The organism is Thermocatellispora tengchongensis (assembly GCF_014202315.1).
GTDB classification, from domain to species: Bacteria; Actinomycetota; Actinomycetes; order Streptosporangiales; family Streptosporangiaceae; genus Thermocatellispora; species Thermocatellispora tengchongensis.
Genome location: NZ_JACHGN010000009.1, coordinates 318,584 through 376,254, shown reverse-complemented (window position 1 = coordinate 376,254; position 57,671 = coordinate 318,584). Strand labels below are relative to the sequence as shown.

The following is a 57,671-nucleotide window of genomic DNA, read 5'->3' as shown; positions in this document are numbered from 1 at the left end:
GCTGCCCGAGGTCGCGGCCTCGATCGAGGGTGTGCCGATCATCGCCAAGTCGGCGTTCCCGCCCCCGTCCAAGGAGACGGTGTTCGCCGCCGACCCCGACTTCGTGGTCAGCGGCTACAACGACGACTACGGCCCCAAGGCGCTCGGCGACCGGGAGCAACTGCGCAAGGAGGGCGTGAACTCCTACCTGCTGTCCGGCAACTGCCCCGGGCGCAAGGCCAAGGTCGAGGACACCTACACCGACATCCGCGAGCTGGGCCGCGTCCTGGGGGCGCAGGCCAAGGCCGAGGAGCTGGTGGCGAAGCTGAAGGCGCAGGTGGAGGCGGTGCGCCCGGTCGCGGGCACGCCCAAGGTGTTCGACTACGCGGGCGGGCTGGAGAAGCCGAGCACGGCCGGGTCCAACGGGCTGATCGACGACCTCATCCGGCGCGCGGGGGGCGAGAACGTCTTCCCCGAGGTGACCTCCTACTCCCAGATCTCCTGGGAGGAGCTGGTCAAGCGCGACCCCGACGCCATCGTCGTCGAGGACCAGGCGTTCGAGCCGGCGGACAAGGCGATCGAGTTCCTGACGTCGTACGAGCCGATCAAGGACGTCACCGCGATCAAGGAGAAGCGGTTCATCGTCATCCCGGTCAACGACACCCAGCCCGGCCTGCGCAGCGGGCGCGCGCTGGAGACCCTAGTCGCCGGATTGGCGCGGTGAGACAGAGCCGCCGGATCGGCGCGGTGAGGCAGGGCCGCCGGATCGGCACGGTGCGGCGCGACGGCCGGAGCGGCGCGGTGGAGCCGGACGCGGGGATCGGCCCGGTGAAGGCGGGCGGCCGGATCGGCGCGGTGAGACGAAGCGGCCGGAGCGGCCGGATCGACCGGAGCGGCCGAATCGGCACAGGGAAGCCGGGCGGGCGGTCCGCCTTCGCCGGGGCGCTGGTCGCGCTGACGGCGTTGCTCGGGGTCTCGCTGATCGCGGCCGTCGGCCTGGGGCCCGTGGCCATCCCGTTCCCGGACGTGGCCCGCATCCTGCTGGAGGCGGGCGCGGGCGCGCCCGCCGGCCCACGGCAGGTGATCGTGCTGGACATCCGGCTGCCCCGGGTGCTGCTCGGCGCGGTGGTGGGGGCCGGGCTGGCGACCGTGGGCGCGATCCTCCAGGCGGTGCTGCGCAACCCGCTGGCCGATCCGTACATCATCGGGGCCAGCTCGGGGGCGTCGCTGGGCGCGGTGCTGGTGATGCTGGCCGGGGTGTACCCGTTCGGCGCGTTGTCGCTGCCGCTGTCGGCGTTCCTCGGCGCGATGGCCGCCTTCGCGCTGGTGCTCGGGCTGTCGCGGAGCGGCGGCCACCTCGCGCCCGGCCGGCTGATCCTGGCCGGCGTGGCGGTGGCCGCGCTCACCGAGGCCGTCACCAGCTACATCGTGCTCACCACCCCGGAGAAGGAGGTGCGCTCGGCGCTGTTCTGGACCCTCGGCGGCCTGTCCGGCACCCAGTGGCGCGACGTCGGCATACCCGCGCTCGTCGTGCTCGCCGCCGCGGCCTGGGCGATCACCCGAGCGAGCCGGCTCAACGCGCTGGTGCTCGGCGACGAGGGCGCGACCAGCCTGGGCGTGGAGGTGAACCGGCTGCGCCTGCGCATGATCGTGGTGTCCGCCCTGGTCATCGGCACGGTGGTCGCGGTGAGCGGCGGGATCGGCTTCGTGGCGCTGATGGTGCCGCACGCCGTACGGCTGGTGGCGGGCGGCGACAACCGGCGGCTGATCCCGCTGAGCGCGCTGACCGGGGCGCTGCTGCTGGTCTGGGTCGATGTGGGGGCCCGGATGCTGAACCGGCCCGACGAGATCCCGATCGGGGTGATCACGGCGGTGCTCGGCTCGCCGTTCTTCCTCATGCTGCTCGTCCGCGACGGCCGGAGGGGGTTGCCGTGAAACTGGAGGTCGAGAACGTTTCCTGGCTGGGCGTGCTGCGCGGGGTGAGCCTCACCGCCCTGCCCGGCGAGGTCGTCGGGCTGATCGGGCCGAACGGCAGCGGCAAGTCCAGCCTGCTGCGCTGCGTCTACCGCCGCATCCGCCCCGACGACGGCCGGGTGCTGCTGGACGGCGCGGACGTCTGGCGGACCCCGGCCCGCGAGGTGGCGCGGCAGGTCGCGGTCGTCGCCCAGGACACGCCCGCCGACCTGGACGAGACGGTCGAGCACGTCGTCGCGCTGGGCCGCATCCCGCACCTCGGCGCGCTGGGCCGGCTGTCGGCCGCCGAGGTCGCCCTGATCGCCGAGACGATGGAGCGGTGCGACGTGGCCGCGCTGGCCCGCCGTCCGGTCGCGACGCTGTCGGGCGGGGAGCGGCAGCGCGTCCAGCTCGCCCGCGCGCTGGTGCAGCGGCCCCGGCTGCTGGTCCTGGACGAGCCGACCAACCATCTCGACCTGCGCCACCAGGTCGAGCTGCTGCGGCTGATCCGCACACTGGGCGTCACCGTGGTGGTGACCCTGCACGACCTCCAGCTCGCCGCGGCGGCCTGCGACCGGCTCGTGGTGCTCGACGCCGGACGCGTGGTCGCCGACGGCTCGGCCGCCGAGGTGGTCACCGAGAAGCTGCTGCGCGAGGTCTACCAGGTGCACGCCGAGGTCGCCCCCGGCGCCGACGGCCTGCCCCGGCTGTTCCTGCCGCTCGGCCGGGCCCCTGCCGCTAGCCCGCCGCTGTGACCGGGCCCTCTGCGTCGAGCCGGCCGGGCGGGTGCCGGACCTGGCCCGGCGGGGCCGGATCGCACGTGTGACGGCCCGCTGGAGTGGTAGGCGGTCAGCGAGAGCCCAGGAGGAATCATGACCGAGCGCCTGACCGACGAGGAGATCGACACCGCCCTGGTGGCCCTGGAGGGCTGGTACCGCGAGGGAGACGCCCTGCTCCGCGACATCCCGATCACCCCCGACAGCTACCGCTGGATGCGCGAGGCGGTGCTGAACGAGGGCGACCTGATCGGGCACCGGCCCGAGGTGGAGCGCACCGACTACGGCATCCGCTTCCGGGTCAGCACCGGCGAGGCGGGCGGGGTGACGCCCAAGGACGTCGAGCTGGCCGCGCACATCGACCAGGTGGTCAGCGGCGGGGCCCGCGACCGGGGCTGACCGTGCGGGCCGGTGCGTGCCGCACCGGCCCGGCGGGGTCAGTCGCCGGCGAAGCGCGAGACGGCGGTGCGGCGGATCTCGATCTCGCCGTCCGGGGTGGCCACGCCCATGGCGTACAGGCCGGGGCGGTCGCCGTTGAACCGGAGCGGGAGCGCGAGGATCTCCTCGCCCAGGTAGTCGCGCAGGTCCCGCTCCGTGCCGCCGACCTCCAGCCAGGTGATCCCCTGCGGGGTCACCGCGCCCGGCGGGTCGCACGGCTGGCGGGCCGCGTGCTCGTCCATGTCCTCGAAGTGGAACACGTTCGGGATGCCCCGCTGCCAGCACCACACGCTCTCCGGCACCCGCGCGGGCGCGGTGATCCTGCCGTCCTTGCGCACCCGCAGCCCGAAGTCGACGATCTCGGTGTCCAGCCGCCGGGAGATCTCCTCCAGCTCCTCCCGGGTGTCCACGCGCAGGCACCAGCCGAGGAACACGTCGCCGGCCGCGCACTCGTCGTAGAACCACTTGGCGATCGGGTTGGAGGCGATGACGTGCGGGTGCACGACCCCCTCCACCTCGATGTACTGGTCCCGGCCGAGCGGGACGATGCGGTTGGCGATCCCGGCGTGCGGGAACCAGCCGCCCTCGTACTGGCCGAAGCCGGTCTCCTGGCACAGCCGGTACGCGCCCTCGTAGACGTTCTGCGCGCCCAGGGAGATGTGGTCGATGTGCAACATGCGATTGACTTCCAGAGTTTCTAGTGGGAGACCCAGAACACGGTCTCTAGTGGGAGACCCAGAACACCGTCTTGCGGCCGATGAACTGGACGAGGGAGCTGAGCAGCCCGGTCAGCAGCGACAGCAGCACGATGGAGGCGAACACCCGCGCGGAGTCCAGCCGGTAGCCGTCCCGCAGGATGGCCGCCCCGAGGCCGTGCTGGGCGCCGACGAACTCCGCGACGACCGCGCCGATCACGCTCAGGGTGACGCCGATGTTCAGCCCGGCGAACACGAACACCAGCGCGTTGCGCGCCTTGACGTGCCGGAACGTCTTCCACCTGCCCGCCCCGTAGACCCGCATCAGCTCAAGCTGGTCCTCCGGCGAGCCCTTCAGCCCGGAGACGGTGTTCACGAACACCGGGAAGAAGGTGATCAGGGCGACGAGCACCAGCTTGGAGGTGAGGCCGTAGCCCAGCACCACGGCGAACAGCGGCGCGACGGCCACCTTGGGCACGGCCTGGAGCGCCACGACGTACGGGGACAGGATGCGGTCCACCACGCGGAACTCGCCCACGACGGCGCCCAGGCCGATCCCGACGACGCCGCCGAGCAGGAAGCCGAGCAGGACCTCCTTCAGCGTCTCCCAGATGTCGGGCAGGTAGTCGCCGGAGGCCAGCCCGGTCCACAGCGCCTCGGCCACGTCGAACGGCAGCGGCACCAGCGCCTCGTTCACGCCCAGCAGCGGGAACAGCAGTTGCCAGGCGGCGATGATCGCGGCGAAGACGGCCACGCCGGCGACGTGCCAGCGATCGGGCCGGAACCGGCGCCGCGATTGCGGGACCGGCGGCACGGCCCGCGTCGCCGCCGGTCCGGGCCTGTCGAGCTGCCTGGTGCTCACGGCGCCTCCTTCGCCGGAACCGGGAGCACGGCGCCGTGGCCGCCGGCCGGCTCGCTCATGGCCTCCTCGTTCTCGAAGTGCCTGCGCAGGGCGGCGACGTGCTCACCGAAGGCGTCGGAGTTGAGCATGCGCAGCGTGCGCGGGCGGGGCAGGTCCACGGCGATCTCCTCCACGATCCGGCCGGGCCTGGCCTGCATGACCAGCACCCGGTCGGCGAGGAAGACCGCCTCCTGGATGCTGTGGGTGATGAACAGCACGGTCTTCTCGTCCTCCATCCAGATGCGCTGCAGCTCCAGGCTCATGTGGTCGCGCGTCAGCGCGTCCAGGGCGCCGAAGGGCTCGTCCATCAGCAGCACCTTCGGGTCGTGCACCAGCGCCCGCGCGATGCCGACGCGCTGCTGCATGCCGCCGGACAGCTCGCCGGGGTAGGCGCCGGCGAACTCGGCGAGCCCGACCAGGTCCAGGAAGCGCTCGGCCCGCCGCCGGGCCTCGGTCCGGCTCATGGGGGTCACGTCCGCGGCGAGCATGGCGTTGCTGAGCACGGTCCTCCAGGGCAGCAGCGCGGGCCGCTGGAACACCATGCCGATGTCGCCGCGCGGGCCGGTGACCGGCGTGCCGTCCACCCGGACCGCGCCGGACGAGGCGGGCAGCACGCCGGAGATCAGCCGCAGCAGGGTGCTCTTGCCGCAGCCGCTGGGCCCGACGATGACGACGAACTCGGAGCGGCCGATGCGCAGGCTGATGTCGTCGAGCGCGGTCACCAGGGCGCCCTGTCTGGTGGTGAAGGTCTTGGAGACCCGCTCGATCTCGATCAGGGGGTGGGTCACGGCGTCCTCCCAGGTCACAGCGTCCTCCCCAGTCACGATGTCCTCCGGAGTCACGGTGTCCTCCCGGTCACGCGGCGCAGGCGCGGGCCTCGGCCCGCAGCGCGTCGCGGTCGAAGTCGTTGGCCTTGGCGGCGAGACCGTCGATCTCGGGCAGCAGCCGGCTCACCGGGGCCGGGGTGTCGAGCTGCCCCTGCGCCTTCAGGAACTCCTGCATCGCGGCCAGGCCGTCGAGGCGTACGGCGCCCCAGTCGTCGCCGCCGGTGGACTTCAGCGTCTGCACCCGGTCCTCCAGCGACAGCTTCATCGCCGTGACCTCCTGCTCGGGGGTGAGGCCGCCGCCGCCCGACCCGGCGTAGCCCGCGCGGAAGACCTTGGCGGCGCACTCGGGTGACGCCTCCAGGAACGCCATCGACTTGGCCACGCCGCGGGCGATGGCCTCGACCATCTCCGGGTACACGTCCACGACCTGCTTGGTAGTCAGCAGCCCGTAGTCGGGGAACCTGCGCCACTGCTCGTCGTACATGAAGGTGTAGCGGGCGCCCTGGGCGATCTGGTTGTCGATGTCGGCGGCGAAGCTGAAGAACGCCTGCACCCTGCCGCTGCTCAGCGCCTCGTACGCCGCCGCGCCGAAGCCCACGACCACCTGCTCGACGTCCTTCTCCGGGTCCAGCCCGGCATCGCGGAGGAGCTGGTCCAGGTAGACCGCGCCGCCGCTGCCGGCGACCGCGACGCCGATCTTCTTGCCCCGTAGCTGCTCGGGCCGGGTGATCCCGCCGCCCTCGGGCGCCACCAGGCTCCACTGGTTGTTGGCGGTGGCCGCGACGAGCTGGATGTCCGCGTCGCCGCGCGCCGCGGCGGCCAGGCCGGGGGCGGTGTTGCCGATCACGAACTGGGCGCGCCCGCCGATGAGCACCTGGGTGGCGGCCTGGGAGCCCTGGTTGGGCACCACCGTGACGTCGTAGCCCTCCTCGCGCCACCACTCCCGGGCGAGCGGCAGGTACGCCTCGACGACGGTGAGGCTGAAGGCGGGGTTGCCGAAGGCGATGGTGACCTGCTTCAGATCCTCCGAGCCCGAGCCCGAGCCGGAGCCGCACCCGGCCAGCGTCGCGCCGGCGAGCATGCCGATGACGGCGGCGAGCGCGCGGAATCGCAGGGATCGTCTGTTCATGGCGGCTGTCCTTCTCGTGGTGCCTGGCTATGGGGCCGATTCTTCGCAGGCAACCGGTGACAAAGGAAGTCAATCCTGCCTATGGTGAACATTGAGGGAATCTATAACCGCGACGTGGCAGGGAGTGGCGATGGACGAGCAGCGGGACCGCGCGGCCGAGCTGCGGCTGTCCGGGCTGGACCTGCCGCAGTTGCACGCCCTGCACGCGCTGCTCACCGAGCGCAGCGTGACCGGGGCGGCGGCGCGGCTGGGCCGCAGCCAGCCCACCCTGTCCAGCTCGCTGGCCCGGCTGCGCCGGCACTTCGGCGACGAACTGCTCACCCGCTCCGGCAACCACTACGCCCTGACGCGCTTCGCCGAGCAGTTGCGCCCGCTGACCACCGTCGCGGTCGCGGCCGTGGAGCGGGTGTTCGGCGCCGAGGCGGAGTTCGACCCGGCCCAGACGCGGCGCGAGTTCACCGTCGTCTCCTCCGACCACGGCATCAGCGTCGTCGGCGGCCCGCTGGTCGCCCGGGTGGCCCGCGAGGCGCCGGGCGCGCGGATCAGGTTCATCCCGGTCACGCCGGAGTCGATCAGCAGGAAGGAGGAGTTCTACCACACCGTGGACGGCGTGTTCATGCCGCACGGCTACCTGGACCTGCCGCGGAACATCGACCTGTACACCGACCGCTGGGTGTGCGTGGTGGCGGCCGGCAACTCCCGGGTCGGCGAGCGGCTGACCATGGCCGACCTGCACGAGCTGCCCTGGGTGGCGACGTTCCACGACCCGCTCGGCCGCGCGCCCGCGTGGCGGCAGATGGAGCTGCTGGGCGTCAGCCCGAGAGTGTGCGCGGTCGCGGAGTCGTTCCTGGCCCTGCCCCAGCTCGTCCGCCACGGCGAGGCCATCGCGCTGTTGCAGGAGCGCGTCGCCGCGCTGGTCGCGAGCGGCCCGGAGTTCCGGATCATGGAGTGCCCGTTCGAGGCGGTGCCGCTCGTCGAGGCGTTCTGGTGGCACCCGCTGCACGACGACGACCCCGGGCACACCTGGCTGCGCCGCTGCATGTCCGAGCTGACCCTCTAGCGCATAGATTCTCTCTATTCGGGCCATCGGAAGGATTGGCTTCCCTTGGGATGGTGGCCGGGCGAAGAATCGATGACATCCCGGTAACGCACCGCTCACACCCCATGGAGGCCGCCCGATGGACCGACCGCCCGCGCTGGATGCGCACGCGCACGTCTGGCTCGACGCGGTCGAGGACCTCGCGGCCCGGCACCCGGGCTACGCGGCCGGCCTGGAACTGGAGGCGCGCCGGGCGGGCGCGGAGTCGGCCGCGGTCAACGCCGAGCAGGCGATCCTGCGGCGGGCGCTGCTCACCGACGTGGACGCCCGCCTGGCCGCCATGGACTCCGCCGGCGTGACCGCCCAGCTCGTGTCGGTCGTGCCGACGCAGTACCACGGCTGGGCCGACCGCGGGCTCGCCGCCGAGATCGCCGCGGCGACCAACGCGGGCGTCGCCGCGCACTGCGCGCTGCGGCCCGACCGGCTGGCCGGGCTCGGCGTGGTCCCGCTGCGCCACCCCGACCTGGCGGTCACCGCCCTGGAGGACGCCGTGCTGCGCCACGGCCTGAAGGGCGTCGAGATCTCCTCGCACGCCGCCGGCCCCGACGGCGTGCCGGTGGAGCTGTCGGACCGGCGGCTCGACCCGCTGTGGCAGCGGGCCGTGGAGCTGGGCGCGGTGCTGCTGCTGCACCCGTGGGGCTGCACCCTGGACGCCCGGCTGGACCGCTGGTACCTGGCCAACACCGTCGGCCAGCCCGTCGAGCACGCCGTGGCGCTCTCGCACCTCATCTTCGGCGGGGTCCTGGACCGGTTCCCGGAGCTGCGACTGATCGCCGCGCACGGCGGCGGCTACCTGCCCGCGTTCCTGGGCCGCGCCGACCACGCCTGGCAGCACCGGCCCGACGCGCGAAGCTGCGCCGAGCCCCCCAGCGCGTACGTGCGCCGCCTCTGGTTCGACTCGCTGGTGCACACGCCGCAGGCGCTGCGCAGGCTGGTCGAGACCGTGGGCGCCGAGCGGGTGGTGCTGGGCAGCGACTACCCGTTCGACATGGGCGTCACCGACCCGGTGGCCCGCGCGCTCGCCGCCCTCGGGCCGGCGGACGCGGCCGCGGTCATCGGGGGCAACGCCGCGCGGCTCGGCCTGTTCCCAGGCGTTCTCGCGCCCCGCACCTGACCATAGAGGGGGACGACATGACCACCGAGACTCAGCTCACCGACGTACGCCACCTGCGCTGGTCCTCTCAGGACGAGGCCGACCGCTTCACCGTGGAGAACCCGGCCACCGGGACCGCGATCGTCACCATCCAGGGCTCCGGGCCCGCGCAGGTGGACTCCGCCGTGCGCGCCGCGTACGCCGCGCACTTCGGCTGGAAGGCGCGCACCCCGCGCGAGCGCGGCCGGTGGCTGCGCGAGATCGCGCGGGCCGTGCGCGAGCACGCCGACGAGATCGCCCGCCTGGAGACCAGCGACAACGGCAAGCCGTTCAGCCAGTCGCGGGAGTTCGACCTGGAGGCGTGCGTCGCCATCTTCGAGCTGTTCGCCGGGCTGTGCGAGGCGCTGCCCGGCGCGGTGCGCGACGCCGGCACGACGCTGGACGTGACCACCCTGGAGCCGTACGGCGTGGTGGCCGCGATCGTGCCGTTCAACTGGCCGCCGCTGCACACCGCGGGCAAGCTCGCGCCCGCGCTGGCCGCGGGCAACGCCGTGGTGATCAAGCCGCCGGAGCAGGCGCCGCTGTCGGTGCTGCGGGTGGTGGAGATCGCGCAGTCGATCCTGCCCGACGACGTGGTGCACGTGGTCACCGGCCGCGGCGCGGTCGGCGCGGCGCTGGCCGGGCACCCGCTCGTCGGCAAGATCTCCTTCACCGGCGCGCCCGCCACGGGCACGGCGGTGCTGAAGACGGCCGCGGACAACCTCACGCCCACGCTGATGGAGCTGGGCGGCAAGAACCCGTTCATCGTCTTCGACGACGCCGACCTCGGCTCGGCGATCCCGTGGGCGATCGAGGGCGGGTTCTTCAACCAGGGCGAGGCGTGCACCGCCGCGTCCCGCGTCCTGGTCCAGGCGAGCCGGTACGACGAGGTGGCCCGGCGGATGTCCGCGGCCGTCGCCCGGCTCAAGGTGGGCGACGGCGCCGACCCCGGCACCCACGTCGGCCCGCTCGTGACCGCCCAGCAGCGCCGCCGGGTCGAGGAGTACCTGGAGATCGGCGTCGCCGAGGGCGCCACGATCGCCGCGCAGGCCGAGCTGCCGGGCGACCCCCGGCTGGCCGGCGGCCACTACGTACGGCCGACCCTGTTCACCGGCGTGACCCCTGACATGCGCATCGCCCGCGAGGAGATCTTCGGGCCGGTGGTGTGCCTGATCCCGTTCCAGGACGAGGCGGAGGCGGTCCGGATCGCCAACGACACCGACTTCGGGCTGGTCGCCGGGGTGTTCACCGCCGACTCCGAGCGCGCGATGCGCGTCAGCCGGGCCATCAGGGCCGGCATGGTCTTCGTCAACCACTACAACCGGGCCTTCACCGGCACTCCCTTCGGCGGAGTCGGGCACAGCGGCTACGGCCGCGAGCACGCTCTGGAGACCCTGCACGAGTTCGGGTACAGCAAGAGCCTGCGCCTGCCCTCCGGCACCGGCCCCATCCCCCGCTGGGCTCCATCGGTCGCGGTCTGCGAGCCGTAGCAGCCCCGTTTCCTCATCAGGAGGGACCGCCCATGACCGCCGTCTCCACCACGGTCGCACGGCCGCTCGCGCTGCGCCGCAGCGCCGTCGCCAGCCTCGTCGGCAGCGCCGTCGAGTTCTACGAGTTCACCATCTACGGCTTCCTGGCCGTGGTGTTCGCACCGCTGTTCTTCCCCGCGGACGATCCGGCCGCCTCCACGCTGTCGGCGCTGGCCGTCTTCGGCGGCGGCTACCTCGCCCGCCCGCTCGGCGGCGTGCTGTTCGGCGCCCTCGGCGACCGGATCGGCCGCCGGCCGGTGCTGATGGCGACGATCTTCCTGATGGGCGGCGCGTCCATGCTGATCGGCGTGCTGCCCACCTACGAGCAGGCGGGCCTGCTCGCGCCCGCGCTGCTGCTGGCCCTGCGGCTGCTCCAGGGCCTGTCGGCGGGTGGGGAGTTCACCGGGGCGCAGACCTACATCGTCGAGATGGCCCCGGCGAACCGGCGCGGCCTGTACGGCTCGCTGCCCGCGCTGGGCATCGGGCTCGGCTTCGCCGTGGCCTCGCTGGTCGTCGCGGGCACCAGCGCGGCCCTGACCGGCGAGCAGATGACCGCCTTCGGCTGGCGGCTGCCGTTCCTGCTGTGCGTGCCGCTGACGATCGCGTGCCTGTTCCTGCGGCTGCGGCTGGAGGACTCGCCGGAGTTCGCCGCCATCGCCGCCCGCGCCGAGCTGACCCGCACCCCGGTGCGCGACGCGGTGCGCGGCCATCTGCCCGACATCCTGCGCGTCGCCGCCCTCACCGTGGCCACGCTCGGCCCCGGCTTCCTGGCCAAGCTCTACCTGGGCATCCACCTGGTGCAGGTGGAGGGCATGGACCCGGTGCACGTGTACGGCCTGCTCGGCGTGCTCCTGCTGATCACCGCCGCGCTGTTCCCGGTGATGGGCCACGTCGGCGACCGCCGCGGCAGGCGGCCGATCATCGCGGCCGGCTTCACCGCGTTCGCGCTGCTGTCGCTGCCGCTGTTCCTGGTCGTGGACGCGACCCGGGAGCTGTGGATCATCGCGCCGGTGCTGCTGGTGTTCGCCGCGGTCGAGCCGTTCGTCTCCGCGGCCGTCTACACCACCTTCGCCGAGCTGTTCCCGGGCCGCATCCGCTACACCGCGACCTCCATCGGGTTCAACCTGGGCACGATCGTGGCGGCCGGCTTCGGGCCGTACATCTGCAGTCGGCTGGTCGCCTGGAGCGGCTGGACGCCGGCGCCGGGCCTGTGGGGCGTGGCGTGCGCCGCGCTCGGCCTGCTCGTGCTGCTCACAACCCGGGAGACCCGCCGCACCGGCCCGGCCCGCTGACCCAGGAGAGGCCCGCTGACCCAGGAGAGGACCTTACATGCCCCGACTCGTGGACATCTCGGTGCCGCTGCGCGCCGGGATCGCCTCCGACCCGCCCGGCTACCGGCCGGAGATCGACTACTACGCCCACGCCGACACCGCCGAGGAGGTGATCGCGTTCTTCCCCGGCGCCACCGTGGACGACCTGCCCGACCGCGAGGGCTGGGCGATCGAGCGGGTGCGGATCAACACCCACAACGGCACCCACCTCGACGCGCCGTACCACTACTCGGCGACGATGGACGGCGGCGCGCGGGCGATCACGATCGACGAGGTGCCGCTGGAGTGGTGCCTGCAGCCGGCGGTGAAGCTGGACTTCCGGCACCTGCCCGACGGGTACGTCGCCACCGCCGCCGACGTCGAGGCCGAGCTGAAGCGGATCGGGCACGAGCTGCGGCCCCTGGAGATCGTGGTGGTCAACACCGCCGCCGGGGCCCGCTACGGCCACGACGACTACGTGACCACCGGCTGCGGGATGGGCCGCGAGGCGACGCTGTACCTGCTGGAGCGCGGCGTACGGCTGACCGGCACCGACGCCTGGAGCTGGGACGCCCCCTTCGCGCACACCGCCCGCCGCTACGCCCGCGACCGCGACCCCTCGGTCATCTGGGAGGGCCACCGCGCCGGGCGCGACATCGGCTACTGCCATCTGGAGAAGCTGCACAACCTGGAGGCGCTGCCCGCCGACGGGTTCCGGATCGCCTGCTTCCCGGTCAAGGTGCACGCCGCGTCGGCGGGCTGGACCCGGGCCGTGGCCATCTTCGAGGACTGACGGAGCGTACGCATGAGCGTGGTCATCACCGTGGCCCCCACCGGGCCGATCGCCACCAAGACCGACAACCCCAGCCTGCCCACCCAGCCGGAGGAGATCGCCGCGGCGGTGGCCGAGGCGTACGCGGCCGGGGCCTCGGTCGCGCACATCCACCTGCGCGACGCCCAGGACCGGCCGACCGCCGACCTCGGCATCGCACGGCGCACGATGGACCTCATCGCCGAGCGGTGCCCGATCCTGATCCAGCTCTCCACCGGGGTCGGGCTGGAGGTGCCGTTCGAGGAGCGCGCGGCGCTGGTCGAGCTGCGGCCCCGGATGGCCACGCTCAACCCGTGCAGCATGAGCTTCGGCGCGGGCGAGTTCCGCAACCCGCCCGCCGAGGTGCGCCGGCTCGCGGCCCGGATGCGCGAGCTGGGCGTCAAACCCGAGCTGGAGATCTACGACACCGGGCACCTCGACGCCTGCCTGCGGCTGCGCGATGAGGGCCTGCTCGGCGACGAGCCGATGCAGTTCTCCATCGTGCTCGGCGTCGCGGGCGGCATGGCGGCCACGCCGGAGAACCTGCTCACCATGGTCGGGCGGCTGCCCGAGGGCGCGGTGTGGCAGGTGATCGCGATCGGGCGGGCCAACCTGCGGCTCACCGCGATGGGCCTGGCCCTGGGCGGCAACGCCCGCGCGGGCCTGGAGGACGCCCTGTACCTGCGCAAGGGCGAGCTGAGCCCGGGGAACCTGCCGCTGGTGGAGCGGGCCGTCCGCCTGGCCCGCGACCTGGACCTGCCGGTGGCCACCGTCGCCGAGACCGAGCGGTTGCTCGGCATCGCGGAGCCGGGCGCCTGACGCGAGCGCGGCGGGCCGGGCCGGTGACGTGAGTACGGCGCGGCGGGCGCGCCTCGCGAGTACGGCGCGGCGGGCGCGCCTCGCGAGTACGGCGCGGCGGGCGCGCCTCGCGAGTACGGCGCGGCGGGCGCGCGCGATGAGTGCGGCGGGGCGGGCGGGTGACGTGAGTGCGGCCCGGCCGGGCGCGTGACGTGAGTGCGGCGGGGCGGGCTATGCTCCGTGATCGTGCGTCTCCTCCCGCTTCCCGCCGCACGCTCCGCGCTGCCGGTGGCGCTGGCCGCGCTCACCCTGGGCGTCACCGCCCTCCCCTCCGGCACCGCTGCCGCCGCCGCGGACCCGTTCCGGGGCACCGGCAGGCTGGCGGTCACGTCGTGCCCGGAGCCGCCGCTGATCGACGGCGGCGTCCCGCGCTCCCGGGAGTACCTGACCGCGGCGGTGGCGTGCCTGAACCGGTCCTGGTCCGCCCATTTCGCCCGTGCCGGGCTGACCTTCCGCAAGCCCGCCGTCCGCTTCTACGAGGAGCCGGAGCGGCGGGTGTGCGGCGTACGGTGGCCGTCCGGCGCGGCGGCCTTCTACTGCACCAACCGGGCCACGCTGGTCTTCCCGCTCACCGGCGCCTGGATCGAGGGCCGCACCGACCTGTACCCGCTCAAGGTGGCCGCGCACGAGTACGGCCACCACCTGCAGAGCCTCACCGGCATCCGCGAGCGCGCCGAGGCGCGCGCCCGAGCCGCCCGCAACGGGCGCGACCCGGCCGAGCCCGGCCGGCGCTACGAGCTCCAGGCCGACTGCCTGGCGGGCGTGTTCCTGGGCAGCGTACGCCGCTCGCTCGCGCGCTCCGCCGCCGACTGGGAGGCGCTGTCGGAGGCGATCCGCGCCAGCGGCGACGACGGCGAGCACCGCACCCACGGCTCGCCCGCCAACCGGGTGCGCTGGTTCGAGCGCGGCTACCGGAGCGTGTCGCCCGCCGCCTGCGACACCTGGCCGGCCCCGCGCGCCGAGGTGTCCTGACCGCCCCCGGGAAGCGGCGCGGTCAGCTCCGCCAGCCACTCCCGGTACAGCAGTGCCGCCTCTTCCGCGGCGGCCCGCAGCGCGGCGGGCTCCGGCTCCCCGTCCGGCTCGAACGCCCGGCGTACCGTGACGGCCAGCGCCTCGGCCTTCTCCTCCAGCGCCAGGCCGTCCACGCGGAAGCCCGGCAGCCCGTCGAGCAGGCAGAACCCGGTCATCACCGCGCTCAGCCGGTACTGCGCCAAGGGGTCGCCGGTCAGCAGGCCGTGCTCGCGCAGCAGGTCCAGGTAGCGCGCGGTGCGATCGGACTTCTCCGCGGCCAGGCGCGGCCCGGTCGTGCCCTCGGCCAGCAGCTCGCCCAGGGCGTCGCGGTCGGCGGTGAGGAAGGCCCGCGACAGGGGGCGGCGCATGCCCTCCAGGTACGTCAGCCGCATCGCCCGGTGCAGCCGCACCTCCCCCGGGTCGGCCAGCAGCGCGGCCAGCCTCGCGGCGAGCTGCCCGGCGGCCTCCCGGGCGAGCACCGCCGCGAACAGCTCCCGCTTGCTGCCCCAGTACAGGTACACCGTGCCCTTGCCGACGCCCGACCGCCGCGCCACGTCGTCCACGGTGACCTTGCGGTACCCGTACGCGATCAGCAGCGCCTCCGCCGCGTCGAGAATCCGCCCCGCCTTGTCCTGCCCCACCACACCACCCGACCGGATGACCCAACGCGCGGCGCGGTCACCCTAGGGGCGCGCCGCCCGGCCCGGCAATAGCGGCGACACCCATACAGATCCGGGCAAGGTCCCTGTTACCGTGATTCGCCATCAGGCGCGGGACATCGGGGGGCGGATCGTGAGGCGGGACAATCTCGCGCGGGCGCTCCTCGACCGTGTCCAGCACCCCACGCAGATGGTCGCGCTCGGCTTCGGCCTGGCGGTCCTGGCCGGGAGCCTGCTGCTCTCGCTCCCCGTCGCCACGACCACCGGCGAGCCGGCCGGCTGGCTGACCGCGCTGTTCACCGCCACGTCCGCCGTGTGCGTGACCGGGCTGATCGTCGTGGACACCCCCGGGCACTGGTCGGCCTTCGGCGAGGTCGTCATCGCCCTGCTCATCCAGATCGGCGGCCTGGGCATCATGACCATGGCCACCCTGCTCACGCTGCTGATCTCCGGCAGGCTCGGGCTGCGCGCGCGGCTGCTCGCCCAGACCGAGACCAAGAGCATGAGCATGCAGGACGTACGCCGGGTGCTGGGCCGGGTGGTGGTGTTCAGCCTGGTCTGCGAGGCTGCCGTGGCCGCGGTGCTCACCGCCCGGTTCCTCACCGGATACGGCGAGCCGCCCGGACGCGCGCTCTACCTCGGCGTCTTCCACGCGATCTCGGCCTTCAACAACGCCGGCTTCGCGCTGTGGCCGGACAACCTCATGGGGTTCGTCACCGACCCGTGGATCTGCCTGCCCATCGCGGTCGCGGTGATCCTGGGCGGGCTCGGCTTCCCGGTGGTGTTCGAGCTGCTGCGCTCCTGGCGGCGTCCGGGCCGGTGGACCATCGTGACCCGGATCACGGTCATGCTCACGGTGGTCCTCCTCCTCGGCGGCACCCTGGTCTTCCTGTTCACCGAGTGGCACAACCCGGGGACCCTGGGGCCGCTGGACGGACGCGGCAAGGCGCTGGCCGCGTTCTTCACCGCGGTCATGCCGCGCACCGCGGGGTTCAACAGCCTCGACCTGGCCCAGCTCCACCCCTCCAGCCTGCTGGCCACCGACGTGCTGATGTTCATCGGCGGCGGCACCGCCGGCACCGCGGGCGGCATCAAGGTGACCACGCTGGGCCTGGTCGGCTACATCGTCTGGGCCGAGCTGCGCGCGGAGAGCCGGGTGAACGTGGGGCACCGCCGCCTGGCCGAGTCGGCGCAGCGCCAGACCATGACCTTGATCACGATCAGCGCGGCGCTGGTCGTCGGCTCCACGTACGTCCTGATGGTGCTCACCCCGCACGAGCTGAACAAGGTGCTGTTCGAGGTGGTCTCGGCCTTCGCCACGGTCGGCCTGTCCACCGGGATCACCGCCGACATCCCGGCCGCCGGGCAGGTCCTGCTGGTCCTGCTGATGTTCGTCGGCCGGATCGGCCCGCTCACCCTGGGCTCGGCGCTGGCGCTGCGGGAGCGTACGCGCCGCTACGAACTCCCCGTCGAGCGCGTGGTCATCGGCTGACCCCTGCTTGTGATCGGCGAGGTTCTTGATACCTTGAGGGCAGGTGAGCCGGGAAGTCTGGTCGGCACGTGTCCATCCCCTATTGCATGAAGGATGCATTCGTGCCCGCATTTGAGCTGCTTGCCGGTTCTGCCGCATGACCGTACTCGCCTGGGTGAGCGTGGCGGTCTTCCTCGCCGCGTACACGCTGATCGCCACCGAGAAGATGAACCGGGTCGCCGCCGCCCTCGGCGCGGCCGGGATCATGCTGCTGATCCACGCCACCGACGCCGAGGCCGCGTTCTTCTCCGAGCACGCCGGAATCGACTGGAACGTCATCTTCCTGCTCCTCGGCATGATGATCATCGTCGGGGTGCTGCGGGAGACCGGCATCTTCGAATACCTGGCGATCTGGGCCGCCAAGCGCGCCAGGGGACGGCCGTTCCGGCTCATGGTCCTGCTCGTGCTGCTCACCGCCGTCGCCTCGGCCATGCTGGACAACGTCACCACCGTGCTGCTCATCGCCCCGGTGACGCTCCTGGTCTGCGAGCGCCTGGCCCTGCCCGCCACCCCCTTCCTGATCGCCGAGGCGATGTCCTCCAACATCGGCGGCGCCGCCACCCTGGTCGGCGACCCGCCCAACATCATCATCGCCAGCCGCGGCGGCCTGAGCTTCAACGACTTCCTGGTGCACATGGCGCCGATGGTGGTGGTGCTCATGGCGGTCTTCATCGGCCTGTGCTGGCTGCTGTTCGGACGGCGCTTCCGGTACGACCCCGAGCGCGCGGCGGCCGTCATGGAACTGGACGAGCGGGAGGCCATCGCCGACCGGCGGCTGCTGTGGCAGAGTCTGGCCGTGCTCGCCCTGGTGCTGGCGGCGTTCGTCCTGCACCCCGTGCTGCACTACGAGCCCTCGGTCGTGGCGCTGCTGGGCGCGGGCATCCTGGTCGCGGCCACCCGGGTCACCACCGAGCAGGCCCTGGCCGAGGTGGAATGGCCCACGCTGGTGTTCTTCGCCGGCCTGTTCGTCATGGTCGGCGCCCTGGTGGAGACCGGCGTCATCGGCCTGCTGTCGCAGACGGCGGTCGAGGCGACGGCCGGGCGCCTGGAGCTCACCACGATGGGCCTGCTCGGCGGCTCGGCCGCGCTGTCGGCCATCGTGGACAACATCCCCTACGTCGCCACCATGAGCCCGATCGTGGCCGAACTGGTCCAGGCCGGGGGCGACGGCCCCACGCAGGTCCTGTGGTGGTCCCTGGCGTTCGGCGCCGACCTGGGCGGCAACGCCACGGCGGTGGGCGCGGCGGCCAACGTGGTGGTGCTCGGCATCGCCGCACGCAACCGCACCCCCATCAGCTTCTGGGAGTTCACGAAGTACGGCCTGATCGTCACCGTCGTCACGGTGACCCTGGTCGCGCCGTACTTGTGGCTGCGCTATCTCATGTAACGCCCGCGAGGGCCTGTCACGGATTAGAGTAATGAATGTGCCGGAAAGGCTGAGCGGAACGGCGGAATCGGGAGCGGCAATGGCGCGTCCAACGACACTGTTTCCCTTCCGATACCGCCACCCGAGAAGCTGACATGGACCTCGCCCCCCACCCGGAATGGCCGATCACTTACGATCTCGCCGAAATGCGGGCGCGGGTGGCCGGCTACGCGCTCCAGCGCGGAATGCCCCTGGAACGGGTCGAGGCCCTGGTCCTGGCCACGAACGAGGCGATCACCAACGTCCTTGAGCACGGCGGCGGAAAAGGCGCCGTCGCCTGCCGCACCGACGCGACCGGAATAACCGTGGAGATCGTCGATTACGCCGGCGCCCTCAAACCCGCCCACCTGAACGGCCGCCCCACCGACTGGACCACCCGCGGCCTCGGCCTGTGGGTGATCCGCCAGCTCTGCGACGAGACCGAGGTGGACAATCCCCACGGAAACTCCCGCCTCCGCCTGCACATGCGATACGACGGTTAACCGCTGATACAGGGATCATGGATTATGACATCTGTCCGGTGACGCCCGAATAGTCCAGACATTCGCCCCCCGAGCACGCTCCACCCCGTCCCCCGCTCCGGGAGCACGCGGCGGGCGCCCCGATCCGTACAAGCCGGCGCGCCGGCCACCCCCGGGCCCACAGGCCACCGCGAGAACACCCGGCAACGAGCGCGGGCCGCGGCGAGAAGGCCCGGCAGCGAACGCAAGCCACCACGAGAAGGCCCGGCAGCGAACGCAGGCCACCACGAGCAGGCCCGGCAGCGAGCGCAGGCCACCGCGAGAACACCCGGAGCGGGCGCGGCCACCACGCGGCCCCGCCCGCGACCGTCCGGAATGCCGGGCGCGAGCCCGGCGCCCGCACACGATCACAGCACGCGGGCCACATGAGGCGCCCGCCGCCGAGCACGGCCACCACGCCGGCCCGAGCCCGGTCGCCACGCGATTGGCTCCGCACCCGGCACGAGGACCCACCCAACCCCGAACGCACGGCCGCCCCCGCGAGCTGCGCCCCGTGTGTGCCGGTGACCGGCCGTCACCGGGACCGGCGGTAGGCCGTGAACGACACCACATCCGGCACGACGACCGCCCAAGCCCGAACGCACGACCACCCCCCGCGAACTGCGCCCCAAGCGGGGCCATCGCCGGGACCGGCGTTCGCGGGCGACGGCCGCACTCGGGCTTGAGTGATGGCCGCGTTCGAAGCGCGGCCATCACCGGGACCAGCCGGCCGCACTCGGGCTTGGGTGTCATTCGCGGCCTACGGCGGTCGTCGTGCCGGGTGTGTCGGGGCGCAGTTCGCGGGCGAGCGGTAGGCCGCATATGACTCCACCTCCGGCACGGCGACCCACCCAAGCCCGAACGCACGACCCCCTCCCGCGACTGCGGCCCGAGCGCGGCCGTCACCGGGACCGGCGGTAGGCCGCGAACGACACCACACCCGGCACGACGACCGCCCGAGCCCGAACGCACGGCCACCCGCGGGCTGCGCCCCGTGGGCGGCCGTCGCCGGGAGTGGTGGTGGGCGACGGCCGCCGGGGCGGGGTGGATCAGGTCGGGGTCTCGTCCGGCGTGTCGGCGGGCGGGGTGGTCTCGGTGGGGGTGGTGGTGGGGGTGCCGGTGGCCTCCTGCTCCAGCTCCTGGAGCATCTGCAGGTGTTCCTCGATGACCGGCTTGGCGTCGGTGGCGAGCTGCTTGACCTGCTCGGACTGGCCCTGCTCCAACTGCTTGGCGCCGTCGGCGAGGGTCTGGCGGTGGCCGGCGATCTGCGCGGTGACCCAGGCACGGTCGAACTCGGCGCCGCTCAGGCCCTCGATGCGGTCGAGTTCCTCGCTCTGGGCTTCGGAAGGCTCGTCCGGCAGGTCCACGTTGAGCTGTTCCGCCACGTTGCGGACGTTCTCGTCGAGTTTGCGGTGGTCGGTGATGAGCTTGCCGCCCAGGTCGCGGATCGCCTGGGACGTCCCCTTCTGCTGGGCCGCCTCGCCGGCGGCGATCTCGAACAGGTTGGCCTGGTGGGCCTGGACCAGGAAGGTACGGTCCTGGTCGCTCAGCCCGGGTGTCGGGGTGGCCGCTGTAGCCGCGGCCGGTGCGAACAGGGCGACGGCGAGCGCGGACACGATGGTGACGATCCCTTTGATCATGAATCCTCCCCCGATGGCTCATGTTGCGAACGAGGTGCCCGAGGGGGTGCCACCCATGCCGACTTATGCACAAAATGTCCATATGTAAAGCGGCTGGGGTCATAGGCTGGCCCGGTGGGGGGCACGCGGGACGAGGTGACCGGCGCGGCGGAACTGCTGGACGCGGCGCGCGGCGGCGACCCCGACGCGTTCGCCCGGCTGGTGGGGCCGCTGCGCGACGAGCTGCGCGCCCACTGCTACCGGATGCTGGGCTCGCTGCACGACGCCGAGGACGCCGTGCAGGAGACGCTCGACCGGGCCTGGCGCGGGCTGGCCCGCTACGAGGACCGCGGCTCGATCCGCCCCTGGCTCTACAAGATCGCGACGAACCGGGCCCTGACGCTGATCGAGCGGCGGGGGCGGCGCGAGCTGCCGGCCGGCCTGGGCGCGGAGGAGGCGCCCCTGGCCGAGCGGGCCTGGCTGGAGCCCTACCCCGACCGGCTGCTGAGCGGGACCGTCGAACCGGGTCCCGAGGCCCGCGCGGTGGCGCGCGAGAGCGTGGAGCTCGCGTTCGTCGCCGCGCTCCAGCACCTGCCGGGCACGCAGCGCGCCGCCGTGCTGCTGTGCGACGTCCTCGGCTACCCCGCCCGCGAGGCCGCCGCGCTGCTGGACACCACGGCCGCGGCGGTCAGCAGCGCCCTGCAGCGGGCCCGGCGCACCCTGGCCGGGCTGCTCCCCGGGACCACCCAGCGCCGTACGCTCGACGAGCTGGGCGAGGCCGGGCAACGGGAGCTGGCCCGCCGCTACGCCGCCGCGTGGGAGGCCGGTGACGTCGAGGCGATCGTGGCCATGCTGACCCACGACGCGAAGTACTCGATGCCGCCGCTGACCACCTGGTACCGGGGGCACGACGGCATCCGGGGCTTCCTGGCCGAGGTGGCGCCGCGCCGCTGGCGATTCCTGCCCGCGCGGGCGAACGGGCAGCTCGCGTTCGGCACGTACCTGTGGGACGAGGAGCGCTCGGCGTACCTGCCGGCGGGCCTGGACCTGCTCGCCCTGCGCGGCGCCCGCGTCGCCGAGGTGGTCTCCTTCCTGGACGCCGACTTCGCGGCGTTCGGCCTGCCCCTGGAACTCCCCGCCGGCTGAGCGATGATTTCCGGCTCCGGCCCGGGTTGTAGTCCCGAAGGGACCCGCGATCCGGAAAGGACCGAGCCGAATGACGACTTCCGACGAAGAGCTGATCCGCACGATGATCGAACGCTGGGCCGAGGCCGTGCACCGGGGCGACCTGGAGGCGGTCGTGGCCGGCCACGCCGAGGACATCGTGATGTTCGACGTGCCGCCCCCGTACGAGGGCGTGCGTGGCCTGGAGGAGTACGCCAAGACCTGGCCGCCCTTCTTTCGGTGGCAGGCGCAGGGGGCCAGGTTCGAGATCGAGTCGCTGGACGTCACCGCGGGCGAGGACGTCGCCTTCGCCCACGCCCTGCTGCGCTGCGGCACCGAGGAGGACTTCGCCCGCGACCCCCGCAACCGGCTGCGGCTCACGATCGGCCTGCGCAAGCAGGACGGCCGGTGGGTGGTCGCGCACGAGCACCACTCGTTCCCGTACGTCCAGCCGCACGAGACGGAGGCGGAGGAGGAGATCCGCGCGGTGCACCGGCGCTGGTACGACGGCACCGCGGCCAAGGACCTGGACGGCATGATGGCCGCCATCGCCGACGACGTCGTCTCCTACGAGCACGAGGCGCCGCTGCGGTACGTGGGCGTGGACGCCGTGCGCGAGGTCTGCGCGCGCGCCCTGGCCGAGGCCGGCGACGCCGCCGTCACCCTGGACGTCCCCGACCTCGCGGTCGTCGCCCAGGGCGACCTGGCGGTGGCGTGGGGGCTCAACCGGGTGCGGGTCGAGCGACCGGACGGCGGGGCCGAGGAGACGTGGTCGCGGGGCACCCGGGTGTTCCGGCGCGGGAACGGCCGGTGGCTGATGGTGCACCAGCACCTGTCGGTCCCCCTGGACCTGGAGACCGGCATGGCCAGGACCGACCTGCGCCCGTAACGGACACCGGCCGGGCCGGGCGTGACTACCATGGGTGATGAGATCGTCACCCATGGCACAGGAGCCCGTCTCATGCGACCCCCGGCCCTTCCGCTGCACCGCCCCGCCGCCGCCGTGGCGATCACGGCCGTGCTCCTCACGCCGTACGCCCCGGCGCCGCCCCCGATGGACGGCCTGGTGGAGTCGGCGGTGCAGCGGCTCCTGCTGGCCGGCCAGGTGGCGGCGGCGAAGTTCGGCGGGGGCGGCCCCATAACCGACCCGGCGCGGGAGCGGGAGGTGCTGGACTCCGTGGCGGCGATGTCGGCGGCGGCCGGGCTCGCGCCCGAGACCGGGGTCCGGTTCTTCCGGGCGCAGATCGAGGCGGCGAAGGTGGTGCAGCGAGGGCTGCACGCACGTTGGAGGGCCCACCCCGCGCTGCGTCCCCGCGAGCGCCCCGACCTGGCCACCGAGGTACGCCCCCGCCTCGACGCCCTCACGCCCCGGATGCTGCGGCTGCTGAAGCAGACCGAGCCCGTACGCCGGTCGGCCCCCGAATGCCACGCGCGGCTCGCGCAGGCCCGGCACGCCGCCGAGGCCCGCACCCCGCTCGACGGACTGCACCGAATGGCGCTGAACCAGGCACTCCGCCCGGTGTGCGATTTGCCCTGACACCGGCGTCAAGGTCCTACGGTGACGCCGACCGCGCAACGGCGAGCCGCAGGAGACGGGCATGAAATTCGGCGTCAGCTACAACACCGCGTTCAACGGGGCCGACCCCGGCCGGATGGTGGAGTTCGCCCGGCACGCGGAGGAGTGCGGCTTCGAGTCGCTGTACCTGCCCGAGCACCTGGTGCTGTACCCGGGGGCCACGCTCGGCGGGTACGAGGTGCCGGTGTCGCTCCCGTTCGCCGACCCGCTCGACTGCCTGGCCTTCGTCGCGGCGGCCACGCGGCGGCTCCTGCTCGGCACGGGCGTGCTGCTGCTGCCGTACCACCATCCGGTTGTCCTGGCCAAGCGCCTGGCGACCCTGGACGTGCTGTCCGGAGGGCGGATGCGCCTGCTCACCGTGGGCCTGGGCACCCTGCCCGGCGAGGCCCGCGCGGTCGGCGTCGACTTCCGCACCCGGGGCCGCCGCGCCGACGAGGCCATCGACGTGCTGCGACTGCTGTGGGCCGGTGGCGAGGAGGGCGTCAGCCACTCCGGGGAGTTCTTCGCCTTCGAGAACCTGTGCAGCTACCCCAAGCCCCTCGGCGTGCCCCGCCTGCCGATCCACATCGGCGGGTCGAGCCGCGCCGCCGCCCGCCGGGCGGGGCTGCGCGGCGACGGCTACTTTCCCGGCGGCGCCCTCACCCCCGAGGAGCGCGCCGCCCAGTTCGGCCTGGCCCGCGCGACCGCCGCCGAGGCGGGCCGCGACCCGGACGCGCTGGAGTACACCCGCTGGGGATCGAGCGACATGTCCCCCGACCGGGTGGCGGCCCTCGCCGCGGAGGGGGTCACCCGCATCGTCATCGGCGTCTCCGCGGGCGACCCCGGACGGCAGCACGCCGAGATGTCCGAGTTCGCGGAGCGCTTCGGCCTTGTCCGGCAGGAGCAGGGGAAATCCGGAGAAGGGCAGTAGCAGGAGGTGATGCCGCCTTTACACCGCTCTGACGTGATTGATCGGTAGACTCTCCTCGCCCACCGGTCAGCGCCGGCCCGATGCCGGGCCCCGTCCGGTGTGCCGGGACAAAGCCCTCTGCCAGGAACGGTGCTCCTGGCCGCGTTCCTGGAGACACACGTGAGCAGCGGGTTGATCGACGTGCCGCCGGCGCCCACACGAGGCCGTACGCCCCGGCGGCGGCGCCGGTGGTTGCGCTGGACGATCGCGATCGTGACCGTCGTGGTGGTGGCGCTGGCCGCGACGGCGTACGGCGTGTACGCCAGGCTCACCGGCAACGTCAGGCACATCGAGGTCACCCGCGAGGACCTGGGCGACGCCCGCCCCGCCAAGACCGTGACGGAAGCGATGAACGTGCTGGTGGTCGGCTCCGACCAGCGCAACGGCAAGAACGCCAAGTACGGCAAGTTCGCCGGCGAGCGCACCGACACGATCATGCTCGCCCACCTGTCCCCCAAGCGCGACGACGCGATCGTGATCAGCTTCCCGCGCGACTCGATGGTCCAGCTCCCGGCCTGCCGCGCCCGCCAGGGCGTACCGGGCCAGGCCGCCCACATCGGCATGATCAACGAGTCGTTCAACGCGGGCGGCATCGCCTGCACCTGGAAGACCATCGAATCCCTCACCGGCATCCACATCGACCACTTCGTCAAGGTGGACTTCACCGGCTTCAAGGGCATGGTCGACGCCATCGGCGGCGTGGAGGTGTGCATCCCCGAGCCGATCCGTGACAAGAAGGCCCTGCTCACCCTGCCCGCCGGGCGGCAGACGCTGAAGGGCGAGCAGGCCCTGGGGTACGTACGGGCGCGGTACAGCCTCGGCGACGGCTCCGACATCGGGCGCATCCAGCGCCAGCAGATGTTCCTCGCCTCCATGGTGAAGAAGGTGATGAGCGGCGAGACCCTGACCGACCCGGCCAAGCTGCTCGGCTTCCTGGACGCCGCCACCAAGTCGGTCACCACCGACCCCGGCCTGACCCCGGGCGTCATGAGGGACCTCGCGGTCGCGGCCCAGGGCCTGTCGGCCGGCAAGATCCACTTCATCACCACGCCGTGGCGCTACTCCACCACCTACCCCGGCCGCGTGGAGTGGGTGCAGCCGCAGGCGAAGAAGCTGTTCGACATCGTCGCCAAGGACCAGCCCCTCACCGGCGTCAAGGGCGGCCAGACCAAGGCCCCGCCGCGCTCCAAGGTCAACGTCGAGGTGCGCAACGGCACCTGGCGCAGCGGCCTGGCCACCACGGTCGCCGCCCAGCTCGAAGAGCGCGGCTACCACATCGCCAAGATCGGCGACACCAAGCGCAAGCCGGCCCCCAAGACCACGGTCTTCTACTCCTCCAACGGCTCCCCCGCCGTCCCCACCCTCACCCGCGACCTGCTGACCAGCACCACCAGACTGGTCCCCAACGCCACCACGGCCCGCCTCGTCCTGACCATCGGCGACGACTGGAAGGGCCTCAAGCCCCTCCAGCACAAGGACGCCGCCGACCTGCAGAGCTTCGACGCCACCCACGACTCCTGCGCCGCCGCCTGACCCACCCGGGCGGCGGCCGGGCCGCGCGCTTCAGTCCAGATAGATCCGGTCCTCGAACGCCCCCCGCTCGGCCCGCTTGGCCTCCGCGACCTTCTCGACGTGCCGCCAGTCGTGCCCGTGAACCCGCGCGAGCGCCCGCAGCACCTCGAACACGTCCGCGATCTCCCCGGCCACCTCCTCACCCGACGCCGCCGCGAGCTCCGCCGCCTCCTCCCCCAGCTTCGCCAGCAGGGCCGCGCGGTACTCCTCCTCCCCCAGCACCCGCACCACCGGCTCGCCCCCGTGCCGCCGAATGATCTCCGGAATGCGGTCCCGCACCAGCTTCCCCACATCGCCTCCTCATCGCTCTCCCGCCGTCCGAGAGGTCGAGCCTACTGAGGCGCCCGGCCCGCGTGTTGCGCCCGGCTCTGCCGGGGCCCCGTGCCTACCCTGTTCTCCGCCGGTATCCCCTCAACACGGGCGGAGCGCAATGAACGAGGATTTCTTTCGCTACGACCCGTCGGCGCGCGCCTCATGGCGCCTGGCCGTCCTGATGGGCAGGAACTCGCGTACGTACAAGTTCGCCCTCGGCTCGGCGCTGATGTCTGCCGCGGCGGAGGGGCGGACGGAGATCCCGCTGGCCGAACTGGCCGTTCCGTACGCGATGGGGCTGGCCCGGCGTGTGAGGGAGGCGGCGCAGATGCCGGCCGGGGGAGAGCTGGGCGAGTCCGACTTCCTCGCCGTGGCGCAGCGCGAGGCCGACGAGTCGCTCCGGATCGGGACGCCGACCGAGGAGCTGCTCAGCGCGGCCGTGCGGTCGATGCCGCAGATGGTGATGCGGAAGTTCCACAACCTGCCGGGCGGCGGAGAGGTGCCCCATCGCTTCTACGAGCTCACCGGCGGCTCGCGAGAGCGGGTCGTCCGGCTGACGGAGCACCTTCGCTCGGTCGCGCGCTCGGAGCACGCGCCGAGCCTGCGCGAGGAGCTGGACGCGCGGTGGAGCATCGTGGAGGCGTCCTTCTCGGCCGCGATCGGGCGGAGCCTGATGCAGGAGGGCGTGGCGGTCGATCTGGGGGCGCTGCGCATCACCGACAAGCGCCGGCGCCGTCCCGTCGCCGGGGTGACGGAGGCGGTCATCGGGTTTCAGCACGGACGCTGCCTCATCTGCGACGAGACCCTCGTGCCGGGCGTGGACGCCGTCGCCGTGGACCACGTCTTCCCGTTCTCGATGATGGCCCGGCTCGGCGCGGCCACCGATCTCGACGCGGTCTGGAACCTCGCTCCGGCGCACTCCGCCTGCAACGGCAGGAAGAGCGACCGGCCGCCCACGACCGCCGAGCTCGTGCGGCTGGCGGAACGGAACGAGGCGATCATGCACTCGCCTCTCCCGCTGCGGAAGACGCTGCACCTGACCTTGGTACGGCACGGCTATCCGGGGCGTGCGGGCGACTGGCGCAGGTTCCTGGCTCAAGCCCAGCGCGATCTGCCTGGCTGATCCTCTCGCCCGATCACCGGGCCGGGTTCGGGCCGGGGTGCCGGGCGGCCTGCCGGGGAAGGGGTGGGAGTGCCGGTGGGAGGAGGGGCGATGAGGGCGTGGGTGAAGATCTTCTGCACCGGGTTGGGGTTGTGGGTGGCGGCGGTGGTGGTGACGGCGGTGACCTCCAATCCCAATCTGGTGCCGACGGTGGTGTTGCTGGGCAGCTTTCTGGTGCCGGTGACGTTCGTGGCGTGGGCGTATGGGCGGGGGCACGCCGCCGGGGTGACGGTGGAGCTGCTGTTTCAGAGCTTCATCGTGGGCGGGGTGCTGGGGGTGCTCGGGGCGTCGCTGCTGGAGGGGTGGCTGCTGCGGCCGTCGGTGTGGGTGTATCTGGGGGTCGGGTTCATCGAGGAGGGGGTGAAGCTGGCGGCGCTGATGTTCGTGGCCCGGCGGATGACGCGGCGCACCGGGCGCGACGGGCTGGTGCTGGGGGCCACGGTGGGGTTCGGGTTCGCCGCGTTCGAGAGCGCCGGGTACGCGTTCAACGCGCTGTTCGCGGGCGACGGGCTGTCGTTGAGCCAGCTCGTGGAGACCGAGGTGTTGCGCGGGCTGCTGGCGCCCGTGGGGCACGGGCTGTGGACCGCCATCGTCGGCGGGGTGCTGTTCGGCCGGGGGTTCCGGATCTCCGGGGCGGTGCTGGGGGCGTACGCGGGGGTGGCGGTGCTGCATGCGCTGTGGGACTCGATGAGCGCCATCGCCATCGCGATCACGCTGGTGCTGACCGGGCGGCCCTGGCAGTTCCAGGCGCTGCGGCTGGGGCAGGTGCCGGAGGTGACCACGGCGCAGGTGCACCTGTACACCGTGCTGAACTGGGCGGGGCTGCTGCTCGTGTCGCTGGTCGCGCTGGCCTGGCTGCTGGACGTCAGCCGGCGCGTCCGGTACGGGCCCCCGCGCGGCCTGGCGTGATCCCGTACCGCGCTTCACGGCGGCGGGTTCAGCGGGTGGCGACTTCGTGCAGGATGCCGGTCAGGGTGGCGGGGTCGGCGAGGAGGTCGATGTGGCCGCGGCCGGGGATCACGATCAGGCGGCCGTCGCGGCAGGCGGCGAGGAAGTCGCGCTCGTCGGCGCGGAACGGGTCGCGGGAGCCGTTGACCAGCGTGACCGGGCCCGGGTACGCGGCGAGGGCGGCGATCGGGTCGTAGCCCATGATCGCCGCGGCGGCGGCGGGCATGACCTCGCTGGACAGGCCGCCTTCCAGGACCGCGCGGCCCGGGGCGCCGGGCAGGAGGCGGGAGAAGGTGAAGGCGCTGAGCCGGTCGGCGCGGCGAGGGCTGGCCCCCGCCAGGGCCGCCATCCGGCGGTAGAGCATCGCGTACGCACCCCGCGGCCGGGTGGTGCAGCCCATGGCGACCAGGCCGGCGACGCGCTCCGGGTGGGCGGCGGCGGTGGCGATCGAGACGAAGCCGCCCAGCGACAGGCCCGCGACCAGGGCCCGCCCGCCCACCGCGTCGATGGCCTCGGTCACCGCGGCCACCGCCGCGGCCAGGGTGAACGGCTCGCCGCGCCGCACGCCGTGGCCGGGCAGGTCGAGGGCTTCGACCTTGTGCCCGGCCGCGCGCAGCCGGTCGGCGACCGGGTGCCACATGGTCCGGCTGACCCTGATGCCGTGGACCAGGACGGTGGGCGGGGGTTGTGCGGGCATGGGCGCTCCCGGGGATGCAGGGCGGACGGCTCGCACCCTACATCCCCGGCTCGCGGCTATCGCGCGAGCATCTCCACCGCCTTCTTGTGCCGGCCGGACAGGTGCTCGTGCTCGGCCAGGGCCTGGGCCTTGACCCGGTCGGGGGTCTGCGGCCGGGACTGGGCGACGTCCCTGGCCACCGAGACCACGGCGTCGATCTGGGCGAAGGTGTCCTTGCGCGCCCGCTCCAGCAGGCCGGCGGCGGTGGCCAGGGCGGTGAGCACCACCCTGGGCTCCCTGACCGTGCCGTCCTTGGCCCAGTTGCGGTCGAGCAGGGCCACGGTGAGCGCCGCCGCGGCGGCGGTGGCGTGGGCGTCGCCGCGTACCTTGAGCAACTGGTCGCGTACGGCCTTCAGCCTGGTGCGGGGCGCGTCGGTGCGCAGGCCCCAGCCGTAGGGGAACTGCGGGTCGTACGCCGCGTCGCCGACGTTGATCGGGACGGCCTGGCGCGGCCAGGTGAACGGCAGCCTGCCGGTGTACGGCACGGCGCCGAACAGCGGGTCGGCGACGCCGGCGCCCTCGCTGCCGGGCAGCCAGGACGCGACCACCGCCGTGGCCTTCTCCAGCACCGGGCCGAGCAGCAGCGGCCGGCCCGAGACCACCAGCACCGCGCACTTCATCGCGGCGCACACCTTCTCGATCGCGGCGGTGTCGGCGGCCGACAGGGACAGGGTGCGGCCGTTGACGCCCACGTCGCCGACGCCCTCGGCGTACGGGGTCTCGCCGACCACGACCACGCCCACGTCGTGCCCGGCGGTGGGGGCGGAGGCGTCGGCGGAGTAGGTGACCTCGCCGCTCGTCGCGGCCCGGATGCCCTGGAGGATGGTGGTGCCCTCGGTGATCGGGCCGCTGGAGCCCTGCCAGGAGATGGTCCAGCCGCCCGACTGGTTGCCGATGTCGTCGGCGTTGGAGCCGGCGACGTACACCTTGGCGGTCTTCGGCAGCGGGAGCAGCCTGCCCGCGTTCTTCAGCAGCACCTGCGACTTGGCGGCGGCGGTGCGGGCGACCTCGCGGTGCGCGGCGCTGCCGACGTCGGCCAGGCCGGACCGGTCGGTGTAGGGCTTCTCGAACAGGCCCAGGCGGAACTTCTGGGTCAGGATGCGCGAGACCGCGTCGTCGATCCGCGCCATCGGCACCCGCCCGGCCTGGACCTCGGCGGTGAGCGTGGCGACGAACTCCTCGTACCGGGTCGGCACCATGATCATGTCCAGTCCGGCGTTGATCGAGGTGCGCACGTCGCTGGGGTAGTCGCCGGGGATCTGGTCGATGGCCTGCCAGTCGCTGATCACGAAGCCGCGGAAGCCCATGGACTTCTTCAGCACGTTGGTGATCAGGTCGGCGTGGGCGTGCATCTTGACCGGGCCCTCGGCGTCGCCGAGGTAGTCCACGCTGGAGTACGACGGCATGACCGAGCCGACCCCGCGCCGCAGGGCCTCGCGGAACGGCGCGAGGTGCACCGCCTCCAACTCGGCCCGGGTGACCTCGGTGACGCCCTGGTCGATGGTGTAGTCGCCGGTGGTGGACGAGCCGTACTTGGTGCCGCCGTCGCCGACGTAGTGCTTGGCGGTGGCGAGCACGCCCTCGTCCTGGAGCCCGTCGATGATCGTGGCCATCCTGGTCACCAGCGCCGGGTCCTCGCCGAACGACTCGTACGCCCGCCCCCACCGCTCGTCGCGGCTGACGCACAGGCAGGGCGCGAAGTCCCACGGCACGCCGGTGGCCTTGACCTCCTTGGCGGTGATCGTGCCGGTCTTCTCCACCAGATCGGGGTCACGGGTGGCGCCGAGGCCCACGTTGTGCGGGAAGATCGTGGCGCCGACCACGTTGTTGTGGCCGTGCACGGCGTCCACGCCGTAGATCAGCGGGATCTGCAGCCGGGTGCCGCGGGCGCGCAACTGGTAGCCGTCCACCATGTCGGCCCACGCCTCGGGGGTGTTCGGGGTCGGCACGGAGCCGCCGCCCGACAGCAGCGAGCCCAGCGCGTACCTGGCGATGTCGCCCTGGGCGCGCAGCGCGTTGCGCTCGGCCTGGGTCATCTGGCCCACCTTCTCCGCCAGGGTCATCCGGCCGAGCAGGTCGGCGACGCGCTCGCCCACCGGCCGCTTGGCGTCCAGGTAGGGCAGGCCGTGCGCGTCGAGCACGATGACCGGCTCCTCGGCCGGGACGCCCGCGCCGGTGGCCGAAAGCGTGATGGGGATGGTCTCGGCCTCCTCCGCCGCGTCGTCGCCGAGGGTGAGCACGGTGAAGGTCTGCGACTCGCCGGACGCGGTGCCGGCCGGGAAGGTGAGCGTGCCGGTGGCCGGGGTGTAGTCGCTCCCGGCGGTGGCGGTGCCCTCGCCGGTGCCGTACGTCACCGTCACCGGCTCGTCCAGCGGCCCGCCGCCGGTGGTGGTCACGCTGACCCGCACCTCGACGGTGTCGTTCTCCTTGACCGAGTACACCGGCCGGTCCAGGGCCACCGTCGCCTTGGGCGCGGCGCCCGCGACGCCGTACACCTGGAAGTCGTCGAGCCGGAACTCGCCAGGCGCGCCGCTCGGCATGGTGAAGGCGTAGCCCCACATCTCGGTCAACCCGAGCTTGTGGTCGATGCCGCCGGGCACCGGCTGGTAGTCGCCCCGGTAGGCGAAGCGGCTGAACGGGATCTCGACGAGGTGCCAGCCCTCCCAGTCGTCGGTGAAGGAGGTGTTCCACAGCTCGCTCGCCTCGGGGCCGTCGCCGCCGTCCTTCAGCTCCAGGAAGATCCGCTTGCCCGAGCCGGGCGGCAGCGGCGCGGTGTTCTGGCCGTACCACCAGAACCGCACCCCGGCGAAGCCGCTCCAGTCCTGGGTGCCGGCGAGGTTGCGCACGACGCCGCCCCACTGGCTGATGTCGTACGTGCCGCGCAGCACCTTGCCGCGCTCGTCGTCGGCGAAGGACAGCGAGGGGTGGTCGTCGGCGTCGCCGCCGAAGGTGAAGATGCCCGGCTCCGGCGGGCCGGACACGATCGGCACCTCGCCGTCGTACTTGTCCACGGTGAGCACCTGCTGGTAGATGCGCACGTCGTCGAAGATCATCGTGCCGGAGGCGGCGGGGAGCCGGAAGGCGTAGCCCCACATGCCGGTCAGCTCCAGCCGGCCGTCGGTGGGCGCGCCGCCGGGCTGGTAGTCGGTCCTGCGCTTGAAGTCGCGGAACGGCACCTGGATCTTGCGCCAGCCGGCGACGTCGTCCACGAAGGAGGCGTCGAACAGCTCCGCGGAGCCGGCCGCCGTGCCGCCGTCCTTGACCTCGAAGTAGATCTGCTGCCCGGAGCCGGTGCCCTTGACCCAGAAGGAGAATCCGTCGAAGCCGCTCCAGTCCTCGGCGGTGGTCCACTCGTGCGACCAGCCGCCCCACTGCGCCACGTCGTACGTCACGCGCAGCCCGCGCCGGTCGCCGTCGTCGGCGATCTCCAGCGCGGGCATGCTGGACGCGCTGTCGCCCCAGGCGAACACGCCCTCGGGCTGGGAGTCCAGGTCGGCCAGCACGCGGGTCTCGCCGTCGAAGGGCAGCGGGTCGTCGTCGGTCACGGTCACGGCCAGGGACGTGCGGGGCGACGCGACCGCGCCGGTGGCCTCGCCGAGTCTGAGCTCGAAGGTCTCGGCGCGCTCGTTGACCTCGTCGTCCACGCCGGTGAGCGTGATCGTCTTGCCGGTCTCGCCGGGGGCGAAGGTGAGCGTGCCCTCGGCGGCCCGGTAGTCCTGTCCCGCCACGGCGGTGCCGTCGGCGGTGGAGTAGGCCACGGTGACCTGCGACTCGGCGGCCTTGTTCAGCCGGACGGGCACCTCGGCGGTGCCGTCCTCGGCCAGCCGCACGGCCGGGACGGCCAGGCTGACCGCCTGCTCGGTGAACGTGCCGAGCACCTCGAACTCGTACAGGGAGTAGCCGTACTCGGTGGCGCGCGCGGTGCCGGTGAGCCGCACGTACCGGGCCGACGCCTCCAGCCCGGTGATCTCGTCCACTCCCCCGTCGCCGGTGGTGGTCGCGTAGGCGGGGGCCCACGCGGCACCGTCGGCGGAGGTCTCGATCGAGTACGCCGTGCCGTGCGCGGCCTCCCAGCGCAGCGTCACGCCCGTGATGTCGGCGGAGGCGCCGAGGTCCACGGTTATGGTCTGGGGGTCGGCGAACGCGCTGGACCAGCGGGTCGCCGGATCGCCGTCGATCGCCTTGTCCGCCCCGTAGGCGGCGCCCTCGGCCGAGGACGCCGTGGCGACGCCGTACGTCGCCAGGTTGGCCGCCGCGCTCGCGGTCCCGGCCGGAACCGTGATCAGCGAGGCCAGCAGGACCGATAAGACCCCGATCCTCCGTAAGACCATCTTCCGTAAGACCATCGACGCCTCCGCGTGGCGCTAGTTGCCGAACGTGAACCAGTTGACGTTGACGAAGTCGGCCGGCTGGCCGCTCGCGAACGTGAGGTAGACCGTGTGCGTGCCGGTCACCCCGGAGATGTTGGCCGGGACCGTCCGCCAGCTCTGCCAGCCGCCGGTGTTGGCGATGGCGAAGTCACCGACGACCGGCCCGGTCGGACTGCCCAGCCGCACCTGGACCAGCCCGCTGACCCCGGCCGCCGCGCCCGACGCGACCCGGGCCACGAACTGCGTGGCCGGGGTGGAGCCGAAGCGGACGTTGTCGTAGCGCAGCCAGTCGCCGTTGGCGATGGCGCCGATGTTCTGCCCGCCGCCGGTGTCGGTGGTGCCCTCGGTGATCGTGCCCGACTGGGCCTGGTACGCCTCGGCCTGGATGGTCGAGCGCGCGTCGAACCCGGTGCCGGGCGAGGGCGTGGTGGTGGTGCCGCTCTGCCAGACCGCCACGTAGTCCACCAGCATGGACCGCCCGGAGACGGTGGCCGCGGTGGGGGTGCCGAAGCCGGCGACGCCGTTGGGGAACGCGCCGCCCATGGCCACGTTGAGCAGCAGGAAGTAGCCCGCGTGGCCGGTCATGTTGTTCCAGGTCGTGGCGTCGAACCGGCTCTGGCTCAGGCTGTGGTAGAGCTGGCCGTCCACGTACCAGCGCAACTGGTTGGGCGAGACGCTGCGGTCCCACTCGAACCGGTAGGTGTGCATGGCCGACTGGCAGGTGGAGCCGGGGCACGCGCGGCTGGCGCCCAGGCCGTTGGTCTCGTCGCACGGCCCGCCGGGGTTGACGCCGCAGTGCAGCACGCCCCAGACCGAGTTCAGGCCGTTGACGTTCTCCATGATGTCGAACTCGCCGATGGCCGGCCAGTTCCAGTAGTTGCCCCGGTAGGGCGAGCCGAGCGCCCAGAACGCCGGCCAGTAGCCCAGCGCCTGGTCCCCGGTGACGTTGGGCATCTGGATGCGGCCCTCGATGCGCAGGATGCGGCCGTCGGCGGGCTTGAAGTCCGCGCGGCGGGTCTCGATCCTGGCCGAGGTCCACTCGCCCGAGGCGCTGCGGATGGGGGTGATCCGCAGGTTGCCCGAGCCGTCCAGGCTCAGGTTGGCGGTGCTGCTGGTGTAGTTCTGGATCTCACCGGTGCCCCAGTTGGCCGGGCCTCCCGGGTAGCCGTGGCCGGTGTCGATGATCCAGTTCTCCGAGGACGGCAGGGTGTTCGCCGGTCCGTTGAAATCGTCGGCCCACACCAGCGACCAGCCCGACGGTGTCGGCGGCACGGCCGCGCCCGCGGGGGTCACGGCCACGGCGGTCGCCGCGAGCCCGGCGGCCGCGGCGGTGAGCAGTGCGATGATCCATCTGCGCATGGTCTCTCCTCCTACGGCTATGGCAAGGGGATCCGGACGAGGGAGCGGGAGCCCTGGGCGGCGGTCGCCTCCACCCGGAGCTGGGTGGTGCCGTTGCCGATCGCGCTCCACACCTCCAGGCGGACCCTGCCGCCCGACATGTCGCCCAGCGATCCGGTCGCGGACGACGGCGTGCTCGCCGCGTACCGCTCCCAGCCGGCGACCGGGTCGGTGGCGAAGTACGGGTAGGTCTCCACCCGCTCGAAGGTGCCGTCGCCGGTCAGGTCGTAGGACACCCTGGCCTGGGTGCCCAGGGCGACCGTGGTGCCGGCGTCGAGGTACAGCTCCACGCCGGACGCCTTGGCCGGGTCGTACCGGCCGCTGACGCCGGTGATCTCGTAGACCAGCGGCTGGTACGGCGTGCCGTCGTGGTTGACCCCGCCCGCGGAGGCGACGGTGTCGGTGGCCGCGCCGGTGCCGGAGTCGGTGGTGAGCCGCCCGGTCACGCCCACCGCCGCGCCGTCGCGCAGGTAGAGCGTGTCGCCGGTGGACGGGCCGGGATCGGGGCCGCCGCCGCCCGTGCCCGTGCTGGTGGCGGTCGCGCGGGCGGGGACGGTCAGGGTCTTGCCGTCGGAGAACGTGACCGTGCGGGACGAGGTGCCGAAGTTGTGCGCGACGTACGTGCGCGTGCCGCCGGAGGCGAACACCGCGGCCGTCGGCACGTTCGCGGTGACGGACCGGTCAGGTGTGCCCGTCTTCGCCAGGTTGTATATCCAGTGGTAGGTGTGCGCCTTGGAGTCGCCCGACTCCGGCTCGTAGGAGTTCCAGCCCGCGTCCCAGGCGGCCTTCGCGCCCGCGGGGTCGGCCAGCGCCTGGAACTGCCAGATGATGTCGCGCCACTCCACCGCCGGGCCGCCGTTGTTGGCGGTCATCTCGGCGAGGTTCTGCTGGATGTCGCGCTGGTAGAGCGAGCCCGCGGTGATCGGCAGCATGTTGATGCCGTGGATCTCCTCCGGGTTGGCGGTCCACCAGGTGGCGTAGGCTCCGCCGTTGCCCCAGATCATGCCCAGCGTGTCGTGCTGGAAGGACGCCGGGAAGACCGCGTTGTCGGCGTCGTACCAGTACTGGGCGATCGTGGCGGCCTGGGTGGTGTAGAGGTAGATGCCCAGGTCGCGCAGGCCGGTGTCGCCGGTGGCCTCGCCGAGCAGCAGCGCGCCGACGGCGAAGTTCATCGCCTCCGACGACGACTCCTCGTTGTTGCCGGCCGCGAAGCCCTGGTGCCCCGACGCCCAGCCGTTGCCGGCGTAGGGGTCGAAGTTGCGCAGGAACGGGAAGCGGGTGTCGGAGCGCACCCAGTTGTTGGCGTCGCGGGCCAGCAGCTTGGCCATGCCGCCCCACTGGCCGTCGGCGGCCCACGCGGCGTCGTAGCGGGCCACGGTCGCGGCGGCCATCAGGTAGTAGCCGTAGTGGAAGTGGTGGTCGTTCAGCTCGCTGTCGCTGCCGTACGAGGCGGGGTAGCCGGTCAGCGCGCCCCAGGCGGCGTCGTAGCGGAACTGCTCGCCGCCCGCGGTGAACCAGCTCTGCAGCTCGCCCTTGAGCAGGCCGAGCAGCTTGTCCCTGGTGGCGGTGTCGCCGAGCTGGTCGGCGATCGGCACGAGCTGGGCCAGGCGGCCGAGCGCCTTGCCGGTCCAGTAGGTGTCGGCGGCGCCCTTCCACGGGTCGGCGGCGTTCGCCTCCTGGCGTACCAGGTCGCGCAGGCGAGTGCGGTCGTAGGCGCCGAGGTCGGGCAGGGAGGGCAGCACGCCGGTGAAGGTCTGCCGGGTGGTGAACGACGCTCCCTCGCGCAGCTTCATCTGGCCGCGCGGCGAGACGTAGGTGTGCGCGGTGAGCGCGTCGGAGGTGGCCTGCCACTGGTGCCGGTACAGCGCCAGCAGCGTGCCGGTCCTGGTGCCCTCCTTGGCGGCGGTGGCCGCGGTGTAGGTGGTGGTGAGGCGGGCGGCGGCGCTGTCGTACGACCAGTTCACGGTGGTGCCGGTGACGAAGCTGAACGCGTAGTTCGCGAACAGGTCCAGCGCGCCGGTCGAGGGCAGCACGGCGACCGAGAAGTAGTCCCGGCCGCCGAGGTTGGCGGTGGCCACGGTGCCGGAGACGTTCCAGTCGGTGCCGGACGGCGAGAACAGCGCGTAGTGGTGACCGTTGACGGTGACGCCGAGGACGTTGCCCCGGTCGGCCCAGATCGCGGGCGTGGCGACGAAGGCGATCCTGGCGTCGCCGCCGGTGGCGGTGGCCTGGACGAACGGCATGCCGTGGCCGATCGTGGCCTTCAGCGTGCGCGCCCCGTCGGTCCAGTGCGGGGTCACCGTCCAGTCGGACCAGCCGTCCACCCGGGTCTCGGGGGCGTTCAGGCCGGTGACGCCGAGGGTGAGGTCGCGGGCGTGCGGGTACTCGTACTGGCGGCCGTCGGCGCTGATCAGGGGGTTGGTCGGGTAGCTGACCTCCAGGCCGCTCGCGACCGCGCGGAAGGCCAGCGGGTGGGCGTACATGTTCTCGGAGTAGGGGTTGCCCGGGTAGCGGCGGAAGGCCAGCGAGGACCACCAGTCGTTGGTGGGCACCGGGCGGCCGGCGGCGTTGGCGGTCACCTTGGGGGTGACGGCGGCGCCGGAGGTGTCGGCCGGGCCGGTCGCGCCGGCCGGCAGGTCGGTGGTGTAGCTGCCCGCGCCGACGGTCACGGTCGCGGCGTGCGCGGGGGCGGCGGGCACGAGGGACACGGCCGCGGCGGACGCCACGACCACGACGGCGGTGAGCAACCGGTTCAGGAGGGGTAGGCGGCCAGGACTACGAGACGAATGCACCACGTCTCCTCAAGAGCTGGGGGGCGCCCGTCGTGTGCGAGGACGACGGGAGAAGAGGAGAGCGCTCTCAGATGCGTAGGTTCCTCCGTCGCGCTGAGCGCTGTCAAGGGTTCTGACTTCACCCTATGGAAACGCCCTGATCATTGACCTGAAACGATTGCAACGTATGTAACGGCGATCGTTACAGGACAGGTTATTGACAGTTAACGGGCCGACAACCACCCTGTGCAGAGAGCGCTCTCCTCAAGATCGAAAATGTCGGACCCAGGGAGGGTTCCATGGGCATACTGCGCCCCCGGCTCCTCGCACCCGCCGTCGCGGCCCTGCTGGCCGCGAGCGTGGCCGCGTGCGGCGGCGACTCCGGCGGCGGCGGCGGGACCACCGGCTCCGCCGAGCCGGGTGAGAAGATCACGCTGACCGTCGGCCTGTTCGGCGACTTCGGCTTCAAGCCGCTGTACGAGGAGTACAAGAAGACCCACCCGAACATCGAGATCACCGAGCGCGTGAGCGAGTTCGCCGACCACCACAACAACCTGATCAAGCGGTTGGCCACCAACGCGGGCACCGCCGACATCGAGGCGGTCGAGGTCGGCTACATCAGCACCTTCACCGCCACGCCCGACAAGTTCCACAACCTCAAGGACTACGGGCTGGACGCGCGGCAGAGCGACTACCTGGACTGGAAGTGGCAGCAGGGCCTGTCCAAGGACGGCTCGGCGCTGCTCGGCCTGGGCACCGACGTCGGCGGCCTGGCCATGTGCTACCGCAAGGACCTGTTCGAGAAGGCCGGCCTGCCCAGCGACCGGGACGAGGTCTCCGCGCTGTGGCCCACGTGGGAGCAGTACATCGAGACCGGCAAGAAGTTCGCCGCCGCCAACGTGGCCGGCGCCAAGTTCGTGGACAGCCCCGGCGAGATCTTCCGCGCCATGGTCAACCAGGCCCCCGTCGGCCTGTACGACGCCCAGGACAACATCATCGTCGCCTCCAACCCCGAGGTGAAGAAGGCCTGGGACCTGTCCAACCAGCTCAGCCAGAACGGCCTGACCGCCAAGCTGGCCGCGTTCTCACCGCCGTGGAACACCGGCTTCGCCAAGGGCTCCTTCGCCACCATCATCTGCCCCGCCTGGATGACCGGCTACATCCAGGAGCAGGCCAAGGACGCCTCCGGCAAGTGGGACATCGCCGCGGTGCCCGGCGGCGCCGGCAACAGCGGCGGCTCCCACCTGATGCTGCCCAAGCAGGGCAAGCACCCCAAGGAGGCCGCCGAGCTGATCAACTGGCTGACCTCCAAGGAGAACCAGGCCAGAGTGTTCAAGGAGGAGGGCACCTTCCCCTCCATCCCGGCGCTGTACGACGACCCGTCGATCCAGTCCTTCACCAAGCCGTTCTTCGGCGACGCGCCCATCGGCAAGATCTACTCCGACGCCGCCAAGGCGCTCAAGCCGCAGCACCTCGGCCCCAAGGAGGCCGAGGTCCGCACCGCCATCGGCAACGGCCTCGGCCGGGTCGAGCAGGGCAAGCAGACGCCCGACGAGGCGTGGGCCCAGGTCCTCAAGGACGTGGAAAAGATCAAGTGACGGCGCGGGGCGGCGGCCGTGCCCGTGCGGACGCCGCCCGCCCGATCCCCCCACACCGAAAGGACCAGCCATGGCCACCCGCGCCCCGGACCGGCCGGCGGCTCCCGCCGGCGTGCCAACGCGGCGGCACCCCAGGCGCCCCGGCTGGAGCGCCCGGCTCCACCGGATCGACGTCGCGGTCTCGCCGTACGCCTACATCGCGCCGTTCTTCCTGCTCTTCAGCGCCTTCGGGCTGTTCCCGCTGCTCTACACCGCCTGGGTCAGCCTGCACGAGTGGACGCTGCTGTCGGACACGCAGACCTTCATCGGCGCCGAGAACTACGCCACCCTGCTGACCGACCCCTACTTCTGGAACGCCACCTTCAACACGCTGTCCATCGGGATCATCTCCACGGTGCCGCAGCTCGTGCTGGCCATCTGGCTGGCGCACCTGCTCAACCGCCCGCTGCGGGCGCAGACCTTCTTCCGCATCACCCTGCTGCTGCCCAACGTGACCAGCGTGGTCGCCGTCGTGGTGATCTTCAGCCAGCTCTTCGGCCGCGACTTCGGCCTGATCAACTGGGTGCTCGGCCTGTTCGGCGCGGGCGCCATCGACTGGGCCGCGGGCACCGCGACCTCGCACGTCGCGATCTCGGTCATGATCATGTGGCGCTGGACCGGCTACAACGCGCTGATCTACCTCGCCGCCATGCAGGCCGTGCCCCGGGAGCTGTACGAGGCCGCCACCATCGACGGCGCCTCCGGCCTCACCCAGCTACGCCGCATCACCGTACCGATGATCCGGCCCACGATCGTCTTCACCGTCATCGTCTCCACGATCGGCGCGATGCAGATCCTGGCCGAGCCGCTGCTGTTCGCCGCCACCACCAGCGGCAGCGGCGGCATGGTCACTGGCGGCCCCGACCGCCAGTTCCAGACGCTCGCCCTGTACGTCTACGAGCACGGCTTCACCAACTTCGACTTCGGCTACGCCTCCGCCGCGTCCTGGGTGATGTTCGTCTTCGTGGTCATCGCGGCCGGCGTCAACTACCTGTTCACCCGGCGCATGGGCGGTGAGATCCGATGAAGGGGAGCACCGCCGCACGGCGGCTGACCTACCTGACCCTGCTCGCGGTCGCGTTCTTCTCGGCCTTCCCGCTGTACTTCAGCGTGGTCGTGGCCTCACGGCACAACTCGGCCCTGGCCCAGGTGCCCCCGCCGCTGATCCCCGGCGGCAACTTCTTCGCCAACGTGGCCCGGGTCTTCGACACCGTGCCCTTCACGCTCGCGCTGCTCAACTCGGTGCTGGTCTCGGGCTCGATCGCGCTGTCGGTGATGTTCTTCTCCACCCTGGCCGGCTTCGCCTTCGCCAAGCTCCGCTTCCGCGGCCGCAACGCGCTGCTCGTCCTCACCATCGCCACGATGATGGTCCCGGTCCAGCTCGGCATCATCCCGCTCTACATGCTCATGGTGAAGATCGAGTGGACCGGCACCATGTACGCCCTGATCGTGCCGTCGCTGGTGAGCGCCTTCGGCGTGTTCTTCATGACGCAGTACCTCAGCCGCGCCCTGCCCACCGAACTCCTGGAGGCGGGCCGCGTGGACGGCTGCAGCACCTGGGGCCTGTTCTGGCACGTCGTCATCCCCACCGCCCGCCCGGCCGCCGCCGTGCTCGGCATGCTCACCTTCATGACGGCCTGGAACGACTACTTCTGGCCCCTGGTCGTCCTCACCCCGGAGAACCCCACGGTGCAGGTGGCCCTGTCCTCCCTGGCCAGCGGCTACGTCAACGACTACGTACTCGGCCTCACGGGGACCGCGCTGGGAACCCTCCCGCTCATCCTCGTCTTCGTACTACTCGGCAAGCAGATCATCGGCGGAATCATGCAGGGAGCTGTCAAAGGTTGACCTCATCATCTTGGCTCACACCAGAAGATCCCAGCCCTCACGGGCAGGCTTTCCTGCTTCTTCGAGCCGCGCCTCGTCCGCTTACGCGGACTCGGTCTTACCGGCCCTCCACAGGCGTTTACCCTCTCCGCCGGCCCGGCGGCGAGAATGTTACGGGCGGCGTTCACGTCACGATCGTGCACAGCCCCGCACGCGCACTCCCACGAGCGAATGGCGAGCGGCAGACACTCGCGAACCGCACCGCAGTGAGAACACGTCTTACTGGAGGGAAACCACCGGTCGACCACGATGAGTTCGCGCCCATACCAGGCGGCCTTGTAAACGAGCATGTCTCTCATCTGGCGCCAGGACGCGGCGCTGATCGCACCGGCCAGGTTGTGATTGCCCAGAAGGTTTCGCACCGGCAGATCCTCGATCACGACCGTTTGGTTCTCACGGACGATACGAGTAGTGATCTTGTGCAAATGGTCACGCCTCCGGTCGGCGATGCGCGCGTGTGCTCTGGCGACCTTGAGCCGTGCCTTGCCATGGTTGGCACTGCCCTTCACCTTGCGGGCCATGGAACGCCGCAGTCGAGCGAGCCTGACCGCGTCAGTCCGCTCATTCCGCAGCCCGGCGATCTTCTCGCCCGTCGAGAGGGTCGCCAAGGACTGCAGGCCCATATCGATCCCGATCGCGCGGCCGTTCGGCGCCAACTCGGCCACCCGGTCCTCGACCAGGATGGACACGAACCAGCGACCGGCTCGGTCTCTGGACACCGTCACCGTCGACGGCTCGGTCCCCTCGGGGAGAGGGCGCGACCAGACGATGTCGAGCGGAGCGTCCATTCTGGCGAGGATGAGCCGGCCATCTCGCCAGCGGAACGCGCTGCGAGTGTATTCCGCCGATGCCCGGGACCGTTTCTTGGACTTGTACACGGGATGTCCGGCCCGACCAGCGAAGAAAGCGGTGAATGCGGCATGAAGATGCCGCAACGCCTGTTGCAGCGGGACGCTGGAGACGGCATTCAAGAACGCCATCTCGGGTGTGCGCTTCCAGGCCGTCAGCGCCGCCGACATGTCGCCATAGGACATGGGACGGCCTTCCACGCGATAAGCCCGGACACGCTCGGCGAGCGCGTGGTTGTAAACGAAGCGCACGCAGCCGAAAGTGCGCAACAGGAGGGCCGCCTGCGCATCCGTCGGATAGAAGCGGAACTTGAACGCCCGCTTCACGGTACGCGCCATGCCGAACACTCTACGTGAACGACAGCGGGCGGGCATGAGTTTCCGAACCAGCGATGCCATCCCGGAGCCGAAGCTCGGGGCCTTCACGCTCAAGGAGAATTGATGACTACGACCGTCACCAATCGGGGGACCGCCCCTTCCTATCTGACGGAGGGGCGGGTGGACTTTCCCGGCGGCTTCGTCTGGGGGGCGGCGACCGCGTCCTACCAGATCGAGGGCGCCGTGAAAGAGGACGGCAGGGGGTTGTCGATCTGGGACACCTTTTCCGGGACGCCCGGGAAGGTGGTGGGCGGCGACACCGGGGAGGTGGCCTGCGACCACTACCACCGGTACGCCGAGGACGTGGAGCTGATGCGGGAGCTGGGGCTGCACGCCTACCGGTTCTCGGTGGCGTGGCCGCGCATCCAGGCTGAGGGGGCCGGGCCGGTGAACCCGGCGGGGCTGGACTTCTACGACCGGCTCGTGGACACGCTGCTCGCCGGCGGCATCGCGCCGTACGTGACGCTGTACCACTGGGACCTGCCGCAGGCGCTGGAGGACCGGGGCGGGTGGACCGCGCGCGAGACGGCGTACCGGTTCGCCGAGTACGCCGCGGCGGTGCACGCCCGGCTCGGCGACCGGGTGCGCTCGTGGACCACGCTGAACGAGCCGTGGGTGTCGGCCTTCCTCGGCTACGGCAACGGCGTGCACGCGCCGGGGCGTACGGACCCGGGCGAGGCCATGCGGGCGGCCCACCACCTGCTGCTCGCGCACGGCCTGGGGGCCCAGGCGCTGCGCGCGGCCGGGGCCGAGGAGATCATGCTGGTGATCAACTCCTCGCCGGTGGTCACCCCCGCCCAGGTCACCGACCCGTACGCGGCGGCGTCCGAGGCCGACGCCGCGGCCGTGGAGCGCATCCACGCCCTGCTGACCCGCCAGTTCCTCGACCCGGCGCTGCGCGGGGCGTACCCGGAGGAGGTGCTCGCCGTCGCCGAGCGGCACGCCGGCCTCGGCCACATCCACGACGGCGACCTGGCCCTGATCAACCAGCGGATCGACCTGGTGGGGATCAACTACTACAACCCGTGCGTGGTGGAGGCGGGCCCGGGACGGCCCGCCGACGCCGCATGGCCGGGCAGCGAGGACGTGCGCTTCTGCCCGACGGACGTCCCCGCGACCGCGATGGGCTGGCCCATCGTGCCGACCGGGCTGTCGCGCCTGCTGCTGCGCCTGTCGGCCGACTACCCCGAGGTCGGCCTGTTCGTCACCGAGAACGGCGCGGCCTTCGACGACGTGGTGACCGACGGCCGCGTCCACGACGCCGAGCGCGTCGCCTACTACGACGGCCACCTGCGCGCGGTGCACGCGGCCATCGAGGCCGGCGCCGACGTGCGCGGCTACCTGGCCTGGTCGCTGCTGGACAACTTCGAGTGGGCCGAGGGGTACCGGCGCAGGTTCGGGCTGGTGTACGTGGACTACGCCACGCAGGCCCGCATCCTGAAGGACAGCGCCCTGTGGTACGCCGATGCCATCCGCCGCAACGGGCTGGCAGACTAGGGGCGTGGCCACGAGGGGACGGGGTTGCGGGGCATGAAGCGACCGACTCTGGAGGCGGTGGCGGCGCGTGCCGGGGTGTCCAGGGCCACCGTCTCCCGGGTGGTGAACGGGCAGTCCACGGTGACGCCGGAGATCCGCGACGCGGTGATGCGCGCGGTCAACGAGCTGGGCTACGTGCCCAACTCGGCCGCGCGCAGCCTGGTGACCCAGCGCACCGACTCGATCGCGCTGGTCGTCTCCGAGCCGCCCACCCGGGTCTTCTCCGAGGATCCCCTGTTCTCCACGGTGATCAGGACCGCGAGCCGCGAGCTGGAGGCCGCCGACAAGCAGGTGGTGCTGATGCTGGCCGGCACGCCGCAAAGCCACGCGCGGGTGGAGCGCTACATCGCGGGCGGGCACGTGGACGGCGTGATGCTGATCTCGATGCACGGCGCCGACCCGCTGCCGGCCGCGATCAGCCGCATGGGCGTGCCGGTCGTCTCCTACGGCCGGCCGGCCGTGGCGGTGGACATGCCGTTCGCCGACAACGACAACGTCGGCGGGGCCGAGACGGCGGTACGCCGGCTGCTCGACATCGGGCGCCGCCGGATCGCCACCATCGCCGGGCCGCTGGACATGATCGCCGGGCAGGACCGGCTGACCGGCTACCGTAACGCGCTGCGAGGCTCCTCGCGCCGCTCGATCGTGGCGGTGGGCGATTTCACCCGCGAGTCGGGCGCCATCGCGATGCGCCAGTTGCTGGAGGACGACCCGCAGCTCGACGCGGTGTTCGTGGCCAACGACCTGATGGCCATCGGCGCGTTGCAGGCGCTGCGCCAGGCCGGGCGGCGGGTGCCCGACGACGTGGCGATGGTCGGCTTCGACGACATCGAGGCCGCCCGCTACACCGAGCCGCCGCTGACCACGATGCGCCAGCCGATCGTGGAGCAGGCCACGGCGATGGTCCGGCTGCTGCTCACCCCGCCGGCCGAGCGCGACACCGACCACGTGATCCTGCCGACCGAGCTGGTGATCAGAGAGTCGGCCTGAGCCGTCACGGGGTCTGGCTCAGCGCCTCGGGGATCCGGTCGAGCACCGGGTAGGGCACCAGGCCGTAGGCGTAGAAGTCGACGGCGTGGCCGCCGGCCGCGCGCACCGCGCGTACCTTGGCGGTGAGCCGGTCGGCGGAGTCGGTGTCGGGCAGGCCCGGCCGCAGCACCACCCTGACCTCGCGGTCCTTACCCACCGAGCGGCGGTAGGCGCCCACGTCGTCGGCCACCCGGGCGGCGTCGCGGGCGTAGGCGAGCACGCCGAACGACGGCACGAGATCGCCGAGCGCGAGCAGGTCGATGCCGAGCTGCCAGGCGTCGTGCGCGGCCAGGCCGGGCGAGGGCAGGCCGTCGGCGTAGCCCTTGACCGCGCCGGTGGCATCGAGGAACACCAGCTTGGACCCCTCCTGCGTCACGGCGTCGGACACCATGGAGACCAGCGAGGTCACGGTCTCGGAGCGGGCGCGGGCGTAGGCGACGACCTCCGGCCCCGCGTACGCCGTGAGCGCCGCGCGGGTGACCTCGCCCTGCGCCGGCGGGTCGCCGTCGAGCACCCCGCCCACGATCCGGGCGCACTCCTCGCGCGCCGCCTCGGCGTTGACGCCCAGGTCGGCGGCCCGGCGCATGCAGAAGTCGCAGAAGCACAACCCGAACAGGAAGGCGTCCATCGGCCCGAGCGCGACCGAGGAGCGCTCGTAGGTGAGGCGGCGGAAGTGCAGCGCCTCGGCGACCACGCTGTCAACCCCCTGCCGGGCCACGGCGCGGGCCAGCGCCTCGGCGTACTGGCGCACGTCGGGGTGGGCCGGGCACAGGTCCTCGGGCGAGCCGCGGTCGCCGAAGCAGTCGCGCACCGTGATGTCGGGGTGCTCGCGGCCGAGCGTGGCGCAGCGCAGGAACACGGCCCAGCCGTGCAGGTGGAGCCCGCGCGCGGCCGTCGCCTTGCGCAGCGCGGCGATGGGCTCCTCCGCCGCGTACTCCTGGACCGGCGGCGACAGGCGCAGCCCGTCGAACAGGTCGGCGGGCGGGACGAAGTGGGCGCCGTCGTGGCGCACGGTCAGCCTGGTCACGCCGTGCGGGGTGATGTCGCGGGCGGCGTGGTGGACGGCCCCGACGGTGACCCCGGCCGCGCCGTGCCCGGCCACCCGGTCGAGCACGTTGTCCAGGCCCTCGCCGCGGATGTCCTCGGCGAAGACGTATACCGAACTGTCCACCCCGGTCTCCATCTCAAAGGTACGTGCTGATCAAATCAATCACGACATGGCGATCGTCCACCACCGGGAGCACCCGCCATTTGTCGAAGGCCGTGCACGGGTGGGAGATCCCGAACGACAGCAGGTCGCCGGGCCGCAGCTCGGCGGCGGTGCGCACGATGGCGTGCTGGTCCTGCATCTTGGTGACGGTCACCTCGCCCTCGCCGAGCGCGACCGTACGCCCGTGCCGGCGCAGCGCCCGCACCACCGGCAGGCCCTCGTCGTACGGGGCGTCGCGCTTGCCGAAGCCGAGCACCGCCATGCCCGGCTCGGGCGCCGACAGCACGTGGGCCCACAGTTCGAGCGCGGGCCGCAGCTCCCCGGGGACGCGGGTGAACGGGGTGCGCTCGCGGTAGTAGCCGTCGTCGTGCGTGACGTACGCGCCGCTGCGCAGCACGACCCGGGCCCGGCAGCCGGCCAGCTCGCGGCCGATCACGTCGAACCACTGGCTGCCGCCGGCCGACAGGATCGGCTCGCGCACCCGCAGGTGCTCCAGCGCCTCCTGCAGCCGCCCGAGGTAGGCGCGCACCTCGGCGGCGGTGCGGAGCGCCCCTTCGTACCCCGCCACTCCGGCGAGTTCCACACCGGGCGCGTTCTGCGCGGCCGTGGCGACGTCGAGCAGGCCGCCGAGCGTACGGCAGCCGGCCCGGCCGCCCTCGTGCCCCAGCTCGGCCAGCACCCGGAACGGCCGGGGGCCGGCCGCGGCGGACAGGATCTCGATCCCGGCGACGGAGTCGGCGAAGCACAGGAACTCGAAGGCCGGGTCGCGCTCCAGCTCGGCCGCGACCGCGCGCAGCCCGGCCGGGTCGACGAACTGGTTGGCCAGCACGATCCGCCGCACGCCGAAGCCGCGCAGCGTGAGCGCCTGGGTGGGGGTGGCCACGGTGAACCCCCAGGCGCCCGCGTCGAGCTGCGCGGCCAGCAGCGCGGGCGCCATGGTCGTCTTGGCGTGCGGCGCGAGGAGGAGGCCGTGGTCACGGGCGAACGCCGCCATGGTGGCGACGTTGTGCCGCACGGCGGCGCCGTCGAGCACCATGATCGGGAAGGAGACGGCGCCGTCGAAGATCGACTTTCCTACGGGCGGGGCGAGCAGCCCCTTGGCAGGCTCGCCGTCCCGCCACTCCGGAACCCGCACAGGACCCCCCTCGCCGCTCTCCGCGCCACCCCCAGCGACCCTACCGGCCCCGGCGCGGTCCCGCTCCTCGCGGGCTCAGTCCTGGTCGGGGATCGTCCGGTCGTCCTCGACGGAGCCGGTGGTCGTGACGCTCCCGATCCTGCAGTCCAGGGAGGACGTCACCGGACGCTCGGCCAGCAGCTCGTGCGCCTGCTGCCGGGCCAGGTTCCAGCCGTTCCACGGGTCGGGCAGGTTCAGGTCGTTGGCGACCACGACGTCGGCGAGCACGCAGCTTCGCAGCGGCTCCGGCAGCCTGCTGATCGCGGGCACCGCATCGGCCCCGAGGTCGCTCAGGTACGCCGCGTCCAGAAACTTCAGCCCACGCTCCTTGATCTGCGTCTCGGCGATGCGCAGGTCGGGGTTCCACACGGCGAAGGCGAGCATGGCGACGCCGGTCACCGCCACCAGGGCGCGCGGCAGCCAGCCGCCGCGGCGCAGCATCAGGCGCATCGCGCCCGCGATCAGGACCAGCACGAACACCGCGCCCAGCCACCACAGCGTCACCTCGACGACGGCGCGCAGCCGGGAGTAGCCGTACATGTCCACGTACAGGTGCAGCCGCTGGATCGCCGACCACATGATCACCATGGTCAGCGCGCACAGCAGGCCGAGCAGCCCGGCCATCGTCCACCGGTCCCGGCCGTCCACCGCCACCGCCACCGCGGCGACCGCGACGACGGCGAGCACGAACACGCTGACGACGACGAGCTGGAAGAAGCCCTGCCTGGCGTACTCGGCGTAGGTCAGCCCGGCAGTGGTCAGCACCCGCTCGTTGCCGCCGAACAGCACCGTGATCTGCACCGCGACGAACGCGGCGAACAGCAGGTTCAGCGCGGTCAGCGGGATCAGCCACCCCGCCCGGCCCACGTTGAGGCCGAAGTCGCGCCGCTCGGGCTCGGGGCCCGGCCGCAGCCCGGCGAGCGCGACCGCCCCGGCCAGGATCGCGATGCCGATGAACGCGACGATCCGCAACGGCAGCGTCTCGGCCCAGTCGGCGGCGGTGAACGCGTCGGTGAGGAACGCGGAGAACACCGGGTCGGCGGAGGCGAACAGCGCGCCGAACACCAGCAGCAGCGCCGCGGTCAGCCCCACGCCGACGGCGATCGGCGCCATCTTCCGCGGCCGCCGCCGCGCCGCCGCCTTCAGCGGCCCGCCGACGAACCAGGGCAACGGGATCAGCGCCAGCAGGACGGACGCGCCGCCCTTGAGCGTGCCCAGCCAGCTCGCCCCCAGCCCCGACAGCGCGAGGGCCGCGATGCAGAACCCGGCCAGGGCGAGCGGGGTGACCAGCCAGTCGGCGTCCCGCACCAGCGCCACGCCGACCAGGGCGTACCCCAGCAGGCCCAGCCCCAGGGACCAGGGCGTGATCCTGCGCCACAGCGCAGGCAGCCCGACCACCCCCAGCGCGACGGCGGTCAGCACCAGCCCCAGCCCCGGCGCCGCGTACGGCAGCGTCACCGCCGCCACCAGCCCCGCCCCCGCCATCGCCGGCAGCACCCACGACGGCATCGCCGGCACCTCCGGCCGCGGCAACACCGAGGGCGGCACGTACGACGGCCCGCCCGGCGCCTTCTCCGGAGCATTGGCCGGACGCACGGGAGCCGGCGCCTTGCGCGTCGCCCCGAGCACAGTGCCGATGAACGCCCCGGCCAGCACACACCCGAACGCGGCCAGCATCGCCAGCGCGAAGCCCACCACACTGAGCACCGCACCCACGACGACCGCCGCGATCAGCCCGCAACAGGCCCCCACGACCGCGAACCCGATCGCCGCCCACCAGTTGGCCGGATAGGACTCCCCCCCGGCTCCACCCGGCCCTCCCGGCCCTCCCGGCGCCCACTGCCCAGGCGGCGGCGGAGGCGGCCCCACCCGCCCCCGCCCGACATCCGCGGGCATGCCCGCACCCCCCGGCCGCACCCCGCCCGCCCGCTCCTTGACATCGCCACCCGCACCCGGCACCCCCACCTTCACCGCAGAGCCCGCCCCCGGAGCCCCCACGACCCCCGACACAGCGGCGCCCGCACCCGGCACCCCCACGGCCCCTGACGCGGCAGCGCCCGTGCCCGGCACCCCCACGGCCCCCGACACGGCAGCGCCCGCACCCGGCGCTCCGGCGGCGGCGACCGGCGCCCCAACGGCCCTCGACGCGGCCGGGTCCGCGGCACCCTTCGTCTCGGCCGCGCTGGTCGTCGATGCCGCGGCCCCAGGAGCACCGGAACCCACGGCGGCCTGCGCTGCGGCAGTGACCGGCCCCCCGGCGGGCTCCGCCGCCGCGACGCCCGCGGCCCCTTGCGCCCCCGTGACGCCGACCGGTGGCACAGCGGCTCCCGACTCACCGGAAGCCAGCACCGCCGGCACGGCCTCATGGCCCACGCCGACATTGCCCGGCACACCGGCCGCCTCCGGCACGGCCACGCCGGTGCCCTCTTCTGCCCCTGTCGCGGCGAGCGGCACACCGGCCGTCTCCGCCGCGCCCAAGCCCGTGGCCCCCCTCGCCCCGGCGACGCCAACCGGCGGCACCACGGCCTCCGTCACACCAGAGCCGGAGGCTCCGGGCGCCGTGACGACCTCAGTCACACCCGAACCGGCCGCTCCCTCGGCCACGGCGGCCGTCACCGGCACCCCGGCCTCCGCCGCGGCGATACCCGCGCCCTCTTGCGCCCTCGTGGCGCCGGTCGGCGGCGCCACGGCCTCCGACACGCCCGAGCCCACGGCCCCCATGGCGGCGACCGGCACACCCGCGCCCTCCGGCACGGCCAAACCCCCGACCGCCTCCGTGACGCCGACCGGCGGCGCCGTGGCCTCCGGCACATTCGAACCCAGGCGCGCGACCACGACCTCCTTCGCCCCGGACCCCGTGGCCGGGACCACGGCGGGCTCCTGCACCTCAGTGCCCGCGCCGGGCACCGGTGTCATCGGTCCCGGGGCCTGCGTCACACCGGAACCCACGGCCTCCGGCACACCGGAGCCGGGGGCTCCGTGCGCCACGACGATCTCAGTCACACCCGAACCGGCGACTCCCTGGGCCACCGCGGGCGTCGCCGGCATCTCCGGTGCGGTCGCGTCCGCATCCGGGGCCGGGGGCAGGGCGGCCTCGGCCATCGCGATGGCCGGGGACGGCGGGGCCGTGGTGGCGGGGACGGGCTCCGTGGGCGCGGGCTCCCGTGCCGCGCCCTCGGTTCCGGCTGCGTTCTCGGTGGTGGCGGTGGTCTTCCTCGGGACCGGGGCGGCCAGGGGGCGGGCGGTGGGGCTGGGCGGGGGTTCGGGGGTGGGTGAGTCGCCCATGGTGATCCTTCCGGGGAGCCCGACCACCATGCGGCAGCCGGGAGAGTCGTCGATGTGGATGGAGCCGCCGTGAAGTTCCACGATCTCCTTCACGATGGCCAGGCCGAGGCCGGTGCCGCCGGCGTCGGCGGCGCGGGCGGCGTCCAGGCGGGAGAAGCGCTCGAAGACGCGGGTGCGCTCGGCCTGGGGGATGCCGGGGCCCTGGTCGGCGACCGCGATCTGGACGCCGGGGCTCGCCGGGGAGGGCGGGGCGGGGACGGCCGACAGGGTGACGGTGCCGCCGGGCGGGCTGTGGCGTACGGCGTTGTCGAGCAGGTTGGCCAGGACCTGGGCGAGGAGGCCCGGGTCGGCGTGTACGGACAGGCCGGCGGGCCGTACCGCGACGCGCACGGTCACGTCGTCGCGGGTCAGGGCCGCCTCGCGGGCCGCCTGGTCGAGCAGGGGCTCCAGGCCCACGGTCTCGGGGTCGATGTGCATGGCGCCGGAGTCGAGCCGCGACAGGTCGAGCAGTTGCGCGACGAGCCGGCCGAGCCGTTCGGTCTGGGCGAGGGCGATGCCGAGGGTGTGCACGTCGGGCTCGGACACCCCGTCCACGACGTTCTCCAGCACGGCGCGCAGGGCGGTGATGGGGGTGCGCAGCTCGTGGCTGACGTTGGCCACCAGCTCCCTGCGCTGGCGGTCCACCTCGCCCAGGTCGGCGGCCATCGCGTTGAACGCGCGGGCCAGTTCGCCGACCTCGTCGCGGGAGGTGGCGCGTACGCGCTGGCCGTACCGGCCCTTGGCGATGGTCTGCGCGGCGGCGGCCATCTCGCGCAGCGGCCTGATCATGCCGCGGCCGAGGAGCTGCACCATGAGCAGCGCGAGTGCGACCGCGACCGCTATCCGCAGCTCCCGGCCGAGGCCGGCGTTGATGCCGACCTCGTTGACCACGAAGGCCACCACGACCGCGAGGCACACGGCCAGGCCGAGTTTGATCTTGATCCGGCCGAGGAAGTCGAGCGGCCTCATCGCATCACGCATCGCATCTTGGTGAGACTCATGCGGACGCCTCCGGGTTCGGGGGCGTTCAGACCGGTTTGGCGAGGGCGTAACCGACGCCGTGGACGGTCCGGACCACGTCGGGGCCGAGCTTCTTGCGCAGGGCGCGGACGTGGCTGTCCACGGTGCGCGTGGCGGCGGCCTCGGAGAAGCCCCACAGGTCGCCGAGCAGGCGCTCCCGCTCGAACACCTGGCCGGGCCGCTCGGCCAGGCGGCGCAGCAGGTCGAACTCGGTTCGGGTGAGCCGCACCTCCTCGCCGCCGACGTAGACGCGGCGCTCGGCGGTGTCGATGTGCACCTCGCCGACCTTGATCATGGTCTCCTCGACGGCGAGCTGCGCGGCCCGTTCGACCCGGCGCAGCAGGGCGTGCAGCCGCGCGACCAGTTCGCGCATGCTGAACGGCTTGGTCACGTAGTCGTCGGCGCCGACGCCGAGGCCCACGAGCAGGTCGGTCTCCTCGCTGAGCGCGGTCAGCATGAGCACCGGCACCGGGCGCGCCGCCTGCATCCTGCGGCACACCTCCAGCCCGTCCAGCCTGGGGAGCAGCCGGTCGAGCACGACCACGTCCGGCTCCATCCGCCCGTACGCCGCGAGCGCGCGCTCGCCGTCGGCCTCGACCCGCACCGCGAACCCCTCCGCGATCAGCCTGTCGCGTACGGCGTGCGCGATCGTCTCGTCGTCCTCCACCACCAGGACGCTGCGCTGCTGCGGCAGCGGGGCGGCCGGGGGGATCTGCGGGATCGCCATGCCCGGCAGCCTAGAGCCCCGCTGTGCAGATAAACCTCACCGAATTGTGAAGAAGCCGTGCACGATTCGCGATCGTCACCGATAAGTCACAGCTCGTGCCGGACCACGGCGATCCCGGCGGGCAGGCCGCTCACCCGGGGCGAGCCGTCGCGGGTCACCTCGGCCTCGACCTCCACCCCGGCCACCCGCAGCCCGCGTACGCGCAGCGCGCCCAGGGGCGCACCGGCGAGCGGGCGGAGCACGACCCGCCCGTTCGGCACGTCCGGCTCGACGCCGAGCGCGGCCCGCACGATCGCGACGGCCGCCGCCGCCGACCACGCCTGAGGGCGGCAGGCGGCGGGGTAGGGCACCGGGCGGCCCGCGGTCGCGCGGTCGTCGCCGCCGAACAGCTCGGGCAGCCGGAAGCCGAACGCCTCGGCGGCGGCGAGCAGCGACCGGGTCAGGTCCGCGGCCAGGTCGCCGAAGCCGGCGCGGGCCAGGCCGCCGATCACGATCGCGGTGTCGTGGGTCCACACCGAGCCGCAGTGGTAGGACAGCGGGCTGAACCCGGCGTCGCCGGAGGACATCGTGCGCAGGCCGAAGCCGCCGGACATGTCCGGCCCGGCCAGGGCCCGCGCCACGGCGGCCTCCTCGGCGGCGTCGAGCATGCCGGTGCCGAGCAGGTGGCCGATGTTGCTGGTCAGCGCGTCCACGGGGCGCTTGTCGCGGTCGAGGGCGAGCGCCGGGTGCCGCACGCCGTCCGCCCGTTCCACCCAGAAGCGGGCGCGGAAGCGCGCGGCCATCTCGGCGGCGTACTCGCGCCACCGCCCGGCGCCGGGGCGGCCGAACGCGTCGAGCAGGGCCGCGCCGTGCAGGGCGGCCTCGTAGGCGTAGCCCTGGACCTCGGCGAGGGCGATGGGCGGCTCGGCCTGCTCGCCGTCGCGGAAGCGCACCGCGTCGCCTGAGTCCTTCCAGCCCTGGTTGGCCAGGCCGTGGCCGCTGTGGTCGATGTACTCGACGAAGCCGTCGCCGTCGGGGTCGGCGTGCTCGGCCAGCCAGCCCAGTGCGGCCTCCATGGGGGGCAGCAGCGCGGCGACCTCCGCCTCGGGCATGCCCCAGCGCCAGGCGTCGTGCAGCAGGCTGATCCACAGCGGGGTGGCGTCGATGGTGCCGTAGTACGCGGTGGGCCGGCCGGTCCGCTCGCCGCCGCCGAAGAAGGCGAAGTCGCCGCGGCGCAGCTCGTGCATGATCTTGCCGGGCGCCTCGCCGGTGCCGGGATCGGCCCGCCGGCCCTGGCGGCGGGCGAGGGCGCGCAGCGTGCCCGCGGCGGTCTCGGTGCCGAACGGGAGGAGCATGCGCGCGGCCCAGATGCTGTCGCGGCCGAACAGGGTGAGGTACCAGGGCACTCCGGCGCCCAGGAACACCTCGCCGCCCGCCCCGGGCTCGGTCCCGGCCTCGGTCAGGCGCAGCGCGCGCAGGTCGTCCAGGGAGCGGTCCAGCAGGCGCACCAGGCGGTGGTCGTCGGCCTCGGCGCGCGGCGCGGGCCACGCGGCGGCGGTCGGCGGCGCGGCCATGACCGCCTCGGCGTCGGCGACCTCGGCGTGCCATTCGAGCGTGGTACGCCCGCCCGGCCCGAGCGTGACCTCCCAGGCCAGGGCGGCGGTCTCGCCGGCCTCGGCCCGCGCCCCCTCGCCGCTCACGGTCACCTCGATGGCCCCTGCGCGCCAGGCGAGCCGTCCGGGGCCGCCGGCCTCGGCGCGTACGGCGGGGCGCGACCGGCCCGACTTGACCTCCTCCATAGGGGCGAGGTCGGCGCCCAGCTCGATCCGTACGCCCGCCGTCACCGGCCCGGACGCCGTGGAGGCGATCTCGATGCGCTCGCTCATCCGGCCGGGGGCGACGCTGCGCACCCGGTCCACCCGCACCGTCGGGTCGGGGCCGTCGTCGCCCAGCCAGCGCGGCAACAGGACGAAGCGGGCGCCGCCGGTCCCGTCGGGGGCGTGCGCGATCGGCTCGGGCTCGCGGCCGTCCACCAGCAGGCGGGCCGTCGAGAGCGCCCGCCGGTCGGCGTGGAACAGCCCCTGGGCCCCGCCCGGCCCGCGAGGGTGCCCGATCTGCCCGTCCTGGCCGCTGAGGGCCACCGTCGGCGCGGCCATCGCGGCGACGAGGTCGTGCAGCAGGGGCTGCCTCGGACGTTCGGGCATGGGATCTTCTCCTCTTGACAGGCGGTCCTTGAAGGTGCACAGTTCGAAACAATCCCGAAATTTGAACGATCCAATCATGCCGCATGGCGATTTGAACGTTCAAGACGATAGAGCACGACAAGAAGGCATAAATGGCGAAAAAGGTGACGATAGCCACGGTGGCCCGCTACGCCGGCGTGTCCCGCCAGACCGTCTCCAACGTGCTCAACACCCCCGAAGTGGTGCGCGAGGAGACCCGCAGGCGGGTGCACGAGGCGGTCGAGGCCCTCGGCTACCGCGCCAACCAGGCCGCACGCCAGATGCGCACCGGCCGTTCGCGGCTCATCGCCACCCGCATCGAGCCCACCCGCGACGGCATCAACGGCTCGGTCCTCGACCGGTTCCTGCACGGGCTGACCGAGGCCGCGGCCGGGTCGGGCTACCGGGTGATCCTGTACACCGCCGCCGACGACGAGGCGGAGATCGCGACGTACGAGGACCTGCTCGGCGCGTACACGCCAGACGCCTTCGTGCTGGCCAGCACCCACCACGGCGACGCCAGGACCTCCTGGCTGGCCGCGCGCGGCATGCCGTTCGTCACCTTCGGCCGCCCCTGGGACGCGCTGGACGCCCACACCTGGGTGGACGTGGACGGCGCGGCCGGCACCGAGGAGGCCACCGGGCACCTGCTCGGCTCCGGTCACCGGCGCGTCGCCTTCCTCGGCTGGCCCGAGGGGTCCGGCGTCGGCGACGACCGCAGGAGCGGCTGGGCGCGGGCGATGGCCGCGGCCGGGCTGGACGTGGCGGGCCTGGCGTACGTGTGCGAGGACCGCGTGGCCGAGGCCGAGGCGGCCGTGCGCGGCATGCTCGGCGCGGGTGAGCCGCCGACCGCGATCGTGTGCGCCAGCGACTCCCTGGCCCTCGGCGCCTTCCAGGCCGCCCGCGCGGCGAACCCGGACGCGCCGGTCGCGGTGTGCGGGTTCGACGACACCCCCGTGGCGCGGGCCGTCGGCCTGACCAGCGTGAGCCAGCCCCTTGAGGAGGCCGCGGCGCACTGCGTACGGCTGCTGACCCGCCAGATCGCCGGTGAGGATGTGGACGGTCAGAACACCGGCGGCCAACAGGAGGACGGCGCGGCGGCGCCCGAGCGCGTGCTGCTGCGGCCGTCGCTGGTCGTCCGGCGATCCACGACGTGACCCCGAGGACGTGACCCCCAGATCGTCAAGCTCACACCAGGAGAGTGGTCCAGGATGAAACGCCGAAGCAGCACACCCCTCGCCGCGCTCGCCGTCGCGGCCCTGCTCTCCGCGGCGGCATGCGGCGGCAGCGGCTTCGAGGACAACGCGGCCGCGCCGCAGAGCAGCGGCCCCGCCTCCCTCCAGATCCTCATCGGCTCCTCCGGCGACGCGGAGACCAACGCGGTCAAGGAGGCCGCGGCGGCCTGGGCCAAGGCCACCGGCAACACCGCCACCGTCACCCCGGCCCAGAACCTCAGCCAGCAGCTCGGCCAGGCGTTCGCGGGCGGCACCCCGCCCGACGTGTTCTACGTGGAGGCGGTGCGCTTCGCCGACTATGCCGGCGTCGGCGCCCTGGAGCCGTACGGCGACAAGATCGCGAACTCGGACGACTTCTACCAGAACCTGCGCGACGCCTTCACCTACGACGGCACGTACTACTGCGCGCCCAAGGACTTCTCCACCCTGGCCCTGGTGATCAACACCACCAAGTGGGAGAAGGCCGGGCTCACCGACGCCGACGTCCCCACGACCTGGGAGCAGCTCACCGAGGTGTCGCGCAAGCTCAAGGACGCGGGCGAGGTGCCGCTCGTGGTGGCCGACACCCGCGACCGCATCGGCGCCTTCATGGTGCAGGCGGGCGGCTGGGTGACCAGCGAGGACGGCAAGAAGGCCACCGCCGACAGCCCCGAGAACCTGCGCGCGCTCGAATACGTGCGCTCGCTGCTGCGCGAGGGCCTGGCCAAGTACCCCGGCGACCTGGACGCCGGCTGGGGCGGCGAGGCGTTCGGCAAGGAGAAGGCCGCCATGACGATCGAGGGCAACTGGATCAAGGGCGCGATGAAGGCCGACTACCCCGGCGTGAAGTACACCGTGCACGAGCTGCCCGCGGGCCCGGCCGGCAAGGGCACGCTGTCGTTCACCCAGTGCTGGGGCATCGCGGCCAAGAGCAAGTACAAGCAGCAGGCCATCGACTTCGTCAACGCGATGACCACCGTGGACCAGCAGATGGCCTTCGCCCGCGCGTTCGGCGTCATGCCCTCCCGCGAGTCGGCCAAGGAGCCGTTCACCAAGGAGTTCCCCGAGGACGCCGCCTTCGCCGACAGCGCCGGCTTCGCCCGCGGCCCGGTCAAGGCGCCGAAGATGGAGAGCGTCCTGGTCGACTTCGACGCGGCCCTGCAGAAGCTGCCGAGCACCGACCCGAAGTCGATCCTGACCCGGCTCCAGCGCAACACCCAGACGGCGCTCGGCGGCTGACCCATGAGCGGTGTGGCCGTTCCCGCCCGGCCCTCCCGGCCCTCTCGGCCCGGTGCGCCGCCCGGCCCCGGCAGGCGGCCCGGGGCCGGGCGGGAGAACGCCGCGGGCTGGCTGTTCGTCGCGCCGGTGGTGGTGATCCTCGGGCTGTTCATGGTGCTGCCGATCCTGATGGCGCTGTGGGTGAGCCTGACCGCCTGGAACGGCCAGGGCAGCCCCTTCCGCGCCGGGGTCGAGGTGGTGGGCGCGCAGAACTACACCCGGCTGTTCACCGAGGACAGCCTGGCCCGCCAGGACTTCATGACCAGCGTGCGGAACAACGCGTACTACGTGGCGTTCGTGGTCCCGCTGCAGACCGCGCTGGCGCTGTTCCTGGCGCTGGTGGTGAACAACCGGATGCTGCGCGGCAAAACGTTCTTCCGCACCGCCTTCTACTTCCCCTCGGTGACCAGCTCGGTGGCGATCAGCGTGGTGTTCCTGTTCGTCTTCGCCAACTCCGGCGCGGTCAACGGGCTGCTCGGCCTGTTCGGCGTCTCGGGCCCGCAGTGGTTCTCCGACTCGCGCGGGGTGCTGCACCTGCTGCTGAGCGGGCTCGGCATCGCCGACATCGACGCCCCGCCCGCGGCCCTGACGAGCGGCGGGCCGTTCGGCCTGACCTGGTGGGACTGGCTGTCGGGGCCGAGCGTGGCCATGTGCTCGATCATCGCGCTGGTCGTGTGGACCACCTCGGGCACGTTCATGCTGATGTTCCTGGCCGCCCTCCAGGACATCCCGGTGCAACTGGAGGAGGCGAGCAAACTCGACGGCGCCGGGCGGTGGCAGCGGTTCCGGTACGTCACCCTGCCCATGCTGCGGCCGACGCTGTTCCTGGTGCTCACGCTGGGCCTGATCGGCACCTGGCAGGTCTTCGACCAGATCTACGTGATGAGCCAGGGCGACCCGGCCAAGACGACGCTGACGCCGGCGTACCTGTCGTACCGGACGGCCTTCCGCGACTTCGACTACGGCTCCGGCGCGGCGATCTCGTTCGTGCTGTTCCTGATCATCGTGCTGCTGACGCTGGCGCAGCGGTGGCTGCTGCGCGGGCGCGGCGGGGGGAGGATCTGACA

General features: G+C 72.8%; 47 protein-coding genes (2 of these 47 running past the window's edge). 30 read left to right on the top strand and 17 right to left on the bottom strand.

Going from position 1 to position 57,671, the window contains the following annotated elements; genetic code table 11:
• The 4 genes from HNP84_RS22915 to HNP84_RS22900 all read left to right on the top strand — a co-directional run.
• On the top strand, window positions 1–703 hold the 3' portion of the coding sequence (locus HNP84_RS22915) for an ABC transporter substrate-binding protein (RefSeq protein ID WP_221336566.1). It extends 278 nt beyond the left edge of the window; the window shows 703 of its 981 coding nt (coding positions 279–981); the start codon falls outside the window, past its left edge; it ends in the stop codon at window positions 701–703.
• Window positions 700–1,914, top strand: coding sequence for a FecCD family ABC transporter permease (locus tag HNP84_RS22910; protein WP_312925506.1), 1,215 nt, complete (start codon window positions 700–702; stop codon window positions 1,912–1,914). Before HNP84_RS22915 ends, HNP84_RS22910 begins: the two co-directional genes overlap by 4 nt.
• The gene (locus HNP84_RS22905; RefSeq protein WP_185051824.1) at window positions 1,911–2,687 is read left to right on the top strand and encodes an ABC transporter ATP-binding protein; all 777 of its coding nucleotides are present in this window, start codon (window positions 1,911–1,913) and stop codon (window positions 2,685–2,687) included. The genes HNP84_RS22910 and HNP84_RS22905 overlap by 4 nt, the downstream gene beginning before the upstream one ends.
• A 117-nt stretch (window positions 2,688–2,804) precedes the next feature.
• Window positions 2,805–3,107, top strand: coding sequence for a 4a-hydroxytetrahydrobiopterin dehydratase (locus HNP84_RS22900; protein ID WP_185051823.1), 303 nt, complete (start codon window positions 2,805–2,807; stop codon window positions 3,105–3,107).
• Between the two features lie 38 nt (window positions 3,108–3,145).
• Here HNP84_RS22900 and HNP84_RS22895 read toward each other — a convergent pair whose 3' ends face one another.
• Genes HNP84_RS22895 through HNP84_RS22880 form a run of 4 tightly spaced genes read right to left on the bottom strand, consistent with a single transcriptional unit; the run spans window position 3,146 to window position 6,698 of the window.
• The gene (locus HNP84_RS22895) at window positions 3,146–3,823 is read right to left on the bottom strand and encodes a VOC family protein (RefSeq protein WP_185051822.1); all 678 of its coding nucleotides are present in this window, start codon (window positions 3,821–3,823) and stop codon (window positions 3,146–3,148) included.
• Window positions 3,824–3,869: 46 nt separating this feature from the next.
• Entirely contained in the window at window positions 3,870–4,703 is an 834-nt protein-coding gene (locus HNP84_RS56140; RefSeq protein WP_221336565.1) for an ABC transporter permease, read from the bottom strand.
• Entirely contained in the window at window positions 4,700–5,548 is an 849-nt protein-coding gene (locus tag HNP84_RS22885; RefSeq protein WP_185051821.1) for an ABC transporter ATP-binding protein, read from the bottom strand. Before HNP84_RS22885 ends, HNP84_RS56140 begins: the two co-directional genes overlap by 4 nt.
• Window positions 5,549–5,597: 49 nt before the next feature.
• Entirely contained in the window at window positions 5,598–6,698 is a 1,101-nt protein-coding gene (locus HNP84_RS22880; protein ID WP_185051820.1) for an ABC transporter substrate-binding protein, read from the bottom strand.
• A gap of 130 nt (window positions 6,699–6,828) precedes the next feature.
• Between HNP84_RS22880 and HNP84_RS22875 the strand changes: the two genes are divergently transcribed.
• The 7 genes from HNP84_RS22875 (at window position 6,829) to HNP84_RS22845 (ending at window position 14,409) form a co-directional block, all read left to right on the top strand.
• Window positions 6,829–7,758, top strand: a complete 930-nt coding sequence (locus HNP84_RS22875) for a LysR family transcriptional regulator (RefSeq protein ID WP_185051819.1) — start codon at window positions 6,829–6,831, stop codon at window positions 7,756–7,758.
• A 118-nt stretch (window positions 7,759–7,876) separates the two neighbouring features.
• Complete coding sequence (locus HNP84_RS22870) at window positions 7,877–8,911, top strand: amidohydrolase family protein (protein ID WP_185051818.1); 1,035 nt, start codon at window positions 7,877–7,879, stop codon at window positions 8,909–8,911.
• Window positions 8,912–8,928: 17 nt separating this feature from the next.
• Window positions 8,929–10,419, top strand: a complete 1,491-nt coding sequence (locus tag HNP84_RS22865; RefSeq protein ID WP_185051817.1) for an aldehyde dehydrogenase family protein — start codon at window positions 8,929–8,931, stop codon at window positions 10,417–10,419.
• Window positions 10,420–10,451: 32 nt separating this feature from the next.
• Window positions 10,452–11,750, top strand: a complete 1,299-nt coding sequence (locus tag HNP84_RS22860; protein WP_185051816.1) for an MFS transporter — start codon at window positions 10,452–10,454, stop codon at window positions 11,748–11,750.
• A gap of 37 nt (window positions 11,751–11,787) precedes the next feature.
• A complete protein-coding gene (locus tag HNP84_RS22855) occupies window positions 11,788–12,561 on the top strand; it encodes a cyclase family protein (protein WP_185051815.1) in 774 nt (257 codons plus the stop codon).
• Window positions 12,562–12,573: 12 nt separating this feature from the next.
• On the top strand, window positions 12,574–13,398 hold the full coding sequence (locus HNP84_RS22850; protein WP_185051814.1) for a beta-keto acid cleavage family enzyme: 825 nt from the start codon (window positions 12,574–12,576) through the stop codon (window positions 13,396–13,398).
• A 225-nt stretch (window positions 13,399–13,623) separates the two neighbouring features.
• Entirely contained in the window at window positions 13,624–14,409 is a 786-nt protein-coding gene (locus HNP84_RS22845) for a neutral zinc metallopeptidase (protein WP_312925505.1), read from the top strand.
• On the opposite strand, the gene HNP84_RS22840 is transcribed toward HNP84_RS22845, so the two are convergent.
• On the bottom strand, window positions 14,346–15,089 hold the full coding sequence (locus tag HNP84_RS22840) for a TetR/AcrR family transcriptional regulator (protein ID WP_185051812.1): 744 nt from the start codon (window positions 15,087–15,089) through the stop codon (window positions 14,346–14,348). The genes HNP84_RS22845 and HNP84_RS22840 overlap by 64 nt on opposite strands.
• 151 nt (window positions 15,090–15,240) lie before the next feature.
• Between HNP84_RS22840 and HNP84_RS22835 the strand changes: the two genes are divergently transcribed.
• The 3 genes from HNP84_RS22835 (at window position 15,241) to HNP84_RS22825 (ending at window position 18,546) form a co-directional block, all read left to right on the top strand.
• A complete protein-coding gene (locus HNP84_RS22835) occupies window positions 15,241–16,599 on the top strand; it encodes a TrkH family potassium uptake protein (protein WP_425585879.1) in 1,359 nt (452 codons plus the stop codon).
• Window positions 16,600–16,735: 136 nt separating this feature from the next.
• Entirely contained in the window at window positions 16,736–18,025 is a 1,290-nt protein-coding gene (locus tag HNP84_RS22830; RefSeq protein ID WP_185051811.1) for an ArsB/NhaD family transporter, read from the top strand.
• 134 nt (window positions 18,026–18,159) lie between these two features.
• On the top strand, window positions 18,160–18,546 hold the full coding sequence (locus HNP84_RS22825) for an ATP-binding protein (RefSeq protein WP_185051810.1): 387 nt from the start codon (window positions 18,160–18,162) through the stop codon (window positions 18,544–18,546).
• A gap of 1,067 nt (window positions 18,547–19,613) precedes the next feature.
• Here HNP84_RS22825 and HNP84_RS22820 read toward each other — a convergent pair.
• Window positions 19,614–20,204: a DUF4142 domain-containing protein gene (locus HNP84_RS22820; RefSeq protein ID WP_185051809.1), complete on the bottom strand. Its 591-nt coding sequence runs from the start codon at window positions 20,202–20,204 to the stop codon at window positions 19,614–19,616.
• Window positions 20,205–20,318: 114 nt separating this feature from the next.
• On the opposite strand from HNP84_RS22820, the gene HNP84_RS22815 reads away from it, so the two are divergent.
• The 5 genes from HNP84_RS22815 (at window position 20,319) to HNP84_RS22795 (ending at window position 25,405) form a co-directional block, all read left to right on the top strand.
• Window positions 20,319–21,329 (top strand): sigma-70 family RNA polymerase sigma factor, encoded by a 1,011-nt coding sequence (locus HNP84_RS22815; RefSeq protein WP_312925504.1) that lies wholly within the window; start codon window positions 20,319–20,321, stop codon window positions 21,327–21,329.
• Window positions 21,330–21,399: 70 nt separating this feature from the next.
• Entirely contained in the window at window positions 21,400–22,236 is an 837-nt protein-coding gene (locus HNP84_RS22810) for an SgcJ/EcaC family oxidoreductase (RefSeq protein WP_185051808.1), read from the top strand.
• A gap of 72 nt (window positions 22,237–22,308) precedes the next feature.
• Window positions 22,309–22,884 (top strand): chorismate mutase, encoded by a 576-nt coding sequence (locus HNP84_RS22805; RefSeq protein WP_185051807.1) that lies wholly within the window; start codon window positions 22,309–22,311, stop codon window positions 22,882–22,884.
• 61 nt (window positions 22,885–22,945) lie between these two features.
• Window positions 22,946–23,833, top strand: a complete 888-nt coding sequence (locus HNP84_RS22800; protein ID WP_185051806.1) for a TIGR03619 family F420-dependent LLM class oxidoreductase — start codon at window positions 22,946–22,948, stop codon at window positions 23,831–23,833.
• Between the two features lie 159 nt (window positions 23,834–23,992).
• A complete protein-coding gene (locus HNP84_RS22795; protein ID WP_185051805.1) occupies window positions 23,993–25,405 on the top strand; it encodes an LCP family protein in 1,413 nt (470 codons plus the stop codon).
• Window positions 25,406–25,435: 30 nt separating this feature from the next.
• On the opposite strand, the gene HNP84_RS22790 is transcribed toward HNP84_RS22795, so the two are convergent.
• Window positions 25,436–25,735 (bottom strand): nucleoside triphosphate pyrophosphohydrolase, encoded by a 300-nt coding sequence (locus HNP84_RS22790; protein ID WP_185051804.1) that lies wholly within the window; start codon window positions 25,733–25,735, stop codon window positions 25,436–25,438.
• Between the two features lie 139 nt (window positions 25,736–25,874).
• On the opposite strand from HNP84_RS22790, the gene HNP84_RS22785 reads away from it, so the two are divergent.
• Both HNP84_RS22785 and HNP84_RS22780 read left to right on the top strand, forming a co-directional pair.
• A complete protein-coding gene (locus tag HNP84_RS22785; protein ID WP_185051803.1) occupies window positions 25,875–26,879 on the top strand; it encodes an HNH endonuclease in 1,005 nt (334 codons plus the stop codon).
• A 90-nt stretch (window positions 26,880–26,969) separates the two neighbouring features.
• Window positions 26,970–27,827 (top strand): PrsW family intramembrane metalloprotease, encoded by an 858-nt coding sequence (locus HNP84_RS22780; RefSeq protein ID WP_185051802.1) that lies wholly within the window; start codon window positions 26,970–26,972, stop codon window positions 27,825–27,827.
• Between the two features lie 28 nt (window positions 27,828–27,855).
• Here HNP84_RS22780 and HNP84_RS22775 read toward each other — a convergent pair whose 3' ends face one another.
• From HNP84_RS22775 to HNP84_RS22760, 4 genes are read right to left on the bottom strand one after another with little or no spacing between them, the layout of a single operon-like run.
• On the bottom strand, window positions 27,856–28,563 hold the full coding sequence (locus HNP84_RS22775; RefSeq protein ID WP_185051801.1) for an alpha/beta fold hydrolase: 708 nt from the start codon (window positions 28,561–28,563) through the stop codon (window positions 27,856–27,858).
• Window positions 28,564–28,619: 56 nt separating this feature from the next.
• On the bottom strand, window positions 28,620–32,948 hold the full coding sequence (locus tag HNP84_RS22770; RefSeq protein WP_185051800.1) for a glycoside hydrolase family 3 N-terminal domain-containing protein: 4,329 nt from the start codon (window positions 32,946–32,948) through the stop codon (window positions 28,620–28,622).
• 18 nt (window positions 32,949–32,966) lie between these two features.
• Window positions 32,967–34,331, bottom strand: coding sequence for a glycoside hydrolase family 16 protein (locus HNP84_RS22765; RefSeq protein ID WP_185051799.1), 1,365 nt, complete (start codon window positions 34,329–34,331; stop codon window positions 32,967–32,969).
• Window positions 34,332–34,348: 17 nt separating this feature from the next.
• Window positions 34,349–37,117, bottom strand: coding sequence for a glycosyl hydrolase (locus tag HNP84_RS22760; RefSeq protein ID WP_246518489.1), 2,769 nt, complete (start codon window positions 37,115–37,117; stop codon window positions 34,349–34,351).
• A gap of 323 nt (window positions 37,118–37,440) precedes the next feature.
• Here HNP84_RS22760 and HNP84_RS22755 point away from each other — a divergent pair, with 323 nt between their 5' ends.
• The 3 genes from HNP84_RS22755 (at window position 37,441) to HNP84_RS22745 (ending at window position 40,626) form a co-directional block, all read left to right on the top strand.
• A complete protein-coding gene (locus HNP84_RS22755; protein WP_185051798.1) occupies window positions 37,441–38,739 on the top strand; it encodes an ABC transporter substrate-binding protein in 1,299 nt (432 codons plus the stop codon).
• Window positions 38,740–38,809: 70 nt separating this feature from the next.
• Window positions 38,810–39,805 (top strand): carbohydrate ABC transporter permease, encoded by a 996-nt coding sequence (locus HNP84_RS22750; protein ID WP_185051797.1) that lies wholly within the window; start codon window positions 38,810–38,812, stop codon window positions 39,803–39,805.
• Complete coding sequence (locus tag HNP84_RS22745; RefSeq protein WP_185051796.1) at window positions 39,802–40,626, top strand: carbohydrate ABC transporter permease; 825 nt, start codon at window positions 39,802–39,804, stop codon at window positions 40,624–40,626. Before HNP84_RS22750 ends, HNP84_RS22745 begins: the two co-directional genes overlap by 4 nt.
• A 5-nt stretch (window positions 40,627–40,631) precedes the next feature.
• Here HNP84_RS22745 and HNP84_RS22740 read toward each other — a convergent pair whose 3' ends face one another.
• Entirely contained in the window at window positions 40,632–41,852 is a 1,221-nt protein-coding gene (locus HNP84_RS22740) for an RNA-guided endonuclease InsQ/TnpB family protein (RefSeq protein ID WP_185051795.1), read from the bottom strand.
• A gap of 102 nt (window positions 41,853–41,954) precedes the next feature.
• Here HNP84_RS22740 and HNP84_RS22735 point away from each other — a divergent pair, with 102 nt between their 5' ends.
• Complete coding sequence (locus HNP84_RS22735; RefSeq protein WP_185051794.1) at window positions 41,955–43,388, top strand: GH1 family beta-glucosidase; 1,434 nt, start codon at window positions 41,955–41,957, stop codon at window positions 43,386–43,388.
• 33 nt (window positions 43,389–43,421) lie between these two features.
• Window positions 43,422–44,417, top strand: coding sequence for a LacI family DNA-binding transcriptional regulator (locus tag HNP84_RS22730; protein WP_185051793.1), 996 nt, complete (start codon window positions 43,422–43,424; stop codon window positions 44,415–44,417).
• 4 nt (window positions 44,418–44,421) lie between these two features.
• Here the strand turns inward: HNP84_RS22730 and HNP84_RS22725 are convergent, their stop codons facing one another.
• The 5 genes from HNP84_RS22725 to HNP84_RS22700 form a co-directional block, all read right to left on the bottom strand.
• A complete protein-coding gene (locus HNP84_RS22725; protein ID WP_185051792.1) occupies window positions 44,422–45,627 on the bottom strand; it encodes a hypothetical protein in 1,206 nt (401 codons plus the stop codon).
• A gap of 13 nt (window positions 45,628–45,640) precedes the next feature.
• The gene (locus HNP84_RS22720) at window positions 45,641–46,801 is read right to left on the bottom strand and encodes an alanine racemase (RefSeq protein ID WP_312925501.1); all 1,161 of its coding nucleotides are present in this window, start codon (window positions 46,799–46,801) and stop codon (window positions 45,641–45,643) included.
• Window positions 46,802–46,876: 75 nt separating this feature from the next.
• Entirely contained in the window at window positions 46,877–51,145 is a 4,269-nt protein-coding gene (locus HNP84_RS53320) for a DUF4153 domain-containing protein (RefSeq protein ID WP_246518488.1), read from the bottom strand.
• Between the two features lie 46 nt (window positions 51,146–51,191).
• Window positions 51,192–51,911, bottom strand: coding sequence for a response regulator transcription factor (locus HNP84_RS22705; RefSeq protein ID WP_185051791.1), 720 nt, complete (start codon window positions 51,909–51,911; stop codon window positions 51,192–51,194).
• An 86-nt stretch (window positions 51,912–51,997) separates the two neighbouring features.
• Entirely contained in the window at window positions 51,998–54,094 is a 2,097-nt protein-coding gene (locus HNP84_RS22700; RefSeq protein WP_185051790.1) for an amylo-alpha-1,6-glucosidase, read from the bottom strand.
• Between the two features lie 131 nt (window positions 54,095–54,225).
• On the opposite strand from HNP84_RS22700, the gene HNP84_RS22695 reads away from it, so the two are divergent.
• The 4 genes in view from HNP84_RS22695 to HNP84_RS22680 are tightly spaced (at most 54 nt apart) and all read left to right on the top strand, a layout consistent with a single transcriptional unit that may run on beyond the window.
• The gene (locus HNP84_RS22695; protein ID WP_185051789.1) at window positions 54,226–55,269 is read left to right on the top strand and encodes a LacI family DNA-binding transcriptional regulator; all 1,044 of its coding nucleotides are present in this window, start codon (window positions 54,226–54,228) and stop codon (window positions 55,267–55,269) included.
• A 54-nt stretch (window positions 55,270–55,323) separates the two neighbouring features.
• On the top strand, window positions 55,324–56,565 hold the full coding sequence (locus HNP84_RS22690) for a sugar ABC transporter substrate-binding protein (RefSeq protein ID WP_185051788.1): 1,242 nt from the start codon (window positions 55,324–55,326) through the stop codon (window positions 56,563–56,565).
• A gap of 12 nt (window positions 56,566–56,577) precedes the next feature.
• Entirely contained in the window at window positions 56,578–57,669 is a 1,092-nt protein-coding gene (locus HNP84_RS53315; protein WP_312925500.1) for a carbohydrate ABC transporter permease, read from the top strand.
• A gap of 1 nt (window position 57,670) precedes the next feature.
• On the top strand, window position 57,671 holds a 1-nt sliver of the coding sequence (locus HNP84_RS22680; protein ID WP_185051786.1) for a carbohydrate ABC transporter permease. It continues 854 nt past the right edge of the window; a 1-nt sliver of its 855-nt coding sequence is all that appears in the window; the start codon is cut by the window's right edge — 1 of its three bases falls inside, at window position 57,671; its stop codon lies beyond the right edge, outside the window.

Coding starts and splice junctions, on each gene's coding strand:
- HNP84_RS22900 (WP_185051823.1), top strand. CDS start 2,805: ATGACCGAGCGCCTGACCGACGAGGAGATCGACACCGCCCTGGTGGCC.
- HNP84_RS22895 (WP_185051822.1), bottom strand. CDS start 3,823: ATGTTGCACATCGACCACATCTCCCTGGGCGCGCAGAACGTCTACGAG.
- HNP84_RS22880 (WP_185051820.1), bottom strand. CDS start 6,698: ATGAACAGACGATCCCTGCGATTCCGCGCGCTCGCCGCCGTCATCGGC.
- HNP84_RS22875 (WP_185051819.1), top strand. CDS start 6,829: ATGGACGAGCAGCGGGACCGCGCGGCCGAGCTGCGGCTGTCCGGGCTG.
- HNP84_RS22870 (WP_185051818.1), top strand. CDS start 7,877: ATGGACCGACCGCCCGCGCTGGATGCGCACGCGCACGTCTGGCTCGAC.
- HNP84_RS22865 (WP_185051817.1), top strand. CDS start 8,929: ATGACCACCGAGACTCAGCTCACCGACGTACGCCACCTGCGCTGGTCC.
- HNP84_RS22860 (WP_185051816.1), top strand. CDS start 10,452: ATGACCGCCGTCTCCACCACGGTCGCACGGCCGCTCGCGCTGCGCCGC.
- HNP84_RS22855 (WP_185051815.1), top strand. CDS start 11,788: ATGCCCCGACTCGTGGACATCTCGGTGCCGCTGCGCGCCGGGATCGCC.
- HNP84_RS22850 (WP_185051814.1), top strand. CDS start 12,574: ATGAGCGTGGTCATCACCGTGGCCCCCACCGGGCCGATCGCCACCAAG.
- HNP84_RS22830 (WP_185051811.1), top strand. CDS start 16,736: ATGACCGTACTCGCCTGGGTGAGCGTGGCGGTCTTCCTCGCCGCGTAC.
- HNP84_RS22825 (WP_185051810.1), top strand. CDS start 18,160: ATGGACCTCGCCCCCCACCCGGAATGGCCGATCACTTACGATCTCGCC.
- HNP84_RS22820 (WP_185051809.1), bottom strand. CDS start 20,204: ATGATCAAAGGGATCGTCACCATCGTGTCCGCGCTCGCCGTCGCCCTG.
- HNP84_RS22810 (WP_185051808.1), top strand. CDS start 21,400: ATGACGACTTCCGACGAAGAGCTGATCCGCACGATGATCGAACGCTGG.
- HNP84_RS22805 (WP_185051807.1), top strand. CDS start 22,309: ATGCGACCCCCGGCCCTTCCGCTGCACCGCCCCGCCGCCGCCGTGGCG.
- HNP84_RS22800 (WP_185051806.1), top strand. CDS start 22,946: ATGAAATTCGGCGTCAGCTACAACACCGCGTTCAACGGGGCCGACCCC.
- HNP84_RS22785 (WP_185051803.1), top strand. CDS start 25,875: ATGAACGAGGATTTCTTTCGCTACGACCCGTCGGCGCGCGCCTCATGG.
- HNP84_RS22780 (WP_185051802.1), top strand. CDS start 26,970: ATGAGGGCGTGGGTGAAGATCTTCTGCACCGGGTTGGGGTTGTGGGTG.
- HNP84_RS22775 (WP_185051801.1), bottom strand. CDS start 28,563: ATGCCCGCACAACCCCCGCCCACCGTCCTGGTCCACGGCATCAGGGTC.
- HNP84_RS22770 (WP_185051800.1), bottom strand. CDS start 32,948: ATGGTCTTACGGAAGATGGTCTTACGGAGGATCGGGGTCTTATCGGTC.
- HNP84_RS22765 (WP_185051799.1), bottom strand. CDS start 34,331: ATGCGCAGATGGATCATCGCACTGCTCACCGCCGCGGCCGCCGGGCTC.
- HNP84_RS22755 (WP_185051798.1), top strand. CDS start 37,441: ATGGGCATACTGCGCCCCCGGCTCCTCGCACCCGCCGTCGCGGCCCTG.
- HNP84_RS22750 (WP_185051797.1), top strand. CDS start 38,810: ATGGCCACCCGCGCCCCGGACCGGCCGGCGGCTCCCGCCGGCGTGCCA.
- HNP84_RS22745 (WP_185051796.1), top strand. CDS start 39,802: ATGAAGGGGAGCACCGCCGCACGGCGGCTGACCTACCTGACCCTGCTC.
- HNP84_RS22740 (WP_185051795.1), bottom strand. CDS start 41,852: ATGGCGCGTACCGTGAAGCGGGCGTTCAAGTTCCGCTTCTATCCGACG.
- HNP84_RS22735 (WP_185051794.1), top strand. CDS start 41,955: ATGACTACGACCGTCACCAATCGGGGGACCGCCCCTTCCTATCTGACG.
- HNP84_RS22730 (WP_185051793.1), top strand. CDS start 43,422: ATGAAGCGACCGACTCTGGAGGCGGTGGCGGCGCGTGCCGGGGTGTCC.
- HNP84_RS53320 (WP_246518488.1), bottom strand. CDS start 51,145: ATGCGTGATGCGATGAGGCCGCTCGACTTCCTCGGCCGGATCAAGATC.
- HNP84_RS22705 (WP_185051791.1), bottom strand. CDS start 51,911: ATGGCGATCCCGCAGATCCCCCCGGCCGCCCCGCTGCCGCAGCAGCGC.
- HNP84_RS22700 (WP_185051790.1), bottom strand. CDS start 54,094: ATGCCCGAACGTCCGAGGCAGCCCCTGCTGCACGACCTCGTCGCCGCG.
- HNP84_RS22695 (WP_185051789.1), top strand. CDS start 54,226: ATGGCGAAAAAGGTGACGATAGCCACGGTGGCCCGCTACGCCGGCGTG.
- HNP84_RS22690 (WP_185051788.1), top strand. CDS start 55,324: ATGAAACGCCGAAGCAGCACACCCCTCGCCGCGCTCGCCGTCGCGGCC.